The organism is Amycolatopsis sp. TRM77291, from assembly GCF_054166285.1.
Genome location: NZ_JBSZHF010000001.1, coordinates 978102 through 1034289 on the forward strand (window position 1 = coordinate 978102; position 56188 = coordinate 1034289).

The following is a 56188-nucleotide window of genomic DNA, read 5'->3' on the forward strand; positions in this document are numbered from 1 at the left end:
CGGTGAGGAGAGGCGAGTGCCATTCGTCTTGTCGAGGCTGCTGGCGCGTTGGGTGTTACAGCAGGGGTGGATGCTTCCGGTCGCAGTCGTCCTCTTCGTCTTCACGACGAGCTGGCCGCTGATGGCCCTGGTCGAACCCGCGGGAAGCGAGCTCGTCGAGCCGGGGAACTATTGGTGGTACTTCGTGGTCACCGCCGCGACAGTCGGATACGGCGACTTCTCGCCGGAGACCACCGCGGGCCATTTCGTCGGGGCCTATGTCATCATCGGCGGGATCGCGACGCTCACCACGGTGTTCACCAAGCTCGCTTCGAAGCTCGAACAGGCGAAGGGACGGCGGATGCAGGGGATGGAGACCGTTCGGGCGAGCGGGCACACGCTCCTGATCGGCTACACGGCCGGCCGCACCGAGCGTATCGTCGCGCAACTTCTCGCCGACGGCGTGACCGGGCTCGTCCTCTGCGCGAGCGACGAAGTGCAGGTCCACCCCATGCCGTCGCAGCCGGTGGACTTCGTCCGTGGTGAGCCGACCGCGGCCGACGTGCTCGCCCGGGCCGCGGTCGGGGCGGCGAGCAGCATCCTGGTCGACATGGGCGACGACAACGAGGCCTTGGCCGTCGCGGTGACCGTCGACCACGCGAACCGGTCGGCGCATGTCGTGGTGACGTTGCGGGACATGGAGAAATCCGAGCTGGTCCGCTACGTGGATCCGCGGATCAAATGCGTGCAGTGGCACACGCCGCGGATGGTCACGGAAGAACTGACCTCGCCGGGAATCGCCGAGGTCTACTCCGAGCTGATGACGGCGGGCGGGGCCGGGACGTACTCGGTGACGTTGCCGACGTCGCTGGGGAGGCTGAGCACCGAGAAATGCCGGATGGCACTGGGGCGTACTTTCGGGGCCACAGTACTGGCCGCGCGGACCGACGACGACCTCGTGGTCAATCCCGCCTGGGATGCTGAGCTCCCGGTCGGGGCCGTGCTCTACTACGTCAGCCCCCGGCGCCTCACTGACGTGGAAATCGAAACTGCCTTACAGAAGCGTCGTTGAAGAGACCTTCTCAGTGGTTCTCAAGCGCCCGAAGAACGCGAAACCGGGCCAGACGGTGCAGCATCTCCCCCATAGCATCGGGCCGGATCTGACCGTCGAGGTCGGCGTGGGCTGACCGCACGATGTCGTCGACGGCCGACTCCGGGAGGGAGGCCGCGAATTCGCGGGAAAGCCACTCGCGAACTTCTTCGGTGATGTCGTCGGTCCGGTGGTCGTGGACGGTCATGTCCCTCCTCCTTACGACGACTTCCTTCATTGTGTCGGTGGTGGCGGGGACTGCACCTGACGAGTGTCTGACGTTTGCGGCGGGGGCGTGCAGGGTGTCGGCGGCATCGATCGGCTGGTGACCGTCGGGGTCGTGGTCGGTACGAGGGTGGTGATCGGTTCGGGTTCGTCCTGGGCGGTCACGCCGCAGCCGCCGAGACACGCCAGCGAGGCCAAGACGAGTACGGACGAGCGGAGCTTCATGTCGTGGCCTCCGGGAGTTCGACGACGAAGCGGGCACCGCCGCCGGGCCGGTCCTCGACCCAGACCGTGCCACCGTGGCGGTGGACGTGGTCGGCGACGATGGCCAGTCCGAGGCCGCTGCCGGTTTCGCGGTCGCGGCGTCCGGCGTGCAGACCGCGTGCGAAGCGTTCGAAGATGCGTTCGCGCAGCGCGGGCGGGACACCGCTGCCGGCGTCGTCCACTTCGATCCTCGCCCGATCACCGTTCCTGCGGACGGTCACGGCGACGGCGCCTTCGCCGTAGCGGTCGGCGTTGTCGAGCAGGTTGGTGACGACCCGGTCGATGCGGCGGCGATCGGCGGAGACGAGGGGGGTTTCGGGATCGGTTTCGATACGTATCCCGGCGGCGTTCCTGCTGTCGATGACGTTGCGCACGAGGGCGTCGAGGTCCACCAGTTCGGCCGAGTCTTCGGTGTCGTCCTGGTCTGCCCGGGAGATCTCCAGCAGGTCGACGACCATCCGCTGGAAGCGGTGCAGTTCCGAGCTGAGCAGTCCCAAGGCCTTGCGGGCGGTCTGCGGCATGGCGTCCTGCCTTCGGACCATCACCTCGGTGACGTTGATCATCGTGGTGAGGGGTGAGCGGAGTTCGTGGCTGACGTCGGCGGCGAAGCGTTTGTCGCGGCGGACCCGTTGTTCGAGCTGCTCGGTCGTGGTGTTGAAGCTGGTGGCCAGCGGGGCGAGGTCGGGGTCGTTCTGGTGAGGGAGCCGTGTCGTGAGATCTCCTCGTGCGACGCGGGACGCGGCTCCTCGGAGCGCGGCGAGCGGGCGAAGGGCTCGTTTGGTGGCCCAGGCACCGAGGGCGACTCCGAACAGCGCGGCGACGACGGTGCCGGTGATCAGCAGGAAGCTGAGGTACCGGAAGGTGCGATCGAGCTCCAGCAAGGGATACAGCTCGACGTAGATGCTGTCGCCACCTCCGACCGGAGTCGCGACAGCGAGGACGGGAATGCCATCGGCGATGAAGCGTTGCCGTGCCGCGACACCCTTGCGCGCGCTCTCCACGAGACTGGCGGGTATCGCTCCTGGCTCGATCTGCCGGCCGCTGGTGAGCCAGCCGTCCGGCCGCGACAACAAGATCGACGAATCGGGTCCGCTGGCGAGCCCGGTCAGCAGTTCGTCGAGGTTGTCCGAGTGCTCCGCCAATGCCTTGTCGACCAGGCCGACGTTGACCTCGGACTGACGAGTGGTGCTCTGCTCTCGCTGGTCGAGCATGTAGCCGGTGGTCAGGTTCCAGGTCGCGACACCGAGCACCGTCATCACCAGCGCCAGCCCGAGGCCGAAAGCGGCGGCGACGCGCCAGCGCAGGGAAAGCCGACGCAACGCCGAACGAACGGCCGAACGTGTCATGACCCGGACGCGATTTGGTAGCCGCGTCCGCGTACGGTCAGCACCAGCGTCGGATTGTCTGGATCCGGCTCGATCTTACGGCGCAGCCGTCTGATGTGGACGTCGAGCAACCTGGTGTCGCCGAAGTAGTCGTGCCCCCACACACGGTGCAGCAACTGCTCGCGGGTGACGACCTTTCCCTCGGCCGCCGTGAGTTCGGCCAGCAGACGGAACTCGGTGCGGGTCAGGTGCACCGGTGCCCCGTCGCGATGAACGCTCTCCTCGTCGGGCCGGATCTCGAGCTCGCCCACGGTGAACAGCGAGGGGGGAGGCGGCGCCGTTCGCCGGAGCAACGCCCGGATCCGTGCCGCGAGTTCGCCGGCGACCAGTGGTTTGGTGACGTAGTCGTCCGCGCCGGCTTCGAGGCCGGCGATCACGTCTTGAGTGTCGGCGCGGGCGGTGATCACGATGATCGGCAGTGCCCCTTGGTCGCGCACGGTCCTGCAGACCGTGAGGCCGTCGATGCCCGGCAGCATGAGGTCGAGCAGGACGACGTCGACCTGGATACGTTCGAGGAGTTCGAGACCGTCTTCGCCGGTCGCCGCACACTCGATGTCGAAACCTTCATCGGCGAGCGCCAGGCTCAGGGCCTCGCTGATCATCGCGTCGTCTTCGACGAGCAGTACGCGAGTGGACACAGTCGGCATCTCCTTTCCGCCGACCAGACTTCCCGGCACACCGCGGCCGACGATATCAGGCCGCGCTGGAACCCTTTCTCGGATCGACCACCGTTGATCGTAAGGCACTCGTCAGGTGCGACGGCCTTTCTTCATGTGAGGGTGGGTTGCATGACCGAGGTATTGACGGCAGAGGCTGGAGTGGTCAACGGAGCGAAGCTCGATCCGGAGGTGCGGCGGAAGCGTGACCATGCGGACCGGTTGTGGTCCGTCGCCGCCGGGCATCGTGATCTGGCCGTAGAGCTTGAAGCGGGAAGCGGGCCCGATGCGTTCCGGCGCGCGAAGATGCAGCGCCTGCTGGGCGAGGTGGCTGCGCACCACGGATTCGCGTATCACGAACTCGCCAATGCGGCCGAGGCCCGAGCGGCGGCCAAGGCGCATCCCCGCGAGTCTCCACAATGGACGCTTCTGCTCGACAGGTCGTTCTCGGCGATCCGTCGCGCGGAAGCGCATCATGAACGTGCCGCGGCCTACACGGCGAGGACGGTCGGAAACGAAGCGGCCGCACGAAGGCATGAAGCGGCGGCGCGGGAAGCCGACAGCCGCGCCCAGGCGACGGCGGTGGAAGCACGCACGGCTTGAGTGTGGCGAAAGCCCCGCGCCGAGGGGGAGGGAGCGCGGGGCCTTCGTCCGACGAGTGTATCGAGTAGACGGCTGGGAAGCAGTGCGAATCGCGTCAGGAAACGGCCTCGCCGGTGTGATTCGCCCTGCTGTTGCGAGTAACGGGGCCGGGTTCAGCAGCGTCGGCCACCGCCTGGGCCGCGGCTTCGGCGGCGCGGGCAGCGTCCTCGGTGGCCTCCTCGGCCACGGTGTCGGCCGGAGTGGCCTCGCGGGTGGCAGGCGACTTCGGGAGGGCTTCGGTGAACGCGGTCGAGACGCTTTGCAGGGCTGAGGTGACTTCGCTGGGGATCACCCAGAACGTGTTGCCGGGTCCTTGGGCGAGCTGGGGCAGCATTTGCAGATACTGATAGGCGAGGAGCTTGGGGTCGGGGTCGTTGCGGTGGACGGCCTGGAAGACCTGGTCGATGGCGCGGGACTGGCCTTCGGCCTTGAGGATTTCGGCGGCGCGATTGCCCTCGGCGCGTAGGACCGACGCCTGCTTGTCGCCTTCGGCGGTGAGGATCTGGGACTGTCGCTGTCCTTCGGCGCTCAGGATGGCGGCGCGCTTGTCACGTTCGGCCCGCATCTGCTTTTCCATGGCTTCTTTGATGGTGCTCGGCGGGTCGATCGCCTTGATTTCGACTCGGTTCACACGAAGCCCCCATTTCCCTGTGGCCTCGTCGAGTACGCCACGCAGCTGGCTGTTGATCGTGTCGCGGGAAGTGAGGGTGCTTTCGAGGTCCATCGATCCGACCACGTTGCGCAGTGTCGTCACGGTGAGCTGTTCGACGGCTTGGAGGAAGCTGGCGATCTCATAGGCCGCGGCGCGCGGATCGGTGACCTGGAAGTAGAGCACGGTGTCGATCTCGACGACCAGGTTGTCTTCGGTGATGACCGGTTGCGGCTGGAACGACACGACTTGCTCGCGCAGATCGATGGCGGGGTAGACCCGGTCGATGTAGGGGATGACGAAACTGAGGCCGGGTTGCAGTGTGCGGTTGTACCGGCCGAGCCGTTCGACGTTGCGAGCGCGTGCCTGCGGCACGATGCGGACGGCCTTCAGCACGGTGATGACGGCGAGCAGGGCGATTATCAGACCGACGATCAGGAGAGCGGATACTTCCATGGGTTACTCCCTGGGGTAGACGAGTGCGGTGCTGCCGCTGATCTCCATGACGTCGACGACCGCGCCTTCCGGGATCACGAGGGTTTCGTCGTAGGCACGGGCGGTCCATTCCTCCCCGCCGATGCGGACGAGCCCGTCCATACCGTTCACCTCGCGGACGACGTGCGCGGATTTGCCGATCAGCGCGTCCACCCCGAAACGTTGCAGCTGCGGCTGGAGCATGTGCCGGTGGACGACGGGTCGTAGGAGGATGAGGCCGAGGGTCGCGGCGATCGCGAAGACCAGAAGCTGGAACGGCGCCGGCAGCCCGACGGTGGCGGATCCGGCGGCGATCAACGCGGCTCCGCCGAGGATCCCGAGCGAGGCCGTCAGTGTGAAGATCTCGGTGACTCCCAGCACCGCGGCGAGAATCAGCCAGATATGCCAATCGAGCATCTGACACCTCGATCCGTCGATGGTCTCCGTGTCCTGTCAATCGTCGCTTCCCAGTCGCTCCTGGCCTAGGTGGCTGCCCGGCGAGGTTCGGCACCCGTTGGTTGCCGGAGCCCGGCAAGACCGTCGCCAGCGGTTCCGGGAAACGGTTACGATTGGGTTTGCCCGATTGCCGGTAGTGGGCAATGCGACTCAGGCAGGATGTGCTGCGATGACCGGACGTGCCCGCCCCAGGCTGGACATCGCCTCCCTCGCGGATCGGGCCGCGCGTGACGCCGGCGGCGTATCCCCGGAATTCCTCGACGGTTACCTCGAGATGCTCGACGGCGTCAGCGGGACGCAACGCCGGTTGTCGCGTGCTGAACTCGATTCCCGCCGTGAGCTCGGTGCCGCCGCGGCCGAGCGGAGTGTTTCCCTGCGGTCGTTGGTCGATCTCTATCTCAGCGTGAACTGGATGTGCTGGCGGAAGCTGCCCGCGGTGGTGGAGGCGAGCGGGAAGGAGGAGGTCTGCGCAATCGCGGAGGCGATCCTGCGTGCCTCGGACGACGCGATCGTGGCGCTGGCCGACGGGTACGACAGCGCTCAGCGCCGGGTGTTGCGGCGGGAGGGGGCGGAGCGACGTGAGTTCCTCGATGATCTGCTCTACGGGCGAAGCGATCTCGGTCGCCTGGCCGAGCGCGCAGACCGGTTCGGCCTTCGTCTGGCCGCGAGCTATGTCGTGACCGTCGCCCGCGCCGACCACGTGTTCGTCGACGGAGACGCCACGGCGCAGCGGATCGAGGCGGCGTTGTCAGGCCGCTTCGATTCCCGCGAAGTCATGACCACCACAAAGGACGGCACGCTCCTCTGCATCGCCCCTGGCGCGCTTCCTGACGTCCCCGCGGAGTTCGCCCGGCAGGTGGAGGCAGGCTTGTCCGCACGCCTGCGGTTCCAGATCGGGGTCGGCCGGACGCATCCTGGGCCCCGAGGCATTCTCCGGTCCTACGAGGAGGCGCGAGGCGCTCTCGACCTCGCCGAGTCCCTGGGGCTCACCGAGTCCGTCCTGAATGCCAGCGACCTGTTGGTGTATCAGGTCTTGTTCCGCGACCGGGCCGCGATCATCGAACTGGTCAACACCGTTTTGGGGCCGTTGAACGACACTCGCGGTGGTGCACGGCCGTTGCTGGACACCCTCGCAGCCTATTTCGCCTCCGGCGGGGTCGCTGCTGAAACGGCGAGGACGTTGTTCTTGAGCGTTCGGGCGGTGACCTACCGGCTCGACCGCGTCAAGCACAGCACGGGCTACGACCCGCGTGACCCCGCCCAGCGATTCACCTTGGAAGCGGCCGTGTTGGGTGCGCGTCTGCTCGACTGGCCCACCCACACGTTGGCGCCCCCTGACTGAGCGCGCGAGGTCAGGCGAAGACGAAGTAGCGCAGCCACAGATAGGGCGCCGCGACGAGAACGGTGATCAGCGTGACGAGAGCGCCCTTCTTGGTGAATTCCCAGAAGGAGATGGGGTTTCCCGCGCGGGCGGCGATGCCGAGAACGACGACGTTGGCACTGGCTCCGATGGCGGTGGCGTTGCCGCCGAAGTCGGCGCCGAGGGCGAGAGACCACCAGAGAGCTTCGGAGTGGGTGGGGTCTGCGATGCTGTTGGTCAGGTCGAGGACCAGCGGGCTCATCGTCGCGACGTAGGGGATGTTGTCGACGACACCGGACAGCAGCGCGGAGACGCCGAGAATCAGCATGACGGCGAGGAGCGCGTTTCCGCCGGTCGCGTCGGCGGCGAGTTTGGCCAGGTCGCCGATGACGCCCGTTTTGACCAGGGCGCCGATCATGATGAAGAGACCGGCGAAGAACAGCAGGGTCTCCCATTCGACGCTCGCGAGATAGTCCTTCGGCTTGGCTTGGGCCAGCAGCACGAGGGCGCCGGCGCCGAGCAGGGCGACGACCGAGGGTTCGATGTGGAAGATCGAGTGGCCGATGAAGGCGGTGAAGACGGCCAGGAGCACGACGCCACACTTGATCAGCAGTCGCTTGTCGTGGATGGCTTCGCGTTCGTTGAGGGCCATGACGTCGGCGACCCGGTCTGGATCGACCGTGAAGGAACCGCGGAAGAGTCTCGGCAGTACAAGACAGAACACGAATAGCTCGATCGCCACGATCGGCGCCATGTTGACGAGGAAGTCGTTGAACGTCAGGCCGGCGCGGCTGCCGATGATGATGTTGGGCGGGTCACCGATCAGGGTCGCGGCGCCACCGATGTTCGAGGCCATGACTTCGGCGATCAGGAAGGGCACCGGCTTGATGTCGAGCCGATCGCAGACCAGCAGGGTCACGGGTGCCATCAGCAGCACCGTGGTGACGTTGTCCAGGAATGCCGAAGCGACCGCGGTGATGAGCACCAGCAGCAGCATGATCCGCAGCGGCGAGCCCTTGGCGCGCTTGGCCGCCCAGATCGCGGTGAACTCGAAGACGCCGGTCTTCCTGAGGACTCCGACGATGATCATCATGCCGAGCAGCAGGAAGATGACGTCCCAGTCGACACCGGTGTCGTGGGAGTAGAACGCGTCCTCGGAGCCGAGCACGCCGAGTCCGAGGACGACGCCCGCACCGGCGAGGGCGGTGACCATCTTCGGGATCTTCTCGGTGGCGATGAACAGGTACGCCACCACGAAAACGACGATCGCGACGACGGCGCTCATGCCACGTCCCCGGGAGCGGAATCAAGGACGAATACCGGCCGAAGACGCTGCCAGATCACTTGTGCTCTCACCGATTCCTGTCCATGCCGACCGCCCCGGCCCGATCAGGGACGGGTATGCCGACCAGACTTCCCGGCGCTCCACGCGTCAAGATGCCGTAAATGAGAAGCAGAGGCAACTCGGACAATTGCGACCCGTCCAGTGGATTCGGTGCTGGGGTCGTCCTGTATCCTGGACTGTGCCGGTGATCACAGTGATGTGAGATGGGGAGCCTATGTCCGGACTGCTCGGTCCTCTCGCATTGATCGCCGTATTCGTCGTCCTGATGGCTGCCCTCCGCGTAATACACCTGCGGCAGGAGCGCGGAGAATCGTCGAAGAGCACAGGAATCACGTCGGGCCGTAAAGAATCGGACAGTAACGACGGCTGACCCGGGCGCACCTGCCCGGACGGCCGTAGTCTTGCGCCATGCAAGCCAGCGAGATGGCCGAGGAATTCCCGGTCGTGGACATGGATTCCGACGCGCTCGACGCGGCGCGGCTTCTCGCGGAGCACCGCCTGCCCGGAATCGTCGTGACCGACCGGAGCGGCTGCCCTCAGTCGGTCCTGCCTGCTTCAGAGGTGGTCCGTTTCCTGGTGCCGACCTATGTGCAGGACGACCCGTCGCTCGCCGGTGTCCTCAACGAGTCGATGGCCGATCGGGTCGCCGACAAACTGGGCGGCCGCAAGGTGCGGTCGTTGCTTCCGGAGGAGCCAGCCGAACTGCCCCGGGTGAACTCCGACGACACGATCATCGAAGTCGCCGCGATCATGGCGAGGCTGCACTGTCCACTGGTCGCGGTGATGCAGGACAAGACGCTGCTCGGCGTGATCTCCGCGTCCCGCCTCCTGGAGCTGGCGCTCGCCCCACGGTGATCAGCTGACCTCGGTCAGCGCTCCGGCCTTCACGTCGTAGACGAAGCCACGGACATTGTCGGTGTGCAGGAGAAAATCCGACCGCTTCACGCGCTGCATCGAACGGCGGACGCTGTCGGAAACATCGCGGAACGCCTCGACCGACCACGTCGGTCGCAGCCCGGTGTCGGCTTCCAGTTCGTCCTTGAAGTCGTCTTCGGTCACCAGCGACAACCCGCAGTCGGTGTGCTGCACGATCAGGACCTCGCGGGTGCCCAGCTTCCGCTGGCTCAACGCGAGCGAGCGGATCATGTCGTCGGTGACCACGCCGCCGGCGTTGCGCAGCACATGCGCTTCGCCCTGGATGAGGCCGAAGATCTCGAACACTCGCACGCGTGCGTCCATGCAGGTCAGGATGGTCACCTGCAGGGAAGGCCGGGGCGAGCGCCGATCGCCTGGCACCGCGTCGCCGAGTTCGTCATTGCGCTTGAGCAGTACGTCGATCGCGGTCATGACTTCCCATCGTTCGGCCGGTTCGCGGCACTGGGCGCGTTCCTGATGACGGTCGTGAGCTTGCCGCGCTGTTCGTCGTTCGCGAGCGCGGTCAATTTGTGCTCGACATGTGGCGGCAGGTCCTTGAAGTCGAGTTCCACGTCGGATTTGTGGGAGTGATCGATGAAGGTCAGCAGTCCCTTGGCCCCGGACATGTCCATGTAGCTCACCTTCCGCAGGCTGAGCGACAGTTTCGGCTCGTCGTCGCGCAGTCTGGTCAAGACGCGGTCGATGGAGAGGAACGACAGCGGTCCCTCGACGTGGTAAGTGCCGGTCTCGTCGTAGATGACCGAAGCCTTGCTGCGCCGCGATTGCACGAAATGCACGACGAGTGCCACGGCCACGCCGACCGCGACCGCCACGGTCAGATCGACGAGGACGGTGATGATCATCGTCGCGAACATCACGACGACGTCGCCCCGCGGAGTGACATGGGTCTTGCGGAGACTTTCCCAGTCGAACATGCCGATCGCGGTCAGGATCAAGATCCCCGACAGCACGGCGAGCGGGATGTACTGGACGACCGCGCCGAGACCCGCCACCAGTGCCAGCAGGATGACGCTGTGGGTCGCGGCGGACAGCGCGGTGCGACCGCCGCTTCTGACGTTGACCACGGACCGGACGGTCGCTCCCGCACTGGCCAAGCCGCCGAACAGCCCGCTGGCCATGTTGCCGAGACCCTGGCCGACCAGTTCACGATTGCTGCGGTGCCGGCGGCCCGTGATGTTGTCCATCACGACCGAGGTCAGAAGTGAATCGATGGAGCCCAGCAGCGCGATGCTCAGTGCGGGCAGCACGAGGGTGAGGATCAGCGAGCCGCTGAACTCCGGGAGGGTGATGGAGGGAATCGATTCGGGGATCTGGCCGATGTAGTCGACCGTGCTGTTGAGCGAAACCGGGCCGATACGGAGGTTCTGCAGGACGGGTTCCGCGAACGACAGGATGCCGGTGATGATCACGAGCGCGATCAGGCTCGCCGGGATGGATTTGACCAAGCGTGCGGCCACGAGCATGAGCACGATCGTGGCCGCCACCACCAGAAAGCTCTTCTGCAGCTGGTCGAGCTCGCCCAGGATGATGATCAGCGCGATCCCGCCCATGAACCCCGACACCACCGGGTGCGGGATGTAGCGGATGAGAGAACCGAGCCGGCACACGCCGAACAGGATCTGAAGCGCACCCGCCATGATGAACGCGAGGAACGCGCCCTCGAGTCCGTGCGCCGCGATGACACCGGTGGCGACCACGGTGATCGGACCGGTCGGACCGGTCACCTGCGCGGGTGTTCCTCCGAAGACCGCGGCGAAGAATCCGGCGAAGATCGCGCCGTACAGGCCGACGAGCGCGCCCTCGGAGGTGCCGGTCGCGGTGATGCCGAAGGCGATGGCCAGTGGCAGCGCCACGATGGCCACGGTCAGTCCGGCAAGAAGTTCTCTGGCGAAACGCTGGAGCATCGGTCCCCGCTCGTCGGCATGCGTTGAACTCGGCCCTCGGTGGGCCAAGCCGCCGACCAGACTTCCCGGCACTCCTGGGCGTAAAGATGCCCTAAAAGAGTGTAAAGGTCCAGTAAAGGAGGCTTGACGGTCGAGATCATCACGCCGACGGCCTAACCGACGCTCGGTGGTCCGCGACATGGTTGAAATGACCGATTTGCCATATTCTGTGGAGATGCGCGCCGACGTCATGGCCGAGGAGTTCCCGATGGTGGGTCTCGATTCGCTCGCGCTGCAGGCGGCTCGTCTTCTGGCCGAGAATCGGTTGCCCGGACTTGTTGTCACCGCGGCCGACGGCATGCCCTATACGGTCTTGCCCGCCTCGGACGTGGTGAAGTTCCTGGTGCCCGCCTATGTCCAGGAGGCTCCCGCGCTGGCCGCGGTGCTCTCGGAATCGATGGCCGACCGGGCCGCGGGCAAGCTGGGCGGCAAGACGGTCCGTGACCTCCTTCCCGCTCGGCCTCCTGAGCTGGCTGTTGTCGATCATGACGACAACATCGTGGAAGTCGCCGCGATGATGGCCCGGCTGCGCTGTCCGCTGGCCGCGGTACTGCGTGACGGCACGATGATCGGTGTAATCACGGCGTCCCGGCTGCTGGAACTCGTCCTCTCGTCGAACTGACTGCTCGTCAAGCGGCCTTGCCTTGACGTGGCTGAACAAGTGTTCAATACTCTGAACATGAGTTCAGTCTCTGATCTGACGGCACGGGCCCGTATCCGTGATGCGGCGCTGGCCAGGTTCGGTGCCGACGGCATTGCCGGGACCTCGGTGCGTGCGGTTGCCACCGATGCCGGGGTGTCGCCGGGTTTGGTGCTGCACCATTTCGGCTCGAAGGACGGGCTGCGGCAGGCCTGTGACGAGCATGTGCTCGACTCGATCCGGGGCGGAGGTGAGGCCGGCGACGATGCGCTGGCGGAGGTGCTGCAGGCGGCCACGCCGGTGCGGCGTTATCTGGCCCGGGCGTTCCTGGACGGGTCGAGTGGGGCGTCGGCGCTGTTCACCGAGATCGTGGAGCGCACCGAAGCGTGGCTCGCCGACGGCGAGCGGGAGGGCTGGGTGCACCCGTCGGACGACTCGCGTGCGCGCGCGGTCGTCTATGTGTCGTGGCTGCTGGCGCCACTCGTGCTCGGTGACCACGTGGGCCGGTTGCTCGGCGGGGAGGCCGCGGAGACCGCGACCGCGGTCCGCGGTGCCAGGGCGGGGCTGGAGATCCTGACCAACGGCCTGTTCACGGATGACCGCTGGCTGACCGCGTTCACCGCCATCAACGACCAGGAGCGGTCGAAATGAGGGCGCTGCTGGTCACCCACGGCACCCGCGGTGACGTTCAGCCGATGCTGGCTCTCGCGGTCGCCCTGGTCGCTCGCGGGCATGAGGCGGTGCTGGCCGCGCCGGACTCGTTCGCCGATGCCGCGGGGGAGTACGACATCGAGTTCGCCCCGCTGGGTGAGGGCGCGAACCGGCTGATGGACGACCCGGTGGTGAAGGAGGCCATCGAGGGCGGTTACCGGGGCATCCGGGGCAAGATCACCGCCCTGCGGACGGCGCAGCGGGTCAAACCGATGATGGCGGAGGTCCTGCACCACGTCGGTGTGGCCGCGAAGGCCTCTCACGCGGATGTCGTCGTGCACACGACGGGGGTGCCCGCCCACCACGCGGCCGAGATGCTCGGCGTGCCCGCGGTGGTCGTCGCGCTGCAACCCGGCTGGATCCCCACCGGCGAGTTCCCGTGCCCGATGATTCCCTTGCCCCGCCTGCCGAAGATTCTGAACCGCGCCACGTATCTCGCGGTGGCCGCGATCTTGCGCACCTTCGCCGGGATCACCTCCACCTGGCGCACGACCGAACTCGGGCTGCCGCGCCGCCGGGGGAGCCACGACATCCTGCACGACGCGGAGGGCCGCGACCGGCCGGTCATGCAGGCATTCAGCAGTGAGGTCGCCCTCTCGGCCACGGATTGGCCAGATTCCGTGCACACCACCGGTTTCTGGTACCTCCCCGCCGCGTCAGGGTGGGAACCACCCGCGGCGTTGCAGGACTTCCTCGACGCGGGCACCGCTCCGGTCTACATCGGATTCGGCAGCATGGCGGGCAGGAACTCACGCCGTACCCGTGCGGTGGTCGAGGAGGCCGTCCGCCGGACCGGGGTGCGCGCGGTGCTCGCCACGGGCTGGGGCGGTATCGCCGCGGACGCCGGGACCGGCGATCTGTTCGTGCTCGACCACGCGCCGCACGACTGGCTGTTCCCGCGGATGAGCGCGGTCGTGCATCACGGGGGCGGCGGTACGACCGGTGCCGCGCTGGCCGCGGGCAGACCGCAAGTGGTGTGCCCGTTCGTCGCCGACCAGCCGTACTGGGCGAACCGCATGCACGCCGTCGGCGTCGCGCCGCCCCCGATACGCCAGCAGCAACTCACGGCCGACCGGCTCACCGCGGCGCTGCGGCAAGCCACCGGCGACGCCGGGCTGCGCGAACGGGCCGAACGGCTCGGCCGGGAAAACAGCGCGGAGAACGGCGTATCCGCCGCGGTCGACCTCCTCGAAAACCTGACCTGACAAGGAGACCATGATGGAACTCACCGACGCGGTGACGAAGACCTTCCGCATGGACGACGAAGCCTGGCGCCGCCACGCGAACCCTTGGAGCGTATGGACCCGCTTCGCCGCGATCCCGCTGATGCTGCTCGCGATCTGGAGCCGGACCTGGATCGGCTGGTGGTGCCTCGTGCCGATCGCGGCCGTCGTCGTGTGGCTGTTCCTCAACCCCTCGGCGTTCCCGCCGGTCGAACCACGCAGCTGGGCGGCACGCGGAATCTACGGCGAACGCGTCTGGGCACACGACAAATCCATGGTCCCGCCGGACCACCGTCAGGTGTTGCGTGTCCTGGTCGCGCTCGGCCTCGCCGGTTTCGGGCTCATCACGTGGGGTCTGATCGCGCTCGACTTCTGGCCGACACTGTACGGCGCGACGGTGGTCGTCATGGCTCAGCTGTGGCGGATCGACCGGTTCGGCCGGCTCTGGGAACGGGCCGAGGAGCAGGCGGCCGCGTGAAAGGCGTCAGTCCTCGTCGACTATCCGTACCGTGCCCGCGGTTCCGTCGATGGCGATCAGCTGACCGGTAGTGATCACGCGGGTGGCATCGCGGACGCAGATGACGGCGGGGATGCCGTATTCCCGGGCGACCGTGGGGCCGTGCGCGACCGGTGAGCCGGTTTCCGTGACCAGGCCGGCCGTGGTCAGGAACAGCGGGGTCCATCCGGGGTCGGTGGTCGGCGCCACGAGGATCTCGCCGGGCTCGATGTACGCGCCGACCGGATCGCNGCGGACGCAGATGACGGCGGGGATGCCGTATTCCCGGGCGACCGTGGGGCCGTGCGCGACCGGTGAGCCGGTTTCCGTGACCAGGCCGGCCGTGGTCAGGAACAGCGGGGTCCATCCGGGGTCGGTGGTCGGCGCCACGAGGATCTCGCCGGGCTCGATGTACGCGCCGACCGGATCGCGGATCACGCGCGCTCTCCCGGTCGCCTGGCCCGCCGCGCCGGCCATCCCGACCAGTACGCCGTCTTCGGCGGGCCCGGGTGGGGCAAGGGCTTCCACGTCGGTCCCGTCGGAGAGCAAGGCGCCGGGAACAGTGTGCCGTCGTAACTCTCGCCGGTGGTCCGCGCTCCGCGCGGCGATCAGCTGGCGGTGGTCGGTCGCGTCGTGGACGGCCGCGCGTGCTTCGTCGAGGGAGAGGAACATGATGTCGTCGCCGCGTTCCAGCAGGCCACGCGACACCAGGTCGTCGCCGACGAGGAGGAGTTGCCGGCGAGCCGCTTGAATCGCGGGCAGCCACGCGAACTTCCCGATCTCCCGCAGGCCGGTGAGCTTGCGCGAGCGGCGCATGAGGAACGTCGCGACCCGGCCGCGGACCGGACGCAGTCGTCGCGCTCGTTGGGACAGGGTCTCGATCATCGCCTCGGCCTTCTCCGCGGCTCTGTGGAATCGCCGATCGGGTGCCTGTTCGGGGTCGTCGACTCGGAGGTAGTTGGCGATCGTGGCGAACAGCGGTGCCGGGTCCTCGCTCCAGCGGGGCATGCCGACGTCGATCTCGGCCGCGGCGCGCATGCCGTACTTGTCCAGGAATCCGGCCATCCCGATGTCGGGCAGCCGCCCGGCGCGATATAGCGCGGCCAGTTCGCCGGGTGGGGTGGAGAGGAACAGCTCCCGGTGCTCGCGCGCGTTCACCGCGAGGCCCCACAGGGCAAGATCCATCTCGGTGGTCACGTTGTGGGGCATGCCGCCCAGGACGATGTCCAGTTCCTCGTCCGTGGCGATGCCCTTGAGCAGGCCGGAGGGCGCCATCCCGAGGATGATCCCGGCCATCAACGGCCCGGTGAGCCCCAGCATGCCGTGGCTCATGATCGCTCGATGCGAGTCCTCGATGACCCATCTCAGCCGTTCAGCCGTGGTCGCCGAGTCCAGGGGCGGGACGGTCAGGCGCCGGATCTCCTCGACCGCCCGGTAGGCGCGGGCGCGCGCCGCGTCCGGGCGCGCCAGGCTCGACACGAATCCCGAGACCACGCTCGGCAGCACTTTCGCCGTGGCCCTGAGTATGTTGCTTGTCCGGAACGGAAAGCCGCGCCGCGGGGCGAAGCGGGGATCGGTCATCATGCGCTCGACGGCGCCCTGGACCCGCGGCCCGTACACCTGCAGGGACGTCGGCAGCCGCTTGCGCATGGCCTTGCTGCGGACGAAGTCGGTCAGGTCGAAGTAGAGCCGCCCGCCGATCGGCACCAGCCGGGGCAGTGGATCCCACGGGTCGCTTCGGACGCCGTTCGCTTGGAACCACATCGCCGATCCGGTCTTGAGCAAGGAGATCCCCATCGGTGTGCACGGGCGGAGCATCCCCTGGATGTGGCCGAACTCGAGGTACAGCCGGGTCTCGCCGGTGTCCGGTAGCAGCGGGAACAGGGTGGTGATCGGCCGGGACTGCACCAGCCACAGCACGCCGTCGGAATCGATCGCCCATTCGATGTCCTGCGGCGAGCCGAAATGCCGTTGCAGCCGCAGTCCGGCGCCCCGGAGCTGCTCGAGCTGCCGGGTATCGAGGCATCCCTCGTCCTGGTGCGGCATGGTCCGCGCACGGTGGTCGAAGACGTAGTGATCGGGAACGACGGTGCCGTCGACGATCGCGGTCCCCAGCCCGGGGGCGGCGTCGACGACCATCTCGGTGCGGCAACCGGTGATCGGGTTGGCGGTGAACAGGACACCGGCCGCCACGGGGTCGATCATCCGCTGGATCACCACCGCCATCGCGGCATTGTCGATACCGACGGTGGCCCGATAGGCCACCGCCCGATCGGAATGCAGGGAGTCCCAGCACTCGCGAACGGCGCCGGCGAGTGCGTCGGCCCCGGCGATGTCGAGGAAGGTGTCCTGCTGTCCTGCGAAGCTGGCGTCCGGCAAGTCCTCGGCGGTGGCGCTGGACCGCACCGCGACCCGGCCGCCGCCGAGCCGCTCGTAGGCGCCGAGCAACTCTTTCTCCGGGAGATCTCGCGACGTATAGGCCTCGACGGTCAAGCAGAAGCCATCCGGCACACGCTCGCCCGCCTTGATCATCTCACCGAGCCCGGCGGCCTTCCCTCCCACCAGATCGATCATCGAAGCATCGATCTCGGACAGCTGAAGGAGTTTCATCCCTCGTCCTCTTCGCTCAGGTGGTCCGGTGCCGTACCTGATACGTCACCGCGGCGATGAGCACCAGCCACGCGATGCCGAACGGGATCGCGCGTCCGGCATGGTCGAGCATCATGTTTCCGAGGCAGGCGAGGAGAAGCGCGATGGAGATCGGCGCCCACATGGCCTTCGTCCTTTTCTTGGTGGTCGCAGTATCGAGATAGTGCTCGTAGAGCGTGGTCCAGACCTCCAGCCGATTCAGCTGCCGAGTGAACTCGCGACCGGTAGCGGTGAGCTCATAACGGGTCGACGGAGGAGGCAGGCTGTCCCAGCTGCCACAGTGCCCGCGACGGCGGACAACCCCGGCCGCGGCGAGGACGCGCAGCGCCGAGGAGATCGTGCGCCGACTCGCTCTCAGCCGCCCGCGCAAGTCCGCGAACGGGCGAGGCACGTCGGTGAGGGCGTCCAGGATCTCGACCGCGCAGGGTTGGCTGACCAGCCAGGCCAGCTCTGCTGTGGGGTGGTCGGGCACCGGCCGTGGTCCCCCTTTCCCGCCGTCGGGATGTTCGGCATCACACGATAGGCGTGAAGGCGCGACGCGCACGGCCGATGTGCTGCCGCACCGCCGTATTTTGATGCTTTCTCTACGGCGTTGGACCGGTCAGGCGATCCCGGTGTGCCAATAGGCTTACGGGTTGTGCCGGTCTTCGCCGTTGGTGTCCTTCGTGTAGAGGCCACGACGGATCGAACCGGGAGCCAGTTCGGACCGGTGCCGGACCTTCGTGGAGGAGTCGAGTTGCCAAGGCACGCTGGTGACCATGACGCCGGGCTGGAACAGGAGGCGTCCTTTGAGCCGTAGTGCGCTCTGGTTGTGCAGGAGGTTTTCCCACCAATGGCCGACGACGTATTCGGGGATGAACACGGTGACCACGTCGCGCGGATTGGTGGTGCGGATGCGTTTGACGTAGTCGAGGATCGGTTTGGTGATTTCCCGGTAGGGGGATTCGATGACCTTGAGCGGGATGGAGAAGGGCTGCTTGGCCCATCGGTCGAGGAGTTCGCGGGTTTCCTGGTTGTCGACGTTGACGGTGATCGCCTCGAGCACGTCGGGCCGTACCGCTTTGGCGTAGGCCAGAGCGCGCCGGGTGGGGCGGTGCAGTTTCGAGACCAGGACGATCGCGTGGTTGCGTGAGGGCAGGACGATGGGCTCGTCCTCGTCGCTGTCGTGGAGTTCGTCGCCGACGCGCTGGTAGTGGCGGCGGATCGCGGTCATCAGCAGGTAGATGGCGGCCATGGCGGCCAGGGAGATCCACGCGCCCTGGGTGAACTTGGTGACGAGGATGACGATGAGGACCAGTGCGGTCATGGAGAAGCCGAAGGCGTTGATCGACTGGGAGCGGCGCATCCGGCGGCGCGCGGCCGGGTCGGTTTCGGTGCGCAGCCGCCGGTTCCAGTGCCGGATCATTCCGCTCTGGCTGATCACGAAGGACATGAACACGCCGACGATGTAGAGCTGGATGAGCCGGGTGACCTCGGCGTCGAAGGCGACGACGAGCAGGATCGCGGCCGCGGCGAGGAAGACGATGCCGTTGGAGAACACTAGCCGGTCGCCGCGGGTGTAGAGCTGCCGGGGCAGGTAGCGGTCTTGGGCGAGGATCGAGCCGAGCACCGGGAAACCGTTGAAAGCGGTGTTGGCCGCCAGCACCAGGATCAGGCCGGTGAAGAAGATGACGTACCAGCTCGCCGGCGGGAAACCGGCGAACACCGCGTTGCCGAGCTGGGCGATGAGGGTCTTCTGCTCGTAGCCCTCCGGGGCGCCGATCAGCTGGTGTGCGGGATCTTCGGCGACCTGGGCGCCGGTGAGCCGGGCGAGCATGATCAGGCCGAGGAACATCGTGATCGCGAGCACGCCCATCATCAGCAGCGTGGTTGCGGCGTTGCGGCCCTTGGGTTTGCGGAAGGCGGGGACGCCGTTGCTGATCGCCTCGACCCCAGTCAACGCCGCGCTTCCGGAGGAGAACGCGCGCAGGATCAGGAACGCGAAGCCGAGACCGGCGAGATGCCCGCCTTCTTCGACCAGCGTGAAGTCCGCGCTCTCCGCCCGGATCTCGTCGCCTGCCACGAAAACCCGCACCAGCGCCCAGACGATCATGGCGAGGACACCGAACACGAAGGCGTAGGTGGGAATGGCGAACGCGGTACCCGATTCCCTGACACCGCGCAGGTTCATGGCCGTCAGCACCAGGATCGCTCCGACGGCGAACTCGACCTTGTGTTCCCCGACGAAGGGCACGGCCGATCCGATGTTGGCCGCGGCGGAGGCGATCGACACCGCCACGGTCAGCACGTAGTCCACGAGCAGGGCGCTGCCGACCACGAGACCCCAGCGGGGGCCGTGGTTGACGGTCGCGACTTCGTAGTCGCCGCCGCCGGAGGTGTAGACGCGCACGTTCTGCCGGTAGGAGGCGACGACCGAGATCATCACCACGGCGACCAGAAGAGCGATCCAGGGACTGAACACGAACGCCGACGCCCCCGCGACCGAGAGCACCAGCAGGATCTCTTCGGGCGCGTAAGCCACGCTCGACATCGGGTCGGACGCGAACACCGGCAACGCGATCCGCTTGGGCAACAGCGTGTGGGACAGGCGATCGCTACGGAATGGCCTGCCGACCAGGAGACGCTTGGCGATAGAGGCGAATGTGGGCATGGAGGGCGCGGCCTAGCTTTCTGTGAGGGTGTGTGTCCGGAGGAGCACGATCTGATCCCCGGGCGCCACACGCATTCCGGCCGTGCGGGCACCCCAGTGACGTCGACCGTCGCGGATCAGTCCGACGGCGGTCGGGTCGATGGTCCTCAGCTCTCGTCCCACCTCGGATGACCGAGCCGGTCGTTGAGCGATCGCCCACGGTGTGCGCGACGGACGGCGGCGCTCGAGCAAAACTCCGGCCAAGGCATGGCCGGCGGCCTCGGCGGTGACCACCGCGTGGTCGGCGCCGACGCGCGGGCAGTGGGCACGTGAGCGTCTTCTCGCACAGCGGTCACGATCATCGCGGACGGGCACAGTTCACGTGCCAGCATCGTCGACATCACCGCGGTTTGATCCGGCACCAAGGCGATGACGATCCGATCGACCTCTACGGAGGCCACCCGCGCCAACGCGACGCGATCGGTCCCGTCGCCACGCAACGCACGGGCGCCCAGTTCGGTGGCCGACCGGACCGCGTCCGCGTCGGCATCGAGCACGACGAGGTCAGCGGCATCAGCGCCACAGGCGAGCAGATGACTAGCGGCGCTGGAGCCGGTGACACCGAACCCGACCACCAGTGTCTGACCGTGCATTCAGGACCTCCGCGAGGACCCTAGTGAGACACGCCTGAATTGTCCGCATGCGCCAACGGTTCCTGACGCGATTTTGATAGCCCCAGGTCGAGCACGCGACGGGCGTCAAAATATCGCAAAAATTGATCCAGCGAGGTTGCCGGTGCAGGCGGATTCTGCCGGTGGCAGCGAGGCCATCAATTTCGTGTTGTTATGTCCGGCTCTTCCGGATAAGGGCTACGGTGGCCCACGACATGGGCGGATTCGTGCTGGTGGGAGAGTTGCGTGCCGATCATTCTCATGCGGCTTCTGCGGAAGTTCGTACGCTTGCGGACCGGGTTGCCGCCGCTGGTCGTGATCGTGTTCGTCTTCGCGACGAGCTGGCCGCTGATGCTGCTTGCCGAGCCATCGGGCAACCCGATCACAGAACCGGAGAACTACTGGTGGTGGTTCGTCGTCACCGCCGCGACGGTGGGATACGGCGACTTCTATCCGGAGTCGTCGTGGGGGCACGTGATCGGCGTGTATGTCATCGTGGGCGGAATCGTCACACTGACGACCGTGTTCGCCCAGCTGGCGGAGATCATCGAGAAGACGAAAGGGCGCCGGATGCAGGGGGCGGTCACGCTGGACATCGAAGACCACGTCGTCGTGCTGGGGTACTCGCCAGGGCGGACCCAGCGCATCGTCGACGAACTGGTCGCGGGTGGAGACCGCTCGATCGTGCTCGCCGCGTGGGACGAGGTCGACACCCACCCGATGGCCGACCGCGGTATCGGCTTCGTCCGTGGTGATCTCGCCGAGGACGACGTCCTGCGGCGCGCCTGTGTGCACCGGGCGAACAGCGTGCTGATCGACGCGCGCGACGACAACGAGGCCTTGGCCGTCGCGGTCACCGTCGATCATGTCGCGGCAGGGGCGCATATCGTGGTCGCTCTTCGCGACCTCGGCAAGGAGGCGCATTTCCGTTACGTGAACGACGGAATCCGGTGCGTCCAATGGCACAGCCCGCATATGGTGACCGAAGAGATCCAGGCACCGGGAATCACCGAGGTCTACGCCGAACTGATGACCCATGGCGGTGGCAACACCTACACGCTACGGCTGACCGAGCCCTCGACCTTCGGCGATTGCCAGGCAGCGTTCGGATGGAGACACAGCGCGACCGTGCTCGCCGTCCGGACCGCCGATCAGCTGCTGATCAGCCCACCGTGGAAGACCGCTCTCCCCACTGGGACGGTGCTCTACTACGTCGGGCACCGTCCGATCACACCTGGCCAGCTCACCGCCGCGATGGCGGCTTCGTGACTGTCCGGAAACCGATCGAGCTTCGTGGTGGGCCGTGGTGAACTCGTTCCTCGGTACCGGGCCGTGGTGGCGTCGGCTGATGCCGAGCTGGCGGCACCCGGCTCGCGTGGTCGTGTTCGGCTTCGGGATGGCGACCGTGGTCGGCACGCTGCTGCTCACCCTCCCGATCGCGACAGAGTCCGGTGAGTCCGCCGGCGTGGTGAGCGCGTTGTTCACCGCCGTGTCGGCGATCTGCGTGACCGGCCTCGTCGTGGTGGACACCCCCACCTACTGGTCGACGTTCGGCGAGCTCGTCGTGCTCGGCCTCATCCAGGTCGGCGGGTTCGGCATCATGACCCTGGCGTCGCTGCTGACGCTGCTGGTGTCGAGACGGATCGGTCTGCGGATGCAGCTCACCGCTCAGGCCGAGACGAAAACACTCGGGCTCGGCGACGTCCGCACGGTCATCCGCGGTGTCATCCTCGTCAGCCTTGGTATCGAGGCGATCATCGCCACCGCACTGACCATCCGGTTCGCCACCGGCTACGGCGAACCCATCGGGCGCGCGATATATCTGGGGATCTTCCACGCGGTGTCGGCGTTCAACAACGCGGGTTTCGCCCTGTACACCGACAGCCTGATCGGATTCGCGACCGACCCCTGGATCTGTGTACCGATCATGCTCGCGGTGATCGCCGGCGGCCTCGGCTTCCCGGTGCTGTTCGAGGTACTCCGGCGACGTCACCGGCGGCGCTGGTCACTGCACACTAAGATCACCGTGCCCGTCTACTTCGGACTGTTGCTGATCGGGACCGTGGCGGCGCTGTTGTTCGAGTGGGGAAACACCCTCGGCAAGCTCGACTTCCACCACAAGCTGCTGGTCGGCTTCTTCCACGGTGTCATGCCGCGCACCGCCGGGTTCAACAGCCTCGATGTCGGCCAGCTCCAGCCGTCGACGTTGTTCGTCAACGACATCCTCATGTTCATCGGAGGCGGCAGCGCGGGCACGGCCGGAGGCATCAAGGTCACCACGTTCGCGTTGCTCGGATACGTGATCTACGCGGAGATCCGCGGCGAACCGACCGTGCATGTCATGGGCCGCAGGCTCGCCGACCAGGTCCAGCGCCAGGCCTTGACCATCGCTCTGCTCGGTGTGGGTGCCGTCGTGGCGGGCACTCTGGTGCTGCTGTCGGTCACCTCGTTCCCCTTGGACGACATTCTCTTCGAGGTGACGTCCGCGTTCGGCGCGGTCGGCCTGTCGACCGGTATCACCGCGCAGCTTCCCGTCACCGGCCAGATCGTGCTGATGGTGCTGATGTTCCTCGGCAGACTCGGCCCGATCACGCTGGCGTCCGCACTGGCACTGCGTGAACGCGCGCGGCGCTACGAATATCCCGAGGAGCGACCCATTGTCGGATAAGCAGGTTTCCCGTGTCGTCGTGATCGGTCTCGGCCGGTTCGGCAGCTCGCTCGCGTCAGAACTCGTCGCCCGGGGGTCAGAGGTGCTCGGGATCGACTCCGACCCGAAGATCGTCCAGCGGCACGCCGACGACCTCACCCACGCCGTCGTCGCCGACACCACCGATCCGGACGTGATGCGCCAGCTCGGGGTGCACCAGTTCTTCCGTGCCGTCGTCGGTATCGGCACCGATCTGGAAGCCAGCATCCTCACCACCGCGCTGCTGGTCGACTTCGACATCCCGAACATCTGGGCCAAGGCGATCAGCCGCCAGCACGGCCGCATCCTCGAACGGATCGGCGCGCACCATGTCGTGCTGCCCGAACACGAGATGGGCGAACGCGTGGCCCATCTCGTGACCGGCCGGATGCTGGACTACATCGAATTCGAGGACGACTACGCGATGGTCAAGACCCGTGCGCCGGAAGAGGCGGTCGGGCGCCAGCTGGGTGACAGCCGGCTGCGGTCGAAGTACGGCGTCACCGTGGCCGGGGTCAAACGACCCGGTGAAGGCTTCACCTACGCCACTGCGGACACCGTGGTGAACCGGGGCGACGTGCTGATCGTCGCCGGACGGACCGCCGAGGTCGAACGAGTGGCGGACTTGACCTGACCAGGAAATGGGGGAGTGCGATGACGGGCACGGTGACCGGGACCGCGGTCGGGCCGATGGTGATCGCGGCCGTGGAGCAGCACCATCCCGCGCGACGGCGCCTGGTGCAGGATGAGATGGCGATCCAGGTTCTCCCCGCCGCCGTGAGATTCCTTGCCCGGCTGGCCAAGTGGCGGGTGGTCCGGGATCTGCTGGTCGCTGCGTCGGAGAAGAAGGCTCCCGGGATCTGGGGCGGCATCGCCTGCCGCAAGCGCTATTTGGACGAGATGTTCACCGAGGACCTGCGCGAGGACGTCGACGCCGTGGTCGTGCTGGGCGCCGGTCTCGACACACGTGTCTATCGCCTGGCCGTGCCCGCGGGGGTCCGGGTGTTCGAAGTGGATCTCCCGGGCAACGTCGAGGACAAGCGCAAACGGATCCGGGTGCCGGACGCGGTGACGCTGGTCCCGATCGACTTCGAGAACGACGACCTGGAGACCGTCCTCAGCGGACACGGATACCGGCCGGACGGCGTCACGATGTTCGTCTGGGAAGGAGTGACCCAGTACCTGACCGAGGTCGGTGTCCGCAAGACGCTCGATGTCGTGGCCAAGGCCGGTTCCGGAAGTCGGCTGCTGTTCACCTACGTGCGTAAGGACTTCCTCGACGGAACCGCGATGTACGGCGCAGAGGCGCTGCACCGGCAGTTCGTCGAGAAGGACCGGATCTGGCGGTTCGGGCTGAATCCGGACGACGTCGACCGGTTCCTCGCCGAGTACGGCTGGCGTGAACTCGAGCAAGTGGGCTCCGATGAACTCACAGCTCGATATGTCCGCCCGTCGGGACGGTCCACACCGGTCTCGGACCTGGAACGAACCGTTCACGCCGAAAAACTCTGACGAACCCGTCACCTGTCCGGGTCGGTGCCGGAACGGGCACGCTTCCATGTCAAGGCCAGCCAGAGCAGGCTGTGACGAACCCGTCACCTGTCCGGGTCGGTGCCGGAACGGGCACGCTTCCATGTCAAGGCCAGCCAGAGCAGGCTGAAGACGGTGATCGCCACGTCCGGGTCGGTGCCGGAACGGGCACGCTTCCATGTCAAGGCCAGCCAGAGCAGGCTGAAGACGGTGATCGCCACACCCAGCGAATCAGTCCAGTGACCGGTAAGCGCACTGTAGTTCCACCCAGCACCCAGCCGAGCACCGTGGAAAGCTGCAGCGCGAACACCAGGCGGGCGTGACGCCTCCCATCAGGAACTCTCGTTCTGCGGCAGCTTTTCCGGTCGGCCGGTGGGCAGATTGTCCGGTGGTTCGATGCGCAGTGCCTTGGCGACCGGGGACGTCGGTTGAGGAGTGCAGCACGATCGACAGTGCGATGGTGATCGCGACAAGGTCGAAGACATGCTCTCCCTCCGGGATCCCGGCTTGTAGTGCGAGGAGTCCGTAGACGACGGAGGCGAATCCCTTGGGGCCGAACCAGGCCGCGACCGACCGTTCCCGGACGGGCAGCTGGGTGCGGAACAGGGAGAGCATCATCGCGGCGGGCCGAACCAGGACGATCGCGATCACCGCGACCGCCCAGTCACCGACGCTGAGGTGAGACAGCCGTTCCGGGGTGATGAGAGCACCGAACACCAGGAGAGCGGCGCATTTCGTCGTCTCGGACAGCAGGTCGCCGAGATGCTCGAAGTGCTCAGCCGATACCCGATCCATTGTGGCCAGTGTGGCGCCGGCCGCGAACGCGGCGAGGTAGGGATTGGCGTGGGTGAGGTGGCAGGTCGCGTACAGGATCACCGCGCCGCTAACGGCCCCAGTGCCTGGAGTCATGGTTCGGCGGTGAGTACTTTCAGCCGCCAGGCGAGACCCCCCGTCGCCGAATGGGTTTCCTGAGTTCCAGGCCCGATCGGGACTGTCGCCGAGCGGCCGGGGGCGCGCCGGTGGCCGCCGGGCCGGTACTGCCCGGTCAACCCGGTCATCTCCTGGAACACGCGCAGGTCAGCGGGGGAGACGAGCCGGACGTGACCGAGCAGGTCTCTCATCGCGACGAGTTCGCCGGCGGGCAGCATCCCGGCGACGTCGTCGACGGTCAACCCGCTACGTACCTTCGGTTTCGGATGCCACTGCCCGCACGGCCTCGTCGGGCGAGCACGTCTGCTCCGGCTCCCCAGCGGGCATCGTCCGTCGAAGGCGCTGATCGTGCATTTCGTCCTGACCATCGTCCGAGGACCGATCGCGGTCGCGGTCCCTGTTCCTGCACCGTGCTCCACGGCACGTTGTCGCAGCGCAGGGACGGCACCGCCGAGAACCAGGGCGGCGTGCCGTCGGAATCCAGAAACCACACCGGCAGCCAGCCCGCGCCGAACGACTTCGTGGTTCCCGTCTTCACCAGGCTGGGCTCATCGCCGAGTGCTGAACATCGATCCCGGTCCGGTACGGGCCGTCGATCGCGACATCGAGCCCCGTGCCGCGTCCGGTCGGGTGCTCGGCTGAGTACCCGGTAGCCGGCATCCTCCGCGGCGCGCTGCCAGTACTCTTTCTGCCGACGGTGCTCGTCGGGCTCTCCGCCGATCGCATGCTGTTCCTTGCAGGAACCGCCGGGAAAGTGCACCGCCCAGAACCGGCCGCCGCGTAACCGGACGAACATCTCGGCGCCGTCGTCATCGTCTGGCGCCTGCCGGCACAGCAGGACCCGATCACCACGGTCGATCGCTCCTCGCAAATCCTCGATCAGCGTGAGGCCCTCGGGGCAGAGCTTGGCCAGATCGAACAGCCGGCCTTCTCCGGCTCTGATGTAGCGCACCAACGTCGACATCGGCGCCTCCCTGTGACAACTCCCAGGGTACGACCGGGGTCCGACAGGTCTGATCGCAAAAGACCCGCGTCGCGAGTCGAGCCGGTTGGTGACCGTGAGGTTTGCTCTAACGTCGGGGGTGTTGATTCGACGAGTCCTCGTTCTGGTGTGTCGACGTGTGGCCGTGGGGTTCTGTGGTGTCGTCGCTGGGGGCTTGGGCGGCGTTTCGTGTGGATGGTCTGACTCGGGTTCTATTGGGGTTGTGTCCGGGATCGCGCCCTGTTGGCGCCATTTCGGAGGATGCGGCGCCCGTAGTTGTGGGTTCCGGCGATGCGGTCGAGTTCGGCTCCGGACGGTGTCCGGCCTTGTGAGCGTTCGCGGAGGTAGTGAGCTCACATCAGTTGTTCGGCGGTTGCGGTGTGTGGGCGGTCCGGTTCGTCTGGTCTTGCCGCTTGGTGCTCAGTTGGGGCCAGCGTGGATAGGCTTGTCGTTTCGGGTGGTGTGGCGGGTTGGTCGCGGGGTGCGAGCTGTAGATCGGTGGGTTCGGCGCGGTGTCGTTTGAGTGCTCGGTTGAGGAGTTCGACGGCGAGGATCAGGGCCAGGGGAGGGCAGGCCGCCACGGTCACTCCGAGGATGCTGAGGTCTGGTGTGGAGCCGACGTTGGCGCAGAGTGAGAGTGAGATGCCGAAGACGAACGTGAGCCATGCGGTCCAGTGGCCTTGTGTTCGGTCGGTGTCGGCGGGTTTCCAGAGTTCGACGGTGGCGATCGTGAGGAGGCCGTCGACGATGAGTGGCCAGATGGCGGCGGTGGTGTGGTCGGCGCCGAATTGGAGGGCGAAGTCTCGTCCGTGGCGGTAGGAGGCGTAGGCGGCGCCGAGGGCGACCAGGGCAGTGCAGCCGCACTGCACGGCAAGAGCCGGTTCGCGCCACGGGCCGGACGATGTTGCTNGATGGCGGCGGTGGTGTGGTCGGCGCCGAATTGGAGGGCGAAGTCTCGTCCGTGGCGGTAGGAGGCGTAGGCGGCACCGAGGGCGACGAGGGCTGTGCAGCCGCATTGGACGATCAGCGCCAGGTCGCGCCGTGCGTCGGACAGCGTTGCTCCGTTTGAGTTGCTCATGGCCGTCACCTGGCCGTGCGACGTCGCCGCTCAATCACGGTCGTCGCAGAGATCCGAAGCTCACGGGGCATTTTGGTCCGTGAGGTACCTGTTGGAACCGCGCCGGGGGCACAGACAACATCCCCACAAGCTCCGGCGCGGGAGTTCGTGGGAGGGCGTCACGTCGGTGATCCTTTCCGCTACGGCGTCGCTGCAAGGTCCGCTTCGTCCAGCTCAGTGATCTTGGCCTGGAGTTGCTTCTCCTCTTTGGGGAGGTTGTTGTAGCGATCCCGCAGTGCGGCGGTGAAGGGATCGTCAGGGTCGCCTCGCTGCGCCTGTTTCAGGATCGATGCTTGTTGTTTGGCTATCTCGGCCAGCTTGCGCTGAACACGGTCTCGCCCGGACTCTCGTTCTGCTGTCGCATGATCGTCGACGTCGGCCAGGTCGGCCTCCAAGATCGTCCTCCGGTCGGGGCCGAAGACTCGGTCGGCGAAGAACTTGGCCACGGCGTCCAGAACGGCGTCCTCGCGAAGGTAGAGGACCTTTTCATGGTCGGCGAACTTGTCTGCACGGGCTCTGTTGTTGTTATTCGGTCGGCAGAGGTAGTACGCCCGGTCATGACGCGAGTCGCCGAACATCCGTCTTCCGCATTCGTGGAACATTCGCCCGCGGAACAGATAGGTCCTGGCTGTGGCCGGCTGTTTGTTCGCTGGCTCGGTTGCGTCCCTCGATCCCTGGCTGAACTTCCGGCCCGCGTTGATCGCGTCGTACATCCACTTCGGGATCAGCGGCTCATGCACAGGGGCAGGCGACCAGATAAGAACCTTCCGGGCTTTCCTGACGCCGAGTATGTCGGTAAGGGTTCCCCGAAATCAGGTAGAGGGTATCGAGCTCGTTGGTCGATGCCGGATGGTCGGGTTCTTGAATGGGATTCCGCGCCTGGCGCTATTGAAATGTGGGTAAACGGAAAAACAACGCTAAGCATATGGGTGAGTTTGATCCCAATTCGGGTAGTCGGCTACCAGGGAAAGCCGGTTCCTGGACGTAAGCCGGGGGCTGATGGCCAGATGGGTGCTGGAGAGATTTGATCAGTCGTCGGGGCGTCTTTGCGGGCGACACAAGCTCACGGGGCGCTCAGACGATGATGTTAGGTTGCTGCTGGGGCTAGACAATCTTGGAGACGGAGATCTGTTTTACCTTCCTGAGGCTGCGCTCTCAGGGCTCTCGACCCGATTCGACTTGGAAGTATTTTCTGAGAAGTTCGAGTATCTGCTTGGGAGAGAATCTTCTGGTTCATGATCGGTCTGATCGCTGGTCTGCGGCATCGAGGGCTGGCCGGTTTCACTACTGACGCTCAGTTGGCGATGATGGACGGCCGGGCAGGCCGCCGCGTGCAGCCTGCTCAAAACCGGCTGGGAAGTTCTGACCGCGTTACCATGGGGCCAGATCCTCAAAGTGGGAACATCCGACGGCTTCCAGGGCGAGCTGTGTCAAGCGAATCCTCTTCCCCAGAACGGCTCTCCCCGGCCTGGCGTCGTGAGTTCTTGAGGATGTCCGAGAGCGATGCGGGATCAGCAACCCGGCCCTCGGCGGCAAGCATCGCGGTCCGGATCAGGTCCAGGACGATATCGCGAGGTTTTTCGCCGGCTCCGAGCCGCTCCAGTGCCCGGGTCGGTGTTTCGGAGTTCGTGTCCTGACCCGCTGTCTCCTCGAAGCCCAACCCGTCCTGGGGGTTGGCCAGTGCATACCAGCGCTGTTAGGCCAAGCGGGTTTACCGTCGGAGCTATTGAACGGTGCGCACGTGGATACCTGTGCGCGGGGCAGGAGCTCGCGAGGGCACGGAAGGTGGTGCACAGCCGGGCGGAGAGCGGCGTTCCGGGATGGGTGAGCCCGATGCTGGCCGCAGCACGACCGGCTACTGGTTCGGCTGGGTTCAGTTCATGATCGATGACGGGCGCGGCGCCGCGAGGGCAGGTCAGTGGTTCCGGGGTGTGCGCTCCGACCGCGCGATGAGAGCCACTAGCGCCGAGGTCTGGGACGAAGAAGCCAAGAGGCGTGGGCTGGGCACGTTCCGTCAGCGTGCGTGGACCGGCCGATAACCACTCTCCGGAGGTCTCGTTAAGGGCCGTGTAGCGCTGTAGTTCTCCTGCGAACGGCAAAAGTCTCGGGGTCGCGCCAGGGGTCCGGCGCGGGTTCGGCAGACATTGGAGCCTTGCGGGATCTTGGTAACGCCCATCTGGCGTGCGGCGTCTTAGATCTGGTCTCAAACTCGGCGTGTCGCTAGGTGAACCTACGGCCCGCCCCTGGCTCCGCACCGCCCGCCTGTGGGCCCGGCCCGACGGACCGGAGGTCTGTCAGGGAGACTGGGGGCCAGTGCCCGCCCTCTCGACCTGGAGCCTTTGATGCCGCAAGGAACTGTCCGTTGGTTCGACGCCGAACGGGGTTTCGGCTTCCTCGCGCCCGAGGACGGCTCGCCGGACGTGTTCGTGCACGCCTCCGAGATCGTCGGGGACGGCGGCGCGAAAGTGCTCCGCGAGGGTCAGGCCGTCGTGTTCGAGGTCGGCGAGAACGACCGCGGGCCCCAGGCGCTGCGCGTTCGCGTCACCGCCGATGCGGCCACCGGCAGCGCCGTGGGCCTGCTCGGCACCGTCAACTGGTACGAGCCGGGCAAGGGGTACGGCTTCGCGTCGCCGGACGGCGGCGGCGCCGACATCTTCGTGCACAGCTCCGCCATCGTGACCGGCGGCGTGGTCACCGAGGGGCAGCGGGTGGCCTTCCTGATCGTCGAAGGCGAGCGCGGCCCGCAGGCCGGGCACGTGATCCCGCTGGGAGCAGGGGCCGGCTCACCCGCTGCGGCTGGTATCGCGGACGGTGCCGACGGCACGGTGGCCTGGTACGACGAGGACAAGGGCTTCGGCTTCATCAACCCCGACTCCGGCGCCGGGGACGTCTTCGTTCACGCCCGGGCCCTGGCCGAGGGGCTGACGTGGCTCGCGGAGGGCGACCGCGTCGCCTACGAGGTGGCTAGTGGAGACAAGGGCCCGCAGGCCCGCGACGTGCACCTGGTCCGGGGCGCCGAGCCCCAGACGGCGCCGCAGCGGTCGGCACCTGCCTCGGCCGCAGGGCCGGCGGCGCGGGACGTGCCCGTACGAGGCGGCGAGGGCGTCGTCGCGCGCTACGACGGCGACCGCGGCTTCGGCTTCATCACCCCGGACGCAGGTGGCGACGATCTCTTCGTCCACGCGTCCGTGATCATGGGGTCGGAGCCGCTGCAGAAGGGTGACCGGGTCCGGTACGCGGTGCGTCAGAGCGACCGGGGCCCGCAGGCCGACCGTATCGAACGCCTCTGAAGAGGCGGCCCCACCGATGGCTGATCACTTCCCGACGAGAGTACTCGTTCATCCCCGTCGATGGTGCCGTCAGCAACGCGGCTGCAGCCTCCTCCAGGAGATCGATCTCCCTCGTGGTGACGGGGGCCTTGTGTCGACCCGAGGACCTGCTCCGCGCTCAGAAGCTCACCAGTCACCCCCACCCGGCGACACAGAGCTACCGATGTATCCCAAACGAGTGAATGGATGCGTTAGACCTGGTCGCAGAGCTCGATCTTTATGAGCCGGCGGACGTTGATCACGGTGCAGGCCAGCGTGAGTAGGCCAGCGTGGTGCGTTCGGTCCGGTCGTGGCGCAGCCCGAGGCGTTTGAACCGCAGCAGCCAGGAGAGCCGGCTACCGGCTGGGTACCTGAAGCGGACCCGGGCATCGATGCGCGGCCGCGTCGAACTGGTTCTCCTCGGTGCCCCTGCTCGCCCTCCTGGTGCTGGCCTACCCGCTCGCCAAGGCGGTGGGCGTAGTGCTCGGGACGTTCGTGGACCACGGCTTTTGCCCGCGGGGCACCGGCTGCGCCGACACGGGGTCGGCGCCGATCAGCTCCGGACCTCCGGGGCCTTGAGCAGGTAGCAGCGCTCTGGTCCAGTCTGTACCGCTCGATCGCGGGTCGACGCGCCGTTCATGGGGAACGCGCTCGCCGGTGCCGTGTTTCGATCCGGCGCCGGCGACGCCGGTACACCGGCTTCCGCATGACACAATATATCGGTTCGCGATATATTGCGTTCCATGGCAGGTCGAACGATGACGGAGCAGGCGTTCTTCGTCCTCACCGCGCTGGTGGACACGACGCGTCACGGGTACGGGATCGTGGGCGAGGTGAGCGATCTTTCGGACGGCCGTGTGCGGCTGAAGGTCGGAACGCTGTATGGCGTGCTGGACCGGCTGGTCGCGGACGGCCTGGTCGAGCCGGACCGGGAAGAGGTCGCCAACGGGCGGCTCCGCCGGTACTACCGGCTGACCGAGGCCGGGCGCACAGCCCTCGCGGCCGAGGTCCAGCGGCAGGCCTCCAACGCCCGTGCCGCCGCGGAACGGCTGCGCGCGTGGCGGCCCGCGGACACCGGGGGCCTGGCATGAACCGCCTGGAGGACCGATACCGGCGGGTTCTGCGACTGCTTCCCGCCTCCTACCGGCAGGCGTGGGAAGAGGACATGGTCGCCACTTTCCTGCAGAGCGAGCAACCCGAGGACGCCGAAGACGCGGAGTTCGCCGCCGACTACGGTCGGCCGAGCCTGCCGGAAGTCGCCAGTGTCGTGGCACTGGCGGTGCGACTGCGGCTCGGGGGTGACGGCTCGCCGCCCCGTTACCTCGCCTGGGGTGAGACGGTGCGGCGGCTCGCGCTGGTGGGGCTGCTCGTGCAAGCGGTGGCGGCTCTCGCCGGTCTGGGGGCGGGCCTGTGGTCTCCCTGGGTGACGAACGTGGTGGCCGTCGATCAGGTCGCCGACGTGCAGGCCCTGCTCGGGTTGGTGTGGGTGGCGGCCTATTTGTCCCTGGTGACCGGGCGATGGCGCTCGGCGCGCCTGCTCGCGGCACTGGCACTGGCCCAATCCGTGGTCTTCTTCGCCGTGGATTTCGCGACCGTCGACGGGGCGTACGGCCTCGCCCGGGTCACCGGGCTCCTCGTGGACGCGATGCCGGTGCTGGCGCTGGCCGCGTTCCACCGGCCGGCTTCACCGGTGAAAGCACGGCCTTGGCTCATCGCGCTGCCGGTCGGTGTCTCCCTCCTGACGATCGCGCTGCTGCTCACCTCCTTCACTGCTCCGGCCTTGGTGGACTGGCCAGGCGTGGTCTGCACCGCTGTCTTCGTCGCCGCCGTCATGTACTTGAGCGTGCCCGGGATGAGCTGGCGAAGCGCCACGGTGTCCTGGTCGACGACACTGGCACTGTTCGCGCTCACCGCACTGGGGCAGCGTGTCGTGACGCTGATGGACTACCTCCAGTTCGCCGCGCGAACCGCGGACCTGGACGTCATGATCGCGATCGCCGCCGTGCAGGCCGCGGCGGTACTGGTGATAGCGACGCCGCTCACGATGCTTGCTGTCAAGGCGATGCGCACTCTGCCGGCGGTCGCCGCCCCGGTGAAATCGTCCACGCCACCCGGAGAGACTGACTGACCAGACGATCGCTTCGGCCACGGCGTTTCGCCGTGCTGGATCGTTGTCATCAAGTTTTCATCAGAGCGCACTAACGTTCGTGCGGTGATCGAACCACAGTGGCAGCAGGAAGCATCGCCGAAGAAGAAGTCCAACGCGGGCTTGATCGTCGGCATCGTGGTGGGGGTGCTAGGTCTCGCGGGTGGCGCTGTGACCGCGCTGGTCGTCACCCTGAACGACGGCGGGGGCGGCGCGGCCGAGTCCGGTGGTGACATGCTCGCCACCGCCGAAAGGTTCGTCCAGGCGTATAACAAGGCGGTCGATTCCTCAGATCCGGCTGCGCTTCCGCTCGACGACTACGTGTGCGCCGCCAATCACGACGAGGTCGCTCAGCAGTTGAAGGACGGGACCGCGCAGCGGTACGGGCTGCGGCTGAGTGTCCAGGCGGTGACTCAATACAGCGGCGGCGCCGAAGGCAACGTCACCATGTCGCTCGAGAAACAGGGTCGGGCACACCGCGAATTGTCGATCGAGGCGAACCGGGCCGATGGCCGCTGGAAGTTGTGCGGACGCAAGTTCGACCTCAGTCCGCGCTGAGTTTCAGTCCGGTCGGCCGAAATCGCCGGCAGCCGCAAGTGCCGATCCCTTCGGCGTAGCCAGCAGGTAGCAGTGGGATCCCGTCGGACGGTTGTTCTCGATGGGAGCTCGCGGAGCGTGCTCGCCGCGCGGACTTTGACCACTGGCGACGTTGCCGGCGTCCAATCTCCGCCGAGATACTCCGGATGCAGCTTCGGGTTAGCGCGGCAAGCCGGACGAGCAGTGGTACCTGATCGCCGAACGATGTCGGACACGTCAACCAGTTTCTGTGCCAGCGTACTGGCCGACAGCTTGTGCAACCGCTGGAGCCTGTTCATCCCAATGACGCTGATCTCGGCGGATACCTCGGTGCAAACCCTGAATCGGCGCGGCATCACGGCACCACCGTGGACTTTGTGCGCCATCGGAAAGTTCCGCTTGCTTGGACAAGGAGCTGATAGACGTCAAAGACGCTCTGGTTTCATTCTTGAAAACCACGTGTGCGCGCTACTATGAAGCAGGCGAGCGGCTTTATGGTGCGGCCCGTACATACGTCGGCGTCGAGGTCGACAATGAAGAAATATTGAAGGCGTTGAAAGACGATCCCGATCTTAACGGTGACCGTGACGGGAACGGCGGATCGGTGGACAAACACGTTAAGAAAAGCAACCGCGACGATATTGAAGATTATCCCGTGCCGTATGTACACGGCTGAGGTCGGTACTTCAAGTCCCGTGGATGCGAACCGACACGCCGGGGCTGAGGTCCGGCGGGATGAGCACGGAGTGGGATGACTGTTGATGCTGTGACGACACGGGCATCGACGAGCACGGAGGCCGGCATCTCGGCCTCCGTGCAGGAGCGGCGGGTCGCGGAGATGACCGAGCAGTTTCTGGCCGTCGAAGCCACCCGGATGGGCGACCCGAACGCGGCGGCCGCTTGGAGCAGCTCACATCGCCGCCCATGTGCGTACCCAGCGGCTCCTGGCCGAGCTCCGAAGCATTCTTCAGTCTGGTGCCTCGACCTCCGATGAGGGCGCGACGACGCCGAGCGTGCAAGGTCGGTCACTCCGGTGGGCGCGTTCGGCCACATCGGCGTGTCAGAGTGCTTGAGTGGCTCGCCCGCATCAGCTGCTCCCCGCGGGTCGACCGGGCGCCTGCCAAGGCGACGGGTTCGCCGGCCCGGTGACGTGTCACGGCTTGTACAGGGAGAGGCCAGCGGCGCCGGAGCGGGCAGCGACTTCGTTGGCGAGTCGGGTGTTCTCGACGGTGAGCCCGCCGGATGCGTTCTTCGTAGAGGTGCGGACCATCGTGTCGGCGTAAGCGGCGTTGCGCGCAACTTGTGCACCGCGAAACGTCGGTTCCGGCAATCCATCCGGTCGATAGCCGCGGACTCCGATGTCCCGCCATGTCCGGTACATCCGTGCGCCGGGAAACACTCCACCCGATCCCTGCCTGCATCCGGCCGCCGCTCCGCCGCTGTCTCCAACTCCCATTGCAGACCCCGATTCCGTGGATGCGTCCGTGCCCGGCACTGAACAATCGGCGAGTGGTCAATGTGTCTACCTCGGACAGCGTGAGGAGGCCATGCGGGTCAGAGCCCACAGCGGGGCGAGCCGTCTGTCCCGCGCGCGTGCATCGATGGCGGCCGAACGGGGTATGCGCCGGATGGTGGATTTCGTCGGTCACCAGGGCTGTTGGGGCCCTCGAACGAGAGGAAAGGGATGGCCCGGATCGAGAAGGCCGAATCGACGTCACCCGGGGCTGCTGAGCTGGCTCGGATGCGGGCGTACCGATTGAAGCGTGTTCAGCAGTCGCTGAGTGAGGCGGGCTACGCGGGCGCCGTGCTCAACGATCCGGTCAACATCCGATACACCACTGACGCGCGAAACATGCAGTTGTGGACCATGCACTTCCCGAGCCGATATCTGTATGTGCCCGCCAGCGGGCCTACGATCCTGTTCGAATACCGCGACGCCGACCACCTCAGCGAGGAGTTGGACACCATCGGAGAGGTGCGGCAGGCGGTCGCGGTCAATCACATATCGGGTGGTCCCGAGGTGGCCGACCGGGCAAGGGACTGGGCCGCCGAAATCGCCGATCTGGTGGACGGGCAAGGCCCGCTTGCGATCGACCGGACCAGTGTGCCGGAGCTGTCTGCGCTGCAAGAGGTCGGCGTGGAGGTGCGGTACGGGCAGAGTGTGCTGGAGCGCGCCCGGATGATCAAGTGCGGTGAAGAGGTCGCGTGCATGCGCACATCGCTGGAGGTGGCAGAAGATGCCCTCGCCGAGGTGGCTGAGGCGAGTTCACGTCCTGGTATGAGCGAGAACGAACTCTGGGCGATCCTCAACCGCGTGAACGCCGAACAAGGTGGGGAATGGATCGAGACGCGGTTGCTGAACTCGGGGCCGAGGACCAGGCCGTGGTATCAGGAAGCCGGGCCTCGTAAGGTCGAAGCAGGAGATCTGGTGTGCTTAGACACCGACATGATCGGCCCGTTCGGTTACAACGCCGATGTGTCCCGGACCTTTCTCGCCGGGGGCGGACGGCGAAGCGGAACGCAACGAACCCTCTACGCTCTCGCTCGGGAGCAATTGGAGCACAACGCCGCTCTGTTGCGTGCAGGCCTGACTTTTCGGGAATTTCGTGATCGGGCCTGGCTGCCACCCGAAGGCTATCGCGAGCATAGTTTCGGCTATGTGCACGGTGTGGGGATGTCGGTGGAATACCCCCAGGTGCCGCCTGTGTATGAAGCGCGGACACCATCCTACGACGGTACATTCGAAACCGGAATGATCATTTGCGTGGAAAGCTATGTGACCGCTGATGACGGCAACGAAGGTGTCAAACTGGAAAACCCGTACCTGATCCGACCCGGCAGGGGAGAGCAACTGACGACCTTCCCGTTCGAGGACGCTCTGTCAACCTGAACAGGTGCGAGAACGGGGTGAGCTGCCGGGGAAAGCGCCCTTCACCACATCGGATGTGTGAGAGGGGCGCTTTCGGTTCGGGCGGTGACGTCAGCCGGTGGAGCCGATGAGTACGTGCGAAAGCTGACGACGGCTATGCCGTGTCCCAGGGAGTAACGCCAGGGCATGTGCTGCAGGCACCAGGTGTTGCCGTCGGGGTCGGCGAAGTACGCGTAGAACACTCCGCCGAGGTCTTCGACGTCGCTGATTTCGACGCCGCGTTCGGCGAGTTCGGCGCGGGCCGCCTCGATGTCGGCGACCACCAGGTGCAGTCCGCGCAGTGTTCCCGGAGGCATGTCGAGGGTGGGGAGGCCTTCGGCGAGGGTGATCGAGCAGGCCGAACCGGGTGGGGTGAGCTGGACGATGCGGACGCCGGGCTTCGGGTTGACGTCGACGTCGAGGCGGAACCCGAGCCGGTCCTGGTAGAAGGTTTTGGCCCGTTCGATGTCGGTGACCGGCACGGGCACCAGTTCCAGTAACAGCTTGCCGGGCGGCACGGGCGGGTGCCGGAATCTGCGGGAAAGGGCGATCGGTTCTGCCTTGGATCGGTGAGTGGGTCAACGCGCCGCAGTATTACGGCGACGACAGCGGAACAAAGGACTGATGGCCCAACAGCATCAGCTCCCACCGCAAGGTGAGCGTGGATCGCTGCACCCGGTGGTTCGGCTGGGGGCATAGCGAAGGCGGTGAGTGACTGGATCCTCGCCGCGGCGGCCGGGAAAGCGCGATGTAAGTGCGGGGAAAGCGGCGGCTGCCATGGTCTCACTGGTGAAGGTAGTCGGGGCTGTGGCCGGGCCGCTCCGATTACGCCATCGACGGTCCGGCTCGAGGGGAACAAATGCGTAGTCGCACGAAGAAGGCGATGGTCGCCATGGCCTTGGCGGTCGCCGGTCTGGGGATGTCCGCCGGCACGGCGGTCGCCGGCACGGAGGCCTCCTGGTACTCGAGGTACGGCTCGTGGAACGATCCCGAGGACAAGGGCGGGATCTCCCTCTACGAGGGGAGGTACAAGCCGGTCAGCGGCGGCAAGACCGAATACGTCCTGGGCCGGTTCAAGGCTTACGGCGAGACGCTGACGATCATGGATTACCACGACAACAACCGGCGCGCGATCGTCAAGCTCTGGGTCGGCGGTAGTGGCCCTGCGGTGTTCTACGGCGACGGAGACCGGACCGAGCGCGCGGTGCCGCTGTCGTACGACGAGGGCCAGACGGTGTACCTGCAGGTGTGCACCTCGGATTCGCCGAACGCGGAGTGCTCGCCGAAAGAGGCCAAAGGCCGGACCTGATAGAGGGGGAACGAAAATGCGTAGCCGAATGAAAAGGGCAGTTGTGGTCGCGGCCGTGGGGGCCGCGAGCATGGGGATCTTCGGGGGAACGGCTGTGGCCGAGCCCGAGGCGACGTGGCACAAGTCCGGGGCGTCGTGGAATGACCCCAACGACAAGGGTGGTGTTTCCAGCTACGAAAAGGCCGCCAAGACCAGCGGCAACGAAATGGTGATGGGGCAGTTCATCGCGTACGACGAGAAGCTCACCCTCTGGGATGAGCACAACAACGGCCGGAAGGCGATCCTGAAACTTTGGGTCGGCGGCAGTGGTCCCGCGGTGTTCTATTCCCACGGCGACGGCACGACCCGGGTGATCGACGAGTCCTATGACGAGGGCCAGACGGTGTACCTGCAGGTGTGCACGTCGGATTCGCCGAACGCGGTGTGCACGAAGAGGCAGGCCAAGGGCGTGTCCTGAACGAACCGGATTAGAGGGGAAAGTTATGCGAAATCGGATGAAGAAGGCAGTGGTGGCCGCGGCGCTGGGGGTCGCAAGTATGGGGGTACTTGGGGGAACGGCCACAGCCGATCCCTCGGCCTCCTGGCACAAGTCGCATGCGGCGTGGAACGACCCCAAGGACGACGGCGGCATCTCGATCTACGAGCAGGCTTCGAAGGACGGCACCGACGAATACGTGATGGGGCAGTTCACGGCGTACGACGAGGTCGTGACGATCTGGGACCACCACAAGAACGGCCGGAAGGCGATCGTCAAGCTCTGGGTCGGTAGCAGCGGCCCGGCGGTGTTCTATGCCCACGGTGACGGGACGAAGCGGGTGATCGACGGGTCCTACGACGAGGGTCAGACGGTGTACCTGCAGGCGTGTACGTCGGATTCGCCGAACGCGGTGTGCACGAAGAAGCTCGCCAAGGGCAGGTCCTGAGTCTGATCGGGGGATGAAGGGGGAACACGCCCCGGGTCTCCGCCAGGGATCCGGGGCGTGCCGCTCATGACACGAGGTCGAGGAACTCCCAGCTCGGTTCGGGTTCCGCTCCGTTGAGCCGGTTCCCGCAGTTCTGCAGGAGCACCGGGCCGGAAGTGATGTGCTGGGTCCACGTGCCGAGATCACGCAGGAACCGGTCGATCGGACCGCGCCGGTTCGCCGCCGTCCACGAGCACGGTATCCCCTGCGTCATCACCGCCACCCGAGTTCGATGTGTCGCCATCGCCGGCCACCGTGTCGACGGGCAACCGGTCCGGCTCCCGAACCGGAGGCGGCCGGGTATGCCTTGGTGCCGCACACCCCGCAGACGCAGAAACCAGTGTCAGCAGAACCACCGCGAACATCGCGACATGTGGCCGGAACCATGGGCGTGCCGAGCCGTCCGTGCTCAATTCATCCTCCTTGCCGTGGCACGCCGGAATACTGCACCACGGCACTTTCTCCTCGCTTACATGGTGTGCGGGGAATGCCGCGACAGTCCGTGTGCATCGCGCTTCACCGGTGATCTCCCGCGCAAGTAAGTGGCGTGAAAGCGGGTGGCGCGACAATTCACCGGAGCAAGCTCACCCGACGCGAAGGACCGCTTTCATGAGCGACGACTACATTTTCGGTACTGGCTCTGAACTGGGCCGCCTGCACATGGACTACCTGGAGCAGCTGCTTGACGGCCCGACGGTCGAGTGCCTCGAGAAGGTGAACCCGCAACCGGGCTCCCGCTGCCTGGACCTCGGCGCGGGAGGCGGCTCGATCACCCGGTGGCTGGCAGACCGTGCCGGGCCGCAGGGAAGGGTAGTCGCCGTCGATCTGGCCCCCGACTACATCACCGAAAAGGCCGGCGTCGAGGTGTATCGTCACGACATCAACGACGGTCTTCCGGACGAGGGGCCCTACGACGTCATTCACGCTCGTCTGCTCCTGCTTCACCTGCCATGGCGAGACGAAGTCTTCAAGACCCTCGTCGATGCCCTCGCACCTGGAGGCTGGTTGGTGATCGGCGAGTTCTCCGGACGCCCGCTGACTCCGCTGTCGGCTCCAAGCGAGGCCGATAAGGCACTGTGGGTACGCATCCAGCACGTATCCCACGACATCGTGGGCACCGCCCGGGGAATCAACCTTGAGTGGGCGCACGAGGTCGGCGGTCGGATGACAGAGGCAGGTCTGGTGAACGTCCGCAGCCTGGAGCGTTCCGAGACGACCGTCGGCGGCGACGCCGCGTGTCTGCTCCACCGAAATCTCAACATCCAGGCGGAACCGTTGCTGGTGGCAGCGGGGGTGACCGCCGAGGAGTTGCGGCGTTATCGCGAGTTGATGCTCGACCCGAGGTTTCGCGCTTGGTTCTACCAGTTCGTCTGCACCAGGGGACAACGGTCCGCCAACGCGTAAGCGGACCGGACGTGGCATTGGTCGCCGCTGGGGTTCAGACTTCTGTGGTTGCGGTCTCTCGCTGGGCGTTGGCGATCTTTTCCTGGAGCTCGATGATTTTCGGTGCTCGAACTTCCCGGTAGCAGGTGAGGGCGAGTTGCCAATGGTCGATGGCCTTGTCGTGCTCGCCGCGACGGTGGTGGACGTCTCCGAGGCCGTCGAGTGCCCTGGCTTCCTCGTAGCGAACACCAATGTCGGTGGCCGCAGCCAGTGCCTCCAAGTGATACCGGCGGGTGATTTCGGTCGAAGCTCCCGCGGCGGCGTAGGTCTCGCCCAGCCCGTTCAGCGTCGTGGCTTTGAGCTGTGTGTCGGTGAAGTTCTCCGCCATCGCCAGCGCCTGGTGCTGGTGCCGTGCTGCCTGCTCATGGTCACCCAGCCGAAGGTGGATCGTGCCGAGGCGGTGCAACGTGATGACCTCGAACACTGGGAAACGTGTGCTTCGCGCGAAGGTCAGTGCTCGATGGGCGAAGGCGAGTGCGTCGGAATACCGGCCGATGTCGCGGTATGCCCCGGCGAGACCGTACGAGGCTTGGAACTGCCCAGCTCGGTAGTTGTGCCTGTCGACCGTGGCGAACGCGGGAGCCAAGTACTCGAGCGCGACGTCGGGCCGTCCCTGCCGCAAGTGGAGCTGGCCCAGGGCGGTCAGGGGCCACTGTTCCATCAGCCGGTGTCCGAGTTCGTGGAACAGCTCCGCTGATCGGAGCAGGTGACCGATTCCCTCCTCTACCCGGCCCGCGAACCCGCACAGGGCGCCGAAGTGGTGCAGCGTTGCCGCCTGGAACAGCGGCGCACCTGCTTTCTGGTGCAGGGCGAGGGAGTCCTCGAAGTATCGTGCTGCATCGTCGAACCGGTGCGCGCACAAACTCACCAGGCCGAAGGTGCGGAGCGAGATGCCCTCGGCGACGAGATCGCCGTGCTCGCGCGCGGTGTCGAGGGCGTTGGCTTGCAGCTGCCAAGCCTCGTCGAGGTACATACCGGCGTCGAAATACCACGACAGCACCCTGGACAAGCTGGTGGTGTACGCGGGTAGATCCCGCTTGGCCGCCGCGGCCGCCCTGAGCAGGTTGGTGCGTTCGGCGTCGAGCCACCGCAGCGCGGCGTCGTAGGAGGACAGGTTCGGTGCCGCGGTGACGTCGGCGTTGACGGTCAGTTCGCTGATCTCCAGACCGTTGGGCACGATGAAACGCACGGCCATCGCCGCGGTGTAGAGGTAGTAGTCGAGCAACCGGGCGAGCGCGGAAACGCGTTCGGTCGCGGTGTCGATTGTCCCGGCGAGCTCGGCCGCATAGGTCGCGAGAAGGTCATGCAGGACATAGCGGTGCTCATCGGTGACGTCGACGAGGTTGGCCCGCACCAAGGTGTCGAGCAGGCGCCGGGTGGTCCTCAGGTCACCGTTCCCGGCGAGCGCGGTGAGGGCATACGCGTCGACGTCGTGCCCGGGATGGACACCGAACATCCGGAACAGCCGAGCCGTCTCGGGGGCAAGGTTGCGGTAGGACGAAAAGAACACCGCACGCACCGACGCGTCCGGGTCGTCGCCGCTGTCGAGCAGGTCCAGCCGGGCGTGCTCATCGTCGAGTTCGGTGACGAGGGCGGCCAAGTGATCCGGATGCTCGCGAAGCCGTTCGGCGGCGATGCGCAGGGCCAACGGCAATCTCACGCAGCGTTCGATCAGCTGGGTGGTTTCTGCGGACTCCTCGGTGCAGCGGTCGCCGAGTCGTTCGACGAGCAGAAGCCGGGCTTCACGGAAGGACATGCGTCCGAGGCACACGCGGTGAGCACCTTCGCGCGCCACGAGCCCGCCGAGGGAGTCCCGGCTGGTGACCACCACGAGGCACATGGGCGCTCCGGGAAGGAGAGGACGTACCTGTGCGGCGGAATGGGCGTTGTCGAGCAGGATCAGCAGCCTCTTCCCGTCGACCACGGAGCGGAATCGTGCCGCGCGCTCCGTCAGTTCCTGGGGGATGGCACTGCTGTCCATCTCGAAAGCGCGCAGAAACGAGGCCAGCGCGTCCTCGGGAGACATCGGGCTATCGGGGCCATATCCACGCAGGTCGACGTACAGCTGACCATCCGGGAAACGGTCTTTGACGCGATGGGCCCACCGCACTGCGAGCGCTGTCTTGCCCACGCCGCCGGTTCCCGTGACCACCGCGACCGGGGTCTTGCCGTCAACCTCGGCGAGCAGCTCGTCGAGTGCGGACAAGTCGGATTCGCGTCCGACGAATCCGGAAATGTCGTGCGGAACCTGCGCCGGGACTCGGGCCGGCGCAGGCTCCGGTGTGGAGAGCTCGATCGGGTCGCCCCGCAGGATCCGGTTTTCCAGCGCCCGCAGCTCCGGCCCCGGATCAAGGCCGAGTTCGTCGGCAAGGACACCCCGTGCGTGGCGATAGGCCGCCATGGCGTCCGCCTGCCTGCCACCCTGGTACAACGCCGTCATCAACAATCCGTGCAGCCGCTCCCGGAGCGGGTGCCGCCGCACGAGCTCGGTCAGCTCACCGGTGATCTCGCCGTGCCTCCCGCAGCGAAGCTCCGCAGTGTAGAGGTCCTCCACCGCGAGCAGCATGCGCTCCGAAAGACGCTGGACCTCCCCGATCAGCTCGGGAACATCCACTCCCTGATACGGCGTGCCACGCCACAGCCCCAACGCTTCACGGATCAGCTCCGCGCACCGACGTGGGTCCCGCGCGGCGACCCTGCTCGCCTCTTCGAGCAGAACGTCGAACCGATGGGCGTCAAGCTCATCGGGCCCCACACGCAGGCAATAGCCGTCAGATCCGAAGGAAAGCCGTTCGGGGACGTCCAACAACGCCCGTATTCTGTGCATATGGACCTGGAGCCGCTGCAGGCTTCCCTGGACTGGCCCGGCGCCCCACAGCGCGTCCACGAGGACATCCGCGGACACCGGCTCGTTCGCCCGCCCGAGCAAGACCGCCAACAGACTCCTGCGCAAGGTCCCGGCCACCGTGACCACCTCGCCGCCCCGACGCATCCGCAGCGGACCCAACACCTCGAACCACATATCTCAGCCACCCCCGCACCAGCATGGTAAGCGGCGAAAGATTCTTCCACCACGTCACACGCTGGGAAAACCCCTTTTGGCGTTCATTCACTTGGAGCGATAGCACCGATCGAGTCGCAGTACGAGACCTGCAAGTGGCGCGAGAGCAGCAGACGGTCAGCATGGTGATTCCGCTGGATCTTCGCCAGCCCGATCACCCCGTCGAACCGGCGGCCGGACTCGGAACGCCACCAAGCCGCACAACGGTTCGAGCAGGTGCTACGGGATCTCACGGTCGAGCTATGGCGGACACGCCCGTTCCCGGTACCCGAGCGAGGTGACCTGCCCGAGTCGTTGTGGGAGCAGCTGACCGCCTATTCCGCCACCATCGGAGGACAACTCCCACCCGAGGCCGCGCACGTCTTCCTGTCCTGCTGGACCCGGCTGTACGGCTTGCTGTGCATGGAAGTCCTGCACCAGCTGGACTTCGCCTACTCCGACCTGGAGCCCGTGTACGAAGAATGCCTGCGCGAGCTGACCGGAATCCTCGGCCTCGACCAGAAGTCGTGACGCGCGAGGCGCCGCAAGAATCGTTGGAGCACCGCCGCCGTCCGCCATTGCGGCGCTACCGAACCGAGTCGTCTAGCCGAGGCCTGCAATTGTTCATCCCGGGTGGCCTTCCGAGTACCTAAGTCCTCTGGCTTCGATGACTTGCCGGACAGGCGATCCGGCGGGCAGGGCCCGTGTCGCGGCCGGGGTCCTGAACTCCGAGTACGCGGGCTACACGACGTTCCTCGGCGGCGATCTCACGGCGACGCGCTGTCGGCGGTGACCGACAACTTCTACCACTCCTACTACCAACGCGGCCGCCTGTGGCGGGCTCAAGCACCTGCAGATCGCGAGCCGGCACTTCAACATCAAACTCCGTGATCTGGCCATCGCTCTGGTCGAGCATCTGGGCACGCCCCGGCCGAGCAATCCGGCGGCCTGCCCAGCGTTACTCCGGACTACGCCGCCCGCCGCGCCGCGCAACAGACCTGGGCCGCGATCATTACCGATATCGATCCGCCTCGGTGACCGGCTCGAGGTCTGAACCGGCCACCCTGGTGCGACGTATCGGCTTCGTGCGATCGATACGGTCAGTACGTCGCACGACTCGCATACGTCGTTACCGTCGTTCACCCGACTGAATTCGCGCAACACTCCGAGGGCGATCCACTCGGCGGGTACGGATCGTGGACGCCGGGCAGGTCACGGCGGCAGCGCAACTCGGGTAACCGGCCCCGTGCGGAGCACGTGCTCACCGCGGCAGTACGCCAGCGGCGCCGACTCGCCGATGCCCGCCTCGTCACGCACAAACAGAGCGCCAGAACAGTTGTCGAGTGACTCCGCGATGCCAGGAAGCTCCACCTGTCGCCCCGCTGACGTCGCGGTCTGTTTCGTCGAGTTCCATCCGGGTGTCGTTGTTGTAGGCGTCCCGGACAGACTGCGCATGCCGTGGTGACGCTGCAGGCGGTCGTGTATGGGGTCGCATGGGCCATGAGTCGGCACTGCCGCGGTGCTGCTTCGACGCGACGCCCGGCTACGCCGCGTCGAAGCAAATGGCAAACGGTCGAAACTCAGGCTGACCGCAGCGAAAGGGAGAATCGAGGCGCTTATGGCTAGCGTGTTCCTGTCGCATTGGCGTGCTGGATGTTCTAGGACGTGAACAATCCTCGTATGCCCCGTCGTTGGTGGATGGCCGAAGCCCGCCTGCGCTATTTCGCGCGTGGATCGCACGGAATAGCGGCCTCTCATCTCGGCGCGGCCACTGAAAAGATCAAAATAATGCCGGTCGTGCATCGAATAACGTTCGGTAGCGGCGCCTTTCTAGGTGTAAGCGTAGGTAGGGCACACTGTAGGTCGAGGTGGCTCGCGGTCTTGCATCTGGGCGGGGTATCGCTTCAGGTCGTGTCATGGGCGCGGAATCTGCGTCGTGCCAGCCTTCGAGCGCGGCGCCCAAGCGACCAGGGGCGCATATCCAAGACGGGACGGCTGGCGAGTCGGTGTGCAAGACCTGGTCCGGCGATGCAACGGCGAAGCCAGCGGTATCACCAAAATCAACGGGTTGCTGGAGTTCATGCTCGTGCGCCGCCTTGGCGATGCTCCCTCGGCTCTCCCGGGTGGCGAAGAACGCTCATGTCTTCCGGAACGGCTGTTTGCGGATGGCGAAAGAATGGTCTGATTGGTCGATCGATCGGGTGAACGTGGCGGCAGGATGCTTGATGGCCGATATGCGTGTTGGTACCTTGATTGGTGATGATCTGTCGAGGATCGTCGAAGTCAGAGGGGGCTGACCGGGGGGCTATTTCGTTTTTTGCGGTGTCGCGCGTGCTGAAGATGTCGTGCCGATGCCTGCTCAGTTAACCGATTGTGGTTTCCCAGTGGTTTCGCTGGTCGTGGTTCCTGGTGGGCCGGAATTGTGATAGTGACGGCTTGCTGTGAATGTTTATGTGTCGCGTGCGATCGGCTCGCGTCATCACAGGAAGTGGTCGATTAGGGGAGGTATGGAATGGTCATGTCAACTTCTAAGGTCAGGGCCGTGAAGGCGGCTTCGGTCGCTTCGCTGGCGCTTTTCATGACTGTGGGGGTCACGTCGGTCGCGCAGGCGGTTCCGAACGGCGGGGCAGCGGCTGCCCCGGGTGTGTCGATTCAGGGCTGCGACAACGTCGGTGGCGGGACGTGGTGCCACGGAACACAGCCGGACGGCGCGCTCAAGCAGTGCTATTCGAACTATGTCCACAATCGCAACTACCACAGTGCGACCGCGGCGATGGCGGGCGGGACCAGTAAGCGTTACGCCAACCCGGGGTACTGGGCCAAGGCCGCCGTCACGGCAGGTTGGGCGTACACGTGCAACACCTACTACAACCCCAACGCCTGATCCTGTCGTGAGGTAGATGGAGCAGGTGGTGAGCTGGTGCCGGGTCCGGCGAATGTCCGGCCCGGTACCGGTTTTGGCGGAGGAGAATCGTCCAGACCGGGCGGTCATGTCCATTCGGCCAGGTGAGCGTGACGAGTCAACCGCCGGGCTGTGGCGTGTCTTTGCGTGTGAAGGAGAACGAGCATCGGTGCGGCTGCCCCTCATTGTCCTCTTCGTGGGAGTTCTCCTCGCCATCCCTGCGGTGGTCCTGGCGGATGCGGTCTTCGAGCGGGAGTCGGAAGGCGAAACTGCGGCGTATCGCGTCGGCACCCAGTTCGTCTGGCCGGAGCATCCGCGGGCGGCCGACCCCGAGGTGGCGCTGCGCGTGCTCGCTGAGGCGACCACGGCGACCGATTCGAACGTGCTGCGCACCACTGTGACCACATCCCGGTCCGGACAGATGCGCATCAGGCACTACGTCTTACTGGGGCGTGATGGCACTGCCTTGTTCGACGGGTTCGTTCTCACGGAGGGGCGCTGGCTGAGCCCGGCCGAGTCGCGCGACGGCACGGCGACGGTCTCTTCGGTGCGGGCTGGTGAGCAGGATAACGTGGGGGTCCCTGCGGTCTTCGGTGATCGGTACGAACTTACGTTCGCACCGCTGCGCCGTGGGTTCGATTCCTTGCCCAGCCCGGGCAGGTATGTGGTCGAGTCACCCGACAGCGCCGCTGCCGGCCGCTTTCTTGCCATCGTGCACCAGCGGCTGGTCGAGGCGGGGGTCGATGGACTGGGCATCGCGGACCTTACGCCCGCGCACGGCTGGGTTCCCGTTGAGGGCAGCGGGTATCTGGAGGTCCTGGCGTACATCCTGGCCGGTGTGGTCACGCTGATCATCGCCTTTACCCTTCTGCGCCAGGGAAAGCGAATCGGTGTTCTGAGGTTGATCGGGTTCCCCGCGCTGAGAATCTGGTACGAGGTTGTGGGGCGGTTGCAATTCGCTTCGTTCCTCACCGGGCTGGTCGGTTGCGTGGCAGTCTCGCTCGCGGTCCCTGGGGCTGATACGTCGTTCCTGTGCGCGCTCACCATCACGCTCGGCCAGGTCGCGGCGGTCACGCTCGTGGCCACACTGGGCGTCGGGCTGGCCATCATCAATCGCGTACGAGTCTCAGACCTCATCAAAGGAAGCCTGCAGTGAACGATCAGAAGCTGAGCGCCGGCCACAATCGAAACCGTTCGTCGCTCGGCTCTGCGATCGCGGTACCGGCCGCGGTGAAGGTCGTTTGTGGTGTGGTGCTGGCCGTCTTGGTCGTAGTGGTATGGCGACAATTCACCGACCTGGCCCAGCGACAGGAGTCGATGGCTCCTTGGGAGAACGTCCAGAACTATGCGATCTTCCACCCGCGTCTCATCGGTGACGATCAGCAAGAGCTGGAAATCGGCGGCAACGCTTCGACGATCGCGGAGGCTCGCGGCCTGTATCCCGTCCTCGAAAAGGCTGGTGCGCTTTACATCGACTCCGTCAACTATCAAGCCGGCGCACCGAGCGACCCGTCCTCGCCGTGGCCGGTGCCGCCCATCCGTGTGAACAACAACTACCTGAAGCAATACCCGATTCTGGATGAATCCCGGAAGCCGATCGATGTGGCGGATGACGAACAAGCGTGGGTGGTCGCTGTGCCCGAGCACTTCAAGACGCGAGAGGCTGCGCTCACGGAGCTGTTCCAGGAAATGCGCACCGGAGGCCCCGGGATCACCGGCGTCCTCGAGGCGGAGAGGCGGATAGCCGGCGAAAAGGCGCCGGAGCGGTTCGCCGACCAGCAAGTCCGCATCATCTGGACGGCTGCGGGGCAAGACGTGTTCAGCTTCGACCCCAAGGTCAACCCCGGCCACGGGAACATGATCACCGACCCCATCATCGAGGTCATGACGCCCGCGAACAGCCTGACGGTGGATCGGCTGAACGCGATCACCGGTGACCTGGACACCGGACTGAAAGTCCGCGTCGACGGTGACCCCGCAACCATGCTCACCACATTCACCCCGCTGCTGCGTGAGCTCAAGCTCGACGACAACCTGCCGCACTTGGTGAGCGTGCACGACGCCATGGGCACACAGATCAATGAGCTGCGCAGCGCGATGACGCAGGCCATCGCGTTCGCGGGAGGCGCACTGCTCGTCATGGTCGTCCTGAACGCGACAACTGTGGTCATCGGCTCCGATCGGCTACGGAGACGACTCACCGTGCGCAGGCTCCACGGCATCGGTTTCATCCGGTCCTACCGGGAGTTGTTGCTCATTCTGGGCGGGACGTGGCTCGTGCAAAGCCTCGCTGCCGCCGTCGTGGTCGTGTGGCTGGGAACGCAGACGACGTCGATGCCGGGCGTCGAGGTGCATCCGTACGCCCAGTTACCGAAACTGCTGGTCGTGGTACTCGCGTCGTTGGCGGTCGAGGCTCTGCTCGTGGTGGCGGCCGCGCGCCTCGTGGAACGCCGGAACGCGGTCAAACGATTGAAGGAGCTGTAATGGTGGGATTCTGTTGTGAACTCCTGGGATTGCGCAAACAGTATGGCGCGCGCCGGGTCCTGGACGACTTCGACTTCCGCGTCGAGCCGGGCGAGTTCATCGCGCTCACCGGACCGAGCGGCACGGGGAAGTCCACGGTCCTCAACATGATCGGGTTACTCGACGCCCCCGATGCCGGAGAGGTCCGGCTGCTCGGCACCAAGGCACCGGGGCCGCACACGCGCGCCGCGAACCGACTTCGCCGTTCACACCTGGGGTACCTGTTCCAGAACTTCGCACTCATCGACAGTGAGTCGGTCGCGCACAACCTCGACATAGCCCTCACCTACGCAGGTCGCGGCACCCCGAAGCGGGAACGCATCGCCGCGGCGCTCACGCAGGTCGGGCTCCCGGGAGCAGAGAACCGCAAGATCTTTTCCCTGTCCGGTGGTGAACAACAACGGGTCGCCGTGGCGCGGCTGTTGCTCAAGCCGTGCGACATCGTTTTGGCGGACGAACCGACCGGCTCCCTCGACGCCGAAAACCGCGATACCGTCCTCGGGTTACTCCACGGCCTTAACCAATCTGGCAAAACCATCATCGTCGCGACGCATGACGATGCCGTAGCTGGTCAATGTTCGCGAGTGGTGGATGTCGCCGCCTCGAGGGTCGCATAGTGCCCGAAGGGACGAACTCCCAAGCCGGCGGCCGTAGTCCGACGTCGAGGCGTGAGGCTGCTCGCCGAGAACTGCCCGATGGAAGGCTGGCACCCCGACGGATACCCAGCCAACCTGGCCTATTCGCCTGAGCTGCGCTGAAGGCACGTTGATCAGGGGTATCCCGGCTTCGGCTGGTGTCAGGAGTAGAAGGACGGGCGCGGCCGTTCTCCACGTGAACCTCACTCTGAAACCCTCGTGTCCGCCTGGGAGCACTGCTGCAACCCGCTGAGACCGCCGTAGACACCCACTACCGGGCCGTCGAGGGCAGCGAGACTGGCCATGCCGACACTCGATCCGGCACGGCGATCATCGATTCGGCCCTCCTTGCTCACCCGCCGTTCTCCACGTCGCCCGAGCCGCGGCGGCCACCGCACCGCCGTTCAGCACGACACAACGTGACCGGCTTTCCCGCGCCGGGGTCGTCTGCCAGGATCAAGCCCACGAGGTAAGCCAGCCGCTGAACCGCGGCCCGTAGCTCATCGAGAACGGGATCTGGCCTGGGCTCAGGGGCGAGTGGCGAGTTCGTTGATGTGATGTGCGAGTGCGTCGATCTGGGCGAGTAGCTGGTCGAGTTCCACGTTCAGGTCGAGGTGCCGGACGTGGATGCGGATTCCGGCGTTGGGCAGGACGTGGGTCGTGCCGTTGTGGGGACCGTCGGCGTAGATGAGGGTCGCGTCGGGCAGGTTGGCCGCGGTCGCGTAGGCGAGGGTCTGGTAGAGGTTCTGTGCGTCGCCGCGGCCGGTGTCCAGTCGGTATTTGAGTTCGCCGACGAAGCGGCAGCGGCCGTCGACCCAGCGGCTCAGGTCCGGCTGGACATGGAGTGCCCGCTTGTGGTCGAGGTGTAGTGCGGGCGAGCCAGCGCCTGAGGGGAAGTCGTGTTCGGCGAGGTCGAGCGCGCGCCTGGTGCTGGTGCGGACGAACTTCTCGAAGACGTCGGTCATTCTGACGGCGAACCCGGGTGTCGTGGTGCTGCCTGGGCCAAGCTCCGGGTCGGTACCGAGGAGAATGAGCCGGGCGAGCTCGATCGCCGGCCTGTAGTGCTCGTTGAGCCGGGTCCATCGGACTGCCGGCAGCGACTGAGGCTTGTGGGGGAGCGGTGTGACTGACTCGAACATGCGCCGCAGGCGGGCGATCGACCGGCGGACCCTGTGTGACTCGACCGGGACCTGTGCGATCAGGTCGAGTGCTGCACGCAGTATCTGGTTCTCGGGGATGTCCTCGTCGTGCGACTGGTAGGTCACCGCGAGTGGGAGGTCACGCCCGGGTGAGACACGCAGTTGTTCGGCGAAGTCGATGCGGCCGCGGACGGTGTGGAGTCGCTCGTGGTGGTCGCGGTATCCGCGGAGCAGGCCGGTGCGGACCGCGCGGTCGCACATGTGTGTGAAGACAGCCGCCATGGCGTCGGTCAGGGACCCGGCGGTGCCGAGCGCGGCTTCGTTCACCCATGACGGGTCCACGGCATGGGTGATCAGGAACAGCACCCGGGCGATGGGCAACTTCGGTGCCACGACGATGGCGGTGTCGCCGACGATGGCCGTGCCGACCCGGTCCTGGGCATGCACGTCGTAACGTCCGTCTCCGCTGTCGGTTCGTGTGACGACGCAGCTGAACATCGTGCGCAGGACGGCGACTTCGGCCGGAGTGAGCGGTACGTCGTACCGCTTTCGGTGCTCATGAAAGTGGAGTGGCCTCATCGGTGCCGCCTGTCACCTCCTTGCGCAAAGCCGCGAGCGAGAGTTCCTCCAGGTTGTGCGTCCGGCCGTGGAAGTGATCGCGCAGTGTCGGGAGGACGGCGTGCTCCCAGATCAACTCGAGCCAGGCATCGTCGATCGGCGTGTCCCGGAAGAAGTGACTCGGGCCGATGGCCGCGTCCGGGTCGGCGATCTTCTCGTTCGCTTTCTCGACAGCGTCGGCGATCCACCGGTACTCGTGCTGGTGTTTGTCCAGGTAGCGGCGCAGTACCCCGGCCACAGGCTCGGTGTGGGGGGCGAAGTCCACGAAGTAGAACCGGCGCCGCAGCGCGCTGTCGAGCAGGGCGATCGACCGGTCCGCGGTGTTCATCGTGGCGATCAGCAGCAGGTTGGGCGGCAGCGAGATCGGCTGCTGACGGTAGATCAACTGAGCGGACTGATCGCGGTATTCCAAGAGGAAGTAGAGCTCGCCGAACACGCGGGCNCAGCGCGCTGTCGAGCAGGGCGATCGACCGGTCCGCGGTGTTCATCGTGGCGATCAGCAGCAGGTTGGGCGGCAGCGAGATCGGCTGCTGACGGTAGATCAACTGAGCGGACTGATCGCGGTATTCCAAGAGGAAGTAGAGCTCGCCGAACACGCGGGCGACGTTGGCACGATTGAGCTCGTCGATGATCAGGACGTGGTCGTGGTCCGGATTGTTGCGTGCCTGCTCGGCGATGGCGAGCAGCGGGCCCTGGATGAGGGTGAAGCCGTTTCCGTCCTGACGCGGGCGGTAGCCCTCGACGAAGTCCTCGTAGGAGTATGTGGGGTGGAACTGCACGAGCCGGACCCGGTCCGCTGAGCGAGCGAGCCACTCGGCGAGCTTTTGGGCGACGTGGGTCTTGCCAGTACCTGGAGTACCCTGGAAGATCACCTGCTTCTTGTCTTTCAGCAGGGCAACGACCTTGTCGAGGAACGCCTCGTCCAGATACAGGCGCTCAGCGACTTCGCTCAACGGGCTCTCGGGCTCTTCGACAGAGACAGGTCCGGCCTCGTCATCGGTGACCGGTGTGCCCGGGAGTTGCGGCGGCAGCGCGCCGGTGCCGCGGCGCCAATCACGGAACGCGGCGATCTCCTCCTCGGTCCACGTCTCGGGCGGGTCGTAGGTCATCAACGCCCAGATGACCGATTGTGCGTCAAGCCGGTCACGTAAGGGGACACCGTTGCGGCGGAACGCGTCCAAGACCTGATCGAGGAAGACCAGGAACACCTCGTACCGCTCACCATCGGTCGCGGCCGGCTCCGGTTTGGTATAGCCGGTGAGGCGGTACGCGAGGTCGATTGCCCGCGCCCGCCACGGCGGATAGCGGATGACATCGTCCGCTCCCAGCAGCACTGATGCCAGGCTGAGCCGCGCCCCGGTTCCATCCGCGGCGGAACGCGGAAGCCCGGCCAAGAAGCGGTCCACCGACTCAGGGCCTGCGTCCACCCAGAGTTCCTCAAGGACTGTCCACCCGTCTTCGGCTTCGTCGAGCCAGCGGAAGAAGCTGTCGGCGGCACGCCAGTCGACCAGGTTGTGCCGCCGGAGAAACGCGAGGTCAGAAGTGGCGCCCGATGCGCGGGCGGCCTGCAACGCCGCGGCACCCTCAAGTTTGTAGTCGCGCTCCTGACCCGCGAGGTCGATCGACTGGCGTATCCGCTGGCCCCACCGGACCAGGGCGCTCCAGCGGTCGTTGACCTTGCCCCAGTCCCACACGTAGGGCGACCGGTAGAAATTGACGAACTCGCCAGAACCCCAGCGCCCGTTCGGGGCCAGGCCATTGGCCACTGACCCGACACGGAAGGACGCCGGTTCGGTGGCAGAGCCCGCCAGATCGGGCCAGGTCGCCTGGATCTTCTGGCGGTGCTCGCGGCTCACGACTGGGGCGAACACTTCGGGGAAGAGCAGGTGCTCCAGGGAGTACCGCTGGATCGCCGCGCCGTTGTCCTCGAGGCTATCCAGAAGCTCGACGAACGCGCGAGGTTCCTCCAGCACGCGGCGACGGTCCGGTTCAGGCAGCCTTTTGATCGTGGCGACTGCCTCGATCAGGTAGGCGTATTGGCGCCAGCGGTAGTTGTTGTATCCCTGGCCAGGGTTGACCAGGCCGGACTCGAGTGTGTGGGCGAGATCCTCGGGAACGTCATGGCCGCCGTCGACGAAGCCGAGTACACCGCGGACCAGTTCGAGCTTCTTCTGGCCGCCGATCGCCGAGCTACGCGCGATCAGCAAATGCACGTACAACAGTTCCGCGGCCAGCCGCACGGCGCCCGGTGGCGAGGTTGCCAGCTGTCCCTTCAGCTTGCCGAGGAACGTGCCTGCACCCAGGTCCGGCTGGTGCACGTAGTCCCGGACCAGGACCTCGGCGTTCTCCAGAGTCGAGACGCGGTCGTCTTCGAAGAGACTGAGATCGTCGAGCAGGCACCGGTCACGCCACAGCTGCGCCGCGGCATAGACCGGTTGAGCGGAGGGATAAGGAAGCCTCGTCCGGGTCATGGCCGCCATGAGACCAGAAATGGCGTTCCACTGCGACCCTGCAGGACTTCATCCCGGAGCTAGCTCCCGTGCCGCCGCCGAGGCGTTCACCAGCCCCTACTGATGGGTGCGGGTCCCGTGGTGTCCCGTGGCCGGGGAAAGTAGCCGGTTGCGCTGTGGTGGCCGGTCGTCAAACAAACCGAAGAAACAGACCTAACGGCGTACCATCACTGCAGTTCAGCAAGTGTACTCCCCGCGAAAGCGGGGATGATCCGTGTTCGAGCTGCAAGTCGGATAGGAGCGAGCTAGAGCTCCCCGCACGCGCGGGGACGACAGCCCGTGCAGGCGCTGACGGACCGTCTTCCCGGGACCAAGCCCGCCTGTGCGGGGACGACACTAATTGATCTGGGTGCCTGGAAGATCGACCGTATGCAGCACGCCGAGGGCGGACTTGTCCTGTCGCGAGATTTCGACCGTGGCTGGGACTGGCTACGAGCCGTCATTGCCGTCCTTACGAGCAGACCTGCCGCGCGTGGCGGAGATGATCTCGGACAATGCCTCCACGATGTCGTGCACCTGGTGGTGGCGTTCGCGCTGACTTTCGCCACCACTCCGGCCGCAGTGGCAAGGCTTGTCGGCCGAGGCGACGGTCCCGGCCTGAGCAGGTCACGACTCACCGCCCGGCATCCATGACTGGTAACCAGAATTGCTACCGGCGCTCAAGTCAGAGTGGCTGTATTCCGTTACCGGGAGATACGGCCGGTCAGCGGGCCGGGTCGGCGAGCTGTGACCGGAGTGTTTCCTGGGGAGCGGGCCAGGCTTCGGCTTCCGCGGTGAGCGCGGTGGCGATGTCGATCCGTCCGGTGCGGACCTGCCATGCCAATGAGTCGGGCTGTGGCTCCATGAGCAGCCAGCCTGTTACGGAATCGTCGTCGTAGCAAGGGATCTCGGCGTCGCCGATGCCCAAGGCGTCGAAATACTCGCGTGCGGGCCAGGTTTCGGGAACCCATCTTCGGGCCCAGCGCACGACGATGCGGGCAAGGTCGTTACGGCTGTCCGCCGGATGGATGAGACGGTCACCGGTCGTGCAGACCAGTCGCGGCGTGTACGCCGCGCCCAAGGGTGCGGCCACAAGGTGGTTGTTCACTTTTCCCCCGGCTCGGCGAAGCGAGCCTCTTCTTCGTGTGCTGGGCACAGAACTGTGCGTAAGCGGAAGGGCGGACATGTCTCGCTCGCTTCCATGGCTCTTTGTTGAACCGGCTGGGAGCATAGGGCAGGTTCGGAAGGGTGCGGAACCCCTTTTGTGGAAAAAGGGAGAGGTTGTGCGAGCTTCCGTCTTATGGGTGTATTGCAGCCGAATGTCGAACCGCTTTGTTTACCCGCGACGTGAGGAGATGAAACATCACGAAGGGGTGAAGTGAGGAGGGTGTGGAGCCGTCGTGCCGACACGCACCGTCACCGGAGGCTGTGTCGTACCACTATCGAGCGCAAGCGCGGCAAGGCAAGGATGCCGAGGGTGGGACCGTTCACGCCTGAAAGAAGCGCTGAGAGAATGGAATCGTCCCGCGATACGGTATTCGAAAGCGCTGAAAACTAGTTGATCAAATTCTTTCGCATAGCCTGCCCGACGGCATGCGCGCGATCGGTGGCGGCAAGCTTTCTGAACAGTCGCTGCGCATGGGTTTTCACGGTGTCCTCCGCGAGGTGGAGGTCACTGCCGATCTCGTTGTTCGTCTTCCCGAGGCTGATCCCGCGCAGGACCTCGATCTCCCTTTTGGACAACGCCGGTACTTGCTCCGTTGTCTCGCGGGGCTTGGGTAGAGAGGAGGAGCCGCTACCGCTCGCTTCGCAGGCGAGGAAGGCGGCGGCTCCCATGCGGATCGCCTCGGTCGCGACGGCGGACAGCTCCGGCGCGCCGAACACCACGATGGCTGTCCCCGCCTGAAGCTTCACCAACGTGTCGATCGTCTCCGCCAGCGCGTCCGGCCGGACGCGGGCGCTCAAGAAGACCGTGCCCGCCGGCAGCATGCGGAACTTGGTGATCAATTCCGCGCTGGTGGCGGCGGAATCCACGCGCCGTATCCCCGGCGCGTTGGCCAGCAAACGAACCATGCGCTCACGGGGTTCGCGTCGGCCGTCCAAGACAAGGGCATTCATCGCCATGCCCTCCATGGGTCTGAGTGTCGATACGCAAAGGGGGGTCGCGGCAACCTCGACCGTTGGAGGTGCGGCGTTCGTTCGCAGAGTACACACGCGGAAATCGGGCGGCCTGAAAGGTCTTGCGGCAGCGAACAGATTCTGCCTGGTCAGCGGGGTGGGAGGCGATCGGTGCCGTTCGCGGTTCCGGGGCGCGAAGGGGAGGCCGGCGATCCTACCGAGTGACGGAACCCCAGGTTCGTGCGTCGCGAGAGGCCTCTTTCGGTGTAATTCCAAGGTTTCCAGACTAAGAGAGTTTCCGAAGTTCGCCAGGCAGGAGGGCTTCCAGCGGAAGACTCGCTTGGGGCGCAGGGAAAGCGCGTAACTCGATCGGGCCACTCGCGGCGTGCTCAGGGCGTCGCGGT

54 protein-coding genes and 2 pseudogenes are annotated in these 56188 nt (G+C 66.1%); 30 read left to right on the forward strand and 26 right to left on the reverse strand.

Annotation, left to right across the window (positions count from 1 at the left end):
• Nucleotides 1–16 precede the first annotated feature (16 nt).
• Nucleotides 17–1051 (forward strand): ion channel, encoded by a 1035-nt coding sequence (locus tag ACXIZN_RS04690; RefSeq protein ID WP_457952722.1) that lies wholly within the window; start codon nt 17–19, stop codon nt 1049–1051.
• Nucleotides 1052–1061: 10 nt separating this feature from the next.
• On the opposite strand, the gene ACXIZN_RS04695 is transcribed toward ACXIZN_RS04690, so the two are convergent.
• The 3 genes from ACXIZN_RS04695 to ACXIZN_RS04705 all read right to left on the reverse strand — a co-directional run bounded on the left by ACXIZN_RS04695 (nt 1062) and on the right by ACXIZN_RS04705 (nt 3590).
• A complete protein-coding gene (locus ACXIZN_RS04695) occupies nt 1062–1307 on the reverse strand; it encodes a hypothetical protein (RefSeq protein ID WP_457952723.1) in 246 nt (81 codons plus the stop codon).
• Between the two features lie 208 nt (nt 1308–1515).
• A complete protein-coding gene (locus ACXIZN_RS04700; RefSeq protein ID WP_457952724.1) occupies nt 1516–2904 on the reverse strand; it encodes a sensor histidine kinase in 1389 nt (462 codons plus the stop codon).
• The gene (locus ACXIZN_RS04705; protein WP_457960458.1) at nt 2901–3590 is read right to left on the reverse strand and encodes a winged helix-turn-helix domain-containing protein; all 690 of its coding nucleotides are present in this window, start codon (nt 3588–3590) and stop codon (nt 2901–2903) included. Before ACXIZN_RS04705 ends, ACXIZN_RS04700 begins: the two co-directional genes overlap by 4 nt.
• A gap of 141 nt (nt 3591–3731) precedes the next feature.
• Here ACXIZN_RS04705 and ACXIZN_RS04710 point away from each other — a divergent pair, with 141 nt between their 5' ends.
• Nucleotides 3732–4202 carry a hypothetical protein gene (locus ACXIZN_RS04710; protein WP_457952725.1) on the forward strand — a complete coding sequence of 157 codons (471 nt, stop codon included), beginning with the start codon at nt 3732–3734 and terminating at the stop codon, nt 4200–4202.
• Between the two features lie 283 nt (nt 4203–4485).
• On the opposite strand, the pseudogene ACXIZN_RS04715 reads toward ACXIZN_RS04710, so the two are convergent.
• Nucleotides 4486–5346 (reverse strand): annotated as a pseudogene (locus tag ACXIZN_RS04715) (SPFH domain-containing protein); the annotation flags it as partial.
• A 3-nt stretch (nt 5347–5349) separates the two neighbouring features.
• On the reverse strand, nt 5350–5781 hold the full coding sequence (locus ACXIZN_RS04720) for an NfeD family protein (RefSeq protein WP_410585714.1): 432 nt from the start codon (nt 5779–5781) through the stop codon (nt 5350–5352).
• A 208-nt stretch (nt 5782–5989) separates the two neighbouring features.
• Between ACXIZN_RS04720 and ACXIZN_RS04725 the strand changes: the two genes are divergently transcribed.
• On the forward strand, nt 5990–7162 hold the full coding sequence (locus ACXIZN_RS04725) for a PucR family transcriptional regulator (protein ID WP_457952726.1): 1173 nt from the start codon (nt 5990–5992) through the stop codon (nt 7160–7162).
• A gap of 10 nt (nt 7163–7172) precedes the next feature.
• On the opposite strand, the gene ACXIZN_RS04730 is transcribed toward ACXIZN_RS04725, so the two are convergent.
• The gene (locus ACXIZN_RS04730; RefSeq protein ID WP_457952728.1) at nt 7173–8465 is read right to left on the reverse strand and encodes an ArsB/NhaD family transporter; all 1293 of its coding nucleotides are present in this window, start codon (nt 8463–8465) and stop codon (nt 7173–7175) included.
• A 468-nt stretch (nt 8466–8933) separates the two neighbouring features.
• On the opposite strand from ACXIZN_RS04730, the gene ACXIZN_RS04735 reads away from it, so the two are divergent.
• Nucleotides 8934–9380, forward strand: a complete 447-nt coding sequence (locus ACXIZN_RS04735) for a CBS domain-containing protein (RefSeq protein ID WP_457952729.1) — start codon at nt 8934–8936, stop codon at nt 9378–9380.
• Here ACXIZN_RS04735 and ACXIZN_RS04740 read toward each other — a convergent pair whose 3' ends face one another.
• Nucleotides 9381–9872: a beta-class carbonic anhydrase gene (locus ACXIZN_RS04740; protein WP_457952730.1), complete on the reverse strand. Its 492-nt coding sequence runs from the start codon at nt 9870–9872 to the stop codon at nt 9381–9383.
• Nucleotides 9869–11596, reverse strand: a complete 1728-nt coding sequence (locus ACXIZN_RS04745) for a SulP family inorganic anion transporter (RefSeq protein WP_457952731.1) — start codon at nt 11594–11596, stop codon at nt 9869–9871. The genes ACXIZN_RS04740 and ACXIZN_RS04745 overlap by 4 nt, the downstream gene beginning before the upstream one ends.
• On the opposite strand from ACXIZN_RS04745, the gene ACXIZN_RS04750 reads away from it, so the two are divergent.
• Genes ACXIZN_RS04750 through ACXIZN_RS04765 form a run of 4 tightly spaced genes read left to right on the forward strand, consistent with a single transcriptional unit; the run spans nt 11580 to nt 14456 of the window.
• Complete coding sequence (locus ACXIZN_RS04750; RefSeq protein ID WP_457952732.1) at nt 11580–12026, forward strand: CBS domain-containing protein; 447 nt, start codon at nt 11580–11582, stop codon at nt 12024–12026. The genes ACXIZN_RS04745 and ACXIZN_RS04750 overlap by 17 nt on opposite strands.
• Nucleotides 12027–12083: 57 nt before the next feature.
• A complete protein-coding gene (locus ACXIZN_RS04755) occupies nt 12084–12695 on the forward strand; it encodes a TetR/AcrR family transcriptional regulator (RefSeq protein ID WP_457952733.1) in 612 nt (203 codons plus the stop codon).
• Nucleotides 12692–13960 (forward strand): glycosyltransferase, encoded by a 1269-nt coding sequence (locus ACXIZN_RS04760; RefSeq protein WP_457952734.1) that lies wholly within the window; start codon nt 12692–12694, stop codon nt 13958–13960. The genes ACXIZN_RS04755 and ACXIZN_RS04760 overlap by 4 nt, the downstream gene beginning before the upstream one ends.
• 13 nt (nt 13961–13973) lie before the next feature.
• The gene (locus ACXIZN_RS04765; RefSeq protein ID WP_457952736.1) at nt 13974–14456 is read left to right on the forward strand and encodes a DUF6653 family protein; all 483 of its coding nucleotides are present in this window, start codon (nt 13974–13976) and stop codon (nt 14454–14456) included.
• A 6-nt stretch (nt 14457–14462) separates the two neighbouring features.
• Here the strand turns inward: ACXIZN_RS04765 and ACXIZN_RS04770 are convergent, their stop codons facing one another.
• The 4 genes from ACXIZN_RS04770 to ACXIZN_RS04785 form a co-directional block, all read right to left on the reverse strand.
• Nucleotides 14463–17084, reverse strand: coding sequence for a PEP/pyruvate-binding domain-containing protein (locus ACXIZN_RS04770; protein ID WP_457952737.1), 2622 nt, complete (start codon nt 17082–17084; stop codon nt 14463–14465).
• 16 nt (nt 17085–17100) lie between these two features.
• Nucleotides 17101–17595 (reverse strand): winged helix-turn-helix transcriptional regulator, encoded by a 495-nt coding sequence (locus tag ACXIZN_RS04775; protein ID WP_457952738.1) that lies wholly within the window; start codon nt 17593–17595, stop codon nt 17101–17103.
• A gap of 156 nt (nt 17596–17751) precedes the next feature.
• Nucleotides 17752–19773, reverse strand: a complete 2022-nt coding sequence (locus tag ACXIZN_RS04780; RefSeq protein WP_457952739.1) for an APC family permease — start codon at nt 19771–19773, stop codon at nt 17752–17754.
• A gap of 146 nt (nt 19774–19919) precedes the next feature.
• Nucleotides 19920–20405, reverse strand: coding sequence for an NAD(P)-binding protein (locus ACXIZN_RS04785; RefSeq protein ID WP_457952740.1), 486 nt, complete (start codon nt 20403–20405; stop codon nt 19920–19922).
• Nucleotides 20406–20669: 264 nt separating this feature from the next.
• Here ACXIZN_RS04785 and ACXIZN_RS04790 point away from each other — a divergent pair, with 264 nt between their 5' ends.
• Genes ACXIZN_RS04790 through ACXIZN_RS04805 form a run of 4 tightly spaced genes read left to right on the forward strand, consistent with a single transcriptional unit; the run spans nt 20670 to nt 24621 of the window.
• Nucleotides 20670–21692 carry an ion channel gene (locus ACXIZN_RS04790; RefSeq protein ID WP_457952741.1) on the forward strand — a complete coding sequence of 341 codons (1023 nt, stop codon included), beginning with the start codon at nt 20670–20672 and terminating at the stop codon, nt 21690–21692.
• Between the two features lie 37 nt (nt 21693–21729).
• Nucleotides 21730–23091, forward strand: a complete 1362-nt coding sequence (locus tag ACXIZN_RS04795) for a TrkH family potassium uptake protein (protein ID WP_457952742.1) — start codon at nt 21730–21732, stop codon at nt 23089–23091.
• Nucleotides 23081–23743 carry a potassium channel family protein gene (locus ACXIZN_RS04800; protein WP_457952743.1) on the forward strand — a complete coding sequence of 221 codons (663 nt, stop codon included), beginning with the start codon at nt 23081–23083 and terminating at the stop codon, nt 23741–23743. The genes ACXIZN_RS04795 and ACXIZN_RS04800 overlap by 11 nt, the downstream gene beginning before the upstream one ends.
• Before the next feature lie 20 nt (nt 23744–23763).
• Nucleotides 23764–24621: an SAM-dependent methyltransferase gene (locus ACXIZN_RS04805; protein ID WP_457952744.1), complete on the forward strand. Its 858-nt coding sequence runs from the start codon at nt 23764–23766 to the stop codon at nt 24619–24621.
• Nucleotides 24622–24704: 83 nt separating this feature from the next.
• Here the strand turns inward: ACXIZN_RS04805 and ACXIZN_RS04810 are convergent, their stop codons facing one another.
• The 7 genes and pseudogenes from ACXIZN_RS04810 to ACXIZN_RS04840 all read right to left on the reverse strand — a co-directional run bounded on the left by ACXIZN_RS04810 (nt 24705) and on the right by ACXIZN_RS04840 (nt 28408).
• Complete coding sequence (locus ACXIZN_RS04810; RefSeq protein ID WP_457952745.1) at nt 24705–24860, reverse strand: hypothetical protein; 156 nt, start codon at nt 24858–24860, stop codon at nt 24705–24707.
• 10 nt (nt 24861–24870) lie between these two features.
• Nucleotides 24871–25515, reverse strand: a complete 645-nt coding sequence (locus tag ACXIZN_RS04815) for a cation:proton antiporter domain-containing protein (RefSeq protein ID WP_457952746.1) — start codon at nt 25513–25515, stop codon at nt 24871–24873.
• A 29-nt stretch (nt 25516–25544) separates the two neighbouring features.
• Complete coding sequence (locus ACXIZN_RS04820; protein ID WP_457952747.1) at nt 25545–25811, reverse strand: hypothetical protein; 267 nt, start codon at nt 25809–25811, stop codon at nt 25545–25547.
• Nucleotides 25808–26533, reverse strand: coding sequence for a hypothetical protein (locus tag ACXIZN_RS04825; protein WP_457952748.1), 726 nt, complete (start codon nt 26531–26533; stop codon nt 25808–25810). Before ACXIZN_RS04825 ends, ACXIZN_RS04820 begins: the two co-directional genes overlap by 4 nt.
• A gap of 371 nt (nt 26534–26904) precedes the next feature.
• Nucleotides 26905–27420 carry a DUF2637 domain-containing protein gene (locus ACXIZN_RS04830; protein WP_457952749.1) on the reverse strand — a complete coding sequence of 172 codons (516 nt, stop codon included), beginning with the start codon at nt 27418–27420 and terminating at the stop codon, nt 26905–26907.
• Nucleotides 27421–27461: 41 nt separating this feature from the next.
• Nucleotides 27462–27629 (reverse strand): annotated as a pseudogene (locus ACXIZN_RS04835) (DUF2637 domain-containing protein); the annotation flags it as partial.
• A 179-nt stretch (nt 27630–27808) separates the two neighbouring features.
• Nucleotides 27809–28408 (reverse strand): zinc ribbon domain-containing protein, encoded by a 600-nt coding sequence (locus tag ACXIZN_RS04840; protein ID WP_457952750.1) that lies wholly within the window; start codon nt 28406–28408, stop codon nt 27809–27811.
• Here ACXIZN_RS04840 and ACXIZN_RS04845 point away from each other — a divergent pair.
• The 7 genes from ACXIZN_RS04845 (at nt 28403) to ACXIZN_RS04875 (ending at nt 36588) form a co-directional block, all read left to right on the forward strand.
• A complete protein-coding gene (locus ACXIZN_RS04845) occupies nt 28403–28696 on the forward strand; it encodes a colicin E3/pyocin S6 family cytotoxin (protein WP_457952751.1) in 294 nt (97 codons plus the stop codon). The genes ACXIZN_RS04840 and ACXIZN_RS04845 overlap by 6 nt on opposite strands.
• A gap of 1314 nt (nt 28697–30010) precedes the next feature.
• Complete coding sequence (locus ACXIZN_RS04850; RefSeq protein ID WP_457952752.1) at nt 30011–30958, forward strand: cold-shock protein; 948 nt, start codon at nt 30011–30013, stop codon at nt 30956–30958.
• A 761-nt stretch (nt 30959–31719) separates the two neighbouring features.
• Nucleotides 31720–32067: a PadR family transcriptional regulator gene (locus ACXIZN_RS04855; protein ID WP_457952753.1), complete on the forward strand. Its 348-nt coding sequence runs from the start codon at nt 31720–31722 to the stop codon at nt 32065–32067.
• Nucleotides 32064–33104 (forward strand): hypothetical protein, encoded by a 1041-nt coding sequence (locus ACXIZN_RS04860; RefSeq protein WP_457952754.1) that lies wholly within the window; start codon nt 32064–32066, stop codon nt 33102–33104. Before ACXIZN_RS04855 ends, ACXIZN_RS04860 begins: the two co-directional genes overlap by 4 nt.
• 84 nt (nt 33105–33188) lie before the next feature.
• On the forward strand, nt 33189–33680 hold the full coding sequence (locus tag ACXIZN_RS04865) for an Rv0361 family membrane protein (RefSeq protein WP_457952755.1): 492 nt from the start codon (nt 33189–33191) through the stop codon (nt 33678–33680).
• 421 nt (nt 33681–34101) lie between these two features.
• Nucleotides 34102–34374 carry a hypothetical protein gene (locus tag ACXIZN_RS04870; RefSeq protein WP_457952756.1) on the forward strand — a complete coding sequence of 91 codons (273 nt, stop codon included), beginning with the start codon at nt 34102–34104 and terminating at the stop codon, nt 34372–34374.
• A 1008-nt stretch (nt 34375–35382) separates the two neighbouring features.
• On the forward strand, nt 35383–36588 hold the full coding sequence (locus ACXIZN_RS04875; protein WP_457952757.1) for a M24 family metallopeptidase: 1206 nt from the start codon (nt 35383–35385) through the stop codon (nt 36586–36588).
• A 41-nt stretch (nt 36589–36629) separates the two neighbouring features.
• Here the strand turns inward: ACXIZN_RS04875 and ACXIZN_RS04880 are convergent, their stop codons facing one another.
• Nucleotides 36630–37124, reverse strand: coding sequence for a VOC family protein (locus ACXIZN_RS04880; RefSeq protein ID WP_457952758.1), 495 nt, complete (start codon nt 37122–37124; stop codon nt 36630–36632).
• Nucleotides 37125–37465: 341 nt separating this feature from the next.
• On the opposite strand from ACXIZN_RS04880, the gene ACXIZN_RS04885 reads away from it, so the two are divergent.
• The 3 genes from ACXIZN_RS04885 to ACXIZN_RS04895 are packed head-to-tail and all read left to right on the forward strand — an operon-like array spanning nt 37466 to nt 38838.
• Nucleotides 37466–37915, forward strand: a complete 450-nt coding sequence (locus ACXIZN_RS04885; RefSeq protein ID WP_457952759.1) for a hypothetical protein — start codon at nt 37466–37468, stop codon at nt 37913–37915.
• A gap of 28 nt (nt 37916–37943) precedes the next feature.
• Nucleotides 37944–38372: a hypothetical protein gene (locus ACXIZN_RS04890; protein ID WP_457952760.1), complete on the forward strand. Its 429-nt coding sequence runs from the start codon at nt 37944–37946 to the stop codon at nt 38370–38372.
• Nucleotides 38373–38409: 37 nt separating this feature from the next.
• Entirely contained in the window at nt 38410–38838 is a 429-nt protein-coding gene (locus tag ACXIZN_RS04895) for a hypothetical protein (RefSeq protein WP_457952761.1), read from the forward strand.
• Nucleotides 38839–38902: 64 nt separating this feature from the next.
• Here the strand turns inward: ACXIZN_RS04895 and ACXIZN_RS04900 are convergent, their stop codons facing one another.
• Nucleotides 38903–39091: a hypothetical protein gene (locus tag ACXIZN_RS04900; RefSeq protein ID WP_457952762.1), complete on the reverse strand. Its 189-nt coding sequence runs from the start codon at nt 39089–39091 to the stop codon at nt 38903–38905.
• A gap of 395 nt (nt 39092–39486) precedes the next feature.
• Between ACXIZN_RS04900 and ACXIZN_RS04905 the strand changes: the two genes are divergently transcribed.
• Complete coding sequence (locus ACXIZN_RS04905) at nt 39487–40281, forward strand: class I SAM-dependent methyltransferase (protein WP_457952763.1); 795 nt, start codon at nt 39487–39489, stop codon at nt 40279–40281.
• A gap of 34 nt (nt 40282–40315) precedes the next feature.
• On the opposite strand, the gene ACXIZN_RS04910 is transcribed toward ACXIZN_RS04905, so the two are convergent.
• Nucleotides 40316–43258 (reverse strand): BTAD domain-containing putative transcriptional regulator, encoded by a 2943-nt coding sequence (locus ACXIZN_RS04910; RefSeq protein ID WP_457952764.1) that lies wholly within the window; start codon nt 43256–43258, stop codon nt 40316–40318.
• 261 nt (nt 43259–43519) lie between these two features.
• Here ACXIZN_RS04910 and ACXIZN_RS04915 point away from each other — a divergent pair, with 261 nt between their 5' ends.
• From ACXIZN_RS04915 to ACXIZN_RS04945, 7 genes are all read left to right on the forward strand, one after another.
• Nucleotides 43520–43891, forward strand: coding sequence for a TetR-like C-terminal domain-containing protein (locus ACXIZN_RS04915; RefSeq protein WP_457960459.1), 372 nt, complete (start codon nt 43520–43522; stop codon nt 43889–43891).
• A 136-nt stretch (nt 43892–44027) separates the two neighbouring features.
• Nucleotides 44028–44153, forward strand: a complete 126-nt coding sequence (locus ACXIZN_RS04920) for a hypothetical protein (RefSeq protein ID WP_457952765.1) — start codon at nt 44028–44030, stop codon at nt 44151–44153.
• A 1330-nt stretch (nt 44154–45483) separates the two neighbouring features.
• Entirely contained in the window at nt 45484–45657 is a 174-nt protein-coding gene (locus ACXIZN_RS04925) for a hypothetical protein (RefSeq protein ID WP_457952766.1), read from the forward strand.
• Nucleotides 45658–45902: 245 nt separating this feature from the next.
• Nucleotides 45903–46244, forward strand: coding sequence for a lactococcin 972 family bacteriocin (locus ACXIZN_RS04930; RefSeq protein WP_457952767.1), 342 nt, complete (start codon nt 45903–45905; stop codon nt 46242–46244).
• Nucleotides 46245–46431: 187 nt separating this feature from the next.
• Nucleotides 46432–47418, forward strand: coding sequence for a hypothetical protein (locus ACXIZN_RS04935; protein ID WP_457952768.1), 987 nt, complete (start codon nt 46432–46434; stop codon nt 47416–47418).
• Nucleotides 47415–48746: a hypothetical protein gene (locus tag ACXIZN_RS04940; protein WP_457952769.1), complete on the forward strand. Its 1332-nt coding sequence runs from the start codon at nt 47415–47417 to the stop codon at nt 48744–48746. The genes ACXIZN_RS04935 and ACXIZN_RS04940 overlap by 4 nt, the downstream gene beginning before the upstream one ends.
• 29 nt (nt 48747–48775) lie before the next feature.
• On the forward strand, nt 48776–49402 hold the full coding sequence (locus tag ACXIZN_RS04945; RefSeq protein ID WP_457952770.1) for an ABC transporter ATP-binding protein: 627 nt from the start codon (nt 48776–48778) through the stop codon (nt 49400–49402).
• Between the two features lie 545 nt (nt 49403–49947).
• Here the strand turns inward: ACXIZN_RS04945 and ACXIZN_RS04950 are convergent.
• The 4 genes from ACXIZN_RS04950 to ACXIZN_RS04965 form a co-directional block, all read right to left on the reverse strand.
• Nucleotides 49948–51138, reverse strand: coding sequence for an McrC family protein (locus ACXIZN_RS04950; protein ID WP_457952771.1), 1191 nt, complete (start codon nt 51136–51138; stop codon nt 49948–49950).
• On the reverse strand, nt 51135–53657 hold the full coding sequence (locus ACXIZN_RS04955; protein ID WP_457952772.1) for an McrB family protein: 2523 nt from the start codon (nt 53655–53657) through the stop codon (nt 51135–51137). The genes ACXIZN_RS04950 and ACXIZN_RS04955 overlap by 4 nt, the downstream gene beginning before the upstream one ends.
• A gap of 733 nt (nt 53658–54390) precedes the next feature.
• Complete coding sequence (locus ACXIZN_RS04960; protein ID WP_457952773.1) at nt 54391–54774, reverse strand: hypothetical protein; 384 nt, start codon at nt 54772–54774, stop codon at nt 54391–54393.
• A 446-nt stretch (nt 54775–55220) separates the two neighbouring features.
• Nucleotides 55221–55799, reverse strand: coding sequence for a response regulator transcription factor (locus ACXIZN_RS04965; protein WP_457952774.1), 579 nt, complete (start codon nt 55797–55799; stop codon nt 55221–55223).
• Nucleotides 55800–56188 lie beyond the last annotated feature (389 nt).

Bases quoted from the DNA above. Each gene is read 5' to 3' on its own strand.
- ACXIZN_RS04740 (WP_457952730.1), bottom strand. From the start codon at position 9,872: ATGACCGCGATCGACGTACTGCTCAAGCGCAATGACGAACTCGGCGAC.
- ACXIZN_RS04780 (WP_457952739.1), bottom strand. From the start codon at position 19,773: ATGCCCACATTCGCCTCTATCGCCAAGCGTCTCCTGGTCGGCAGGCCA.
- ACXIZN_RS04745 (WP_457952731.1), bottom strand. From the start codon at position 11,596: ATGACGTCGGCGCGCATCTCCACAGAATATGGCAAATCGGTCATTTCA.
- ACXIZN_RS04695 (WP_457952723.1), bottom strand. From the start codon at position 1,307: ATGAAGGAAGTCGTCGTAAGGAGGAGGGACATGACCGTCCACGACCAC.
- ACXIZN_RS04755 (WP_457952733.1), top strand. From the start codon at position 12,084: ATGAGTTCAGTCTCTGATCTGACGGCACGGGCCCGTATCCGTGATGCG.
- ACXIZN_RS04845 (WP_457952751.1), top strand. From the start codon at position 28,403: ATGCACAGGGGCAGGCGACCAGATAAGAACCTTCCGGGCTTTCCTGAC.
- ACXIZN_RS04895 (WP_457952761.1), top strand. From the start codon at position 38,410: ATGAAGAAGGCAGTGGTGGCCGCGGCGCTGGGGGTCGCAAGTATGGGG.
- ACXIZN_RS04705 (WP_457960458.1), bottom strand. From the start codon at position 3,590: ATGCCGACTGTGTCCACTCGCGTACTGCTCGTCGAAGACGACGCGATG.
- ACXIZN_RS04885 (WP_457952759.1), top strand. From the start codon at position 37,466: ATGCGTAGTCGCACGAAGAAGGCGATGGTCGCCATGGCCTTGGCGGTC.
- ACXIZN_RS04905 (WP_457952763.1), top strand. From the start codon at position 39,487: ATGAGCGACGACTACATTTTCGGTACTGGCTCTGAACTGGGCCGCCTG.
- ACXIZN_RS04875 (WP_457952757.1), top strand. From the start codon at position 35,383: ATGGCCCGGATCGAGAAGGCCGAATCGACGTCACCCGGGGCTGCTGAG.
- ACXIZN_RS04760 (WP_457952734.1), top strand. From the start codon at position 12,692: ATGAGGGCGCTGCTGGTCACCCACGGCACCCGCGGTGACGTTCAGCCG.
- ACXIZN_RS04710 (WP_457952725.1), top strand. From the start codon at position 3,732: ATGACCGAGGTATTGACGGCAGAGGCTGGAGTGGTCAACGGAGCGAAG.
- ACXIZN_RS04965 (WP_457952774.1), bottom strand. From the start codon at position 55,799: ATGGAGGGCATGGCGATGAATGCCCTTGTCTTGGACGGCCGACGCGAA.
- ACXIZN_RS04900 (WP_457952762.1), bottom strand. From the start codon at position 39,091: ATGACGCAGGGGATACCGTGCTCGTGGACGGCGGCGAACCGGCGCGGT.
- ACXIZN_RS04805 (WP_457952744.1), top strand. From the start codon at position 23,764: ATGACGGGCACGGTGACCGGGACCGCGGTCGGGCCGATGGTGATCGCG.
- ACXIZN_RS04725 (WP_457952726.1), top strand. From the start codon at position 5,990: ATGACCGGACGTGCCCGCCCCAGGCTGGACATCGCCTCCCTCGCGGAT.
- ACXIZN_RS04850 (WP_457952752.1), top strand. From the start codon at position 30,011: ATGCCGCAAGGAACTGTCCGTTGGTTCGACGCCGAACGGGGTTTCGGC.
- ACXIZN_RS04720 (WP_410585714.1), bottom strand. From the start codon at position 5,781: ATGCTCGATTGGCATATCTGGCTGATTCTCGCCGCGGTGCTGGGAGTC.
- ACXIZN_RS04860 (WP_457952754.1), top strand. From the start codon at position 32,064: ATGAACCGCCTGGAGGACCGATACCGGCGGGTTCTGCGACTGCTTCCC.
- ACXIZN_RS04950 (WP_457952771.1), bottom strand. From the start codon at position 51,138: ATGAGGCCACTCCACTTTCATGAGCACCGAAAGCGGTACGACGTACCG.
- ACXIZN_RS04920 (WP_457952765.1), top strand. From the start codon at position 44,028: ATGACTTGCCGGACAGGCGATCCGGCGGGCAGGGCCCGTGTCGCGGCC.
- ACXIZN_RS04890 (WP_457952760.1), top strand. From the start codon at position 37,944: ATGAAAAGGGCAGTTGTGGTCGCGGCCGTGGGGGCCGCGAGCATGGGG.
- ACXIZN_RS04730 (WP_457952728.1), bottom strand. From the start codon at position 8,465: ATGAGCGCCGTCGTCGCGATCGTCGTTTTCGTGGTGGCGTACCTGTTC.
- ACXIZN_RS04700 (WP_457952724.1), bottom strand. From the start codon at position 2,904: ATGACACGTTCGGCCGTTCGTTCGGCGTTGCGTCGGCTTTCCCTGCGC.
- ACXIZN_RS04785 (WP_457952740.1), bottom strand. From the start codon at position 20,405: ATGCACGGTCAGACACTGGTGGTCGGGTTCGGTGTCACCGGCTCCAGC.
- ACXIZN_RS04765 (WP_457952736.1), top strand. From the start codon at position 13,974: ATGGAACTCACCGACGCGGTGACGAAGACCTTCCGCATGGACGACGAA.
- ACXIZN_RS04735 (WP_457952729.1), top strand. From the start codon at position 8,934: ATGCAAGCCAGCGAGATGGCCGAGGAATTCCCGGTCGTGGACATGGAT.
- ACXIZN_RS04750 (WP_457952732.1), top strand. From the start codon at position 11,580: ATGCGCGCCGACGTCATGGCCGAGGAGTTCCCGATGGTGGGTCTCGAT.
- ACXIZN_RS04825 (WP_457952748.1), bottom strand. From the start codon at position 26,533: ATGTCGACGTTGGTGCGCTACATCAGAGCCGGAGAAGGCCGGCTGTTC.
- ACXIZN_RS04855 (WP_457952753.1), top strand. From the start codon at position 31,720: ATGGCAGGTCGAACGATGACGGAGCAGGCGTTCTTCGTCCTCACCGCG.